The following is a 57,671-nucleotide window of genomic DNA, read 5'->3' on the forward strand; positions in this document are numbered from 1 at the left end:
TTACGCTTCGGAGGAAGCAGCCATTGAAGATGCGCTGCGCCTTGCCCGTGGTATGACATATAAGAATGCAGTATCCGGCCTGAATCTGGGCGGCGGCAAAACCGTTATTATCGGAGATCCAAGGCGTGACAAAAACGAAGCGATGTTTCGTGCGTTTGGACGATATATTCAAGGGTTGAACGGACGTTATATCACGGCCGAAGATGTGGGAACAACGGAAGAGGACATGAACCTGATCTATCAGGAAACCGATTATGTGACAGGCATCTCGGCAAGTTATGGTTCATCCGGTAATCCATCACCAGCAACCGCTTGGGGTGTATATCGGGGGATCAAGGCAGCAGCCAAAGAAGCATTTGGCACCGATCTGCTGGAGGGTAAGACGATAGCGGTTCAAGGTGTCGGCAATGTGGCGATGCATCTGTGCAAATATCTGTATGAGGAAGGTGCACATCTGATCGTTACGGATATCCATAAGGACGCGGTGAAACAGGCGGTGGATCGCTTCGGCGCAACAGCTGTTGATCCCGCGGATATCACGAGTGTGGATTGCGATATCTATGCACCATGTGCACTGGGCGGCACGATTAATGACGATACGCTTAAGACGCTCAAGGCGAAGGTTGTAGCGGGATGCGCCAACAATCAGCTTCTGGAGACCCGTCATGGGGATCAGTTGTATGACATGGGCATCGTATACGCGCCTGACTATGTTATCAATGCAGGTGGCGTAATTAACATTGCAGATGAGCTGAATGGTTATAATGCGGATCGGGCGTGGAGCAAGATCGGAGAGATCTATGCCACTCTGGAGAAAATATTCGAAAGCTCACGTACCGAGGGCATCGCTACCTATGTTGCTGCAGATCGTCTGGCTGAGCGACGGATCGAACAGATGAAGAATACACGCAGTACATTTTTGCAGAATGGCCACCACGCGCTGAGTTCCCGGAGATTGCGCAAGTAAACGGTATTGAATCTTTATTAAATCTGTAAACGGTCTGTTAGATAACGGCAACGTCCATTTCTAAGATGGATCGTGTCGTTCTAACAGGCCATTTTTTATGTTGTTATCAGATATAAAAAAATGAAAAACAGTGGCAATATCTCCCTAATAGATCAATTCCACTATGCATTTTTCCGATAATGTATATACATCGTTTAGATGCAGATGGTTCAGGGAAGTGGGGAGAAGTGAAAATGGGGAAAAGACAAGGGGTAGCGCACAGGCTTAAAAATGTGTCGCTTAAAATCAAGCTGCCGATCATGATCAGTGTATTGGTCGTTTTGGTACTGCTCGGTGCAACGACCACAAGTTATATGATTTCATCTGATGTTGTGGTCAGGAAGAGCAAGGATGAGATTAATGTAATGGCTGACCGCCTTGGGGAAGGGCTTTGGACAGCGATGCAGCTTCAGCAACAGATGAGTCATGCGATGTCCGTACATAGTACGTTTAAAGAACTCTTGAAGTTGCGTGATACAAACGAAATGACAGATGAGACTTTTTTCACAGATGAGAATCCATATTTCAACAGAGCGAATACAATTCTCACCGAGAGTATATCTGACACAATAGGCACCAAGCCGGATCTGTTCGTGTTTGACAAGGAAGGAACCATTGTGGCAGGAACCATGCCGGATGTCATTGGACAGCCACGAGGAGACCGTGAATATTTCAAGGAGTCCATACAGGGGAAATCCTTCATCAGTGATGCCATCGTGTCGAAGAATAGCAAGAAGCTGATAATTGCATTCTCGGAGCCTGTCATGGATGAAGAGGGTAATATTCTGGGTGTGTTCGCCATGTCGGTGGACAGCAACTTTTTCCTGGGGCAACTGGGGGACATCCAGATCAATGGTCAAGGCAGAGTTGAAGTATTGAGCCGAAGCGGCATCATTATGTATGATTCACTGGACCCTTCCATTGTGGGACAAACGTTGGAAGAGGACAAGGAAGCCACCGAACTTATGGAAGACAGAGCCACCGACAAAGTGAAAATCACTTCAATGGATCGAGATAATATCTATTATCGTATCAATCAGATCCCTGGTGCAGATCTCTCCGTAGTCATTATTGATGATTATGATGATATCAAACGCCCATTAGAGGATATGCAGCGCCAGATGATTATCGTGACATTGATCGGAGTTGCTCTGGCGATTGGCGTGGGATTGCTAATTTCTCGTAGTATTACGAGACCCATCATTCGTCTGATCGGGCTGTTCAAACAGCTTGCTCAAGGGAATCTCACCGTTAAGGCCAATGGCAGATATAACAGTGAATTCAAGGATCTGGCGGAGAGCTTTAATGGCATGGTCGAGCAGAACAGGAACCTGATTACCGATATGAATAATTCGATTCATGTGCTCCAGGCCAGCACTCAGGAATTGGAGGAGACATCCAAACAGACGGCAAGATCCATTGATGAGACATCGGCAACGTCCATGGGCATTGCCAAGGCGATGGAGGCCCAATCGGAAGATACCGAGCAGATTGCAGGCAAGTTCAACAGCTTTGGCGATAAAGTGGCTGCCATGAACAGCAGTGCGCAGGATGTGAAAGCAAGAGCGGATGAGATCGAATCGGTTTTCCACAACGGGAATGAAGTCGTCAATGAATTGATGCGTATTAATGAGGTCAACGAGCGGGAAGTGGAGAAAATCTCGGAGATTACGGTCAAACTTCAAACGAGTTCGGGCAGTATTAGTCAGATCACGGAAGCGATCAGCCAGATCGCGAAGCAGACCAATCTGCTTGCATTGAATGCTTCAATTGAAGCATCACGGGCTGGGGAGCATGGCAGAGGATTTGCGGTTGTGGCCGAGGAGATCCGCAATCTGGCAGAGCAGAGTTCCCGCCAGTCCAAGGAAATCTCCAGCATTATCGAGCAGAATCTGGCCGATGTCGCCGAGAACAACCATAGTGTTGCCGAAATTCACACCATCTCGTCCAGACAGGATGAGCTTGTTTTGCAGACTCGTCAGGCGTTTGATGTGATTCTGGAGAAAGTAATGGTCATTAATCAACAGATCGCCACGATGGCAGGACAGATGCAGGAGATGTTGCAGAATAAGGATGACGTACTGGAGTCAGCACATAGCTTGTCGGCTTCGGGAGAGCAAGTATCTGCTTCGGTTGAAGAGGTAACAGCAACCATGATGGAGCAGTCCGCGACAGTGCAGCAGTTGGCAAACATGGTCGATACAATCGATCAATTGACACAAAAGCTGGCCGAATCGGCTGCAAGATTCAAGGTGGAGTAAGCGTTAATTGTATGTGATCTAGAGGGGAAAAGTAACGACGAGGATGTCCCATAAGTCATGAATATGACGAGGGACATCCTCATTTAGTTTGATTTTGTTTTAATGAACCTGACACACGCTATTCGCTCCCATTTGCCCAGATCTGAGAACTAACGAATCACAGAGAAGCTATTTCGTCGATTCACTGTTTTTTTTAGGTTTGGAAGCCCTGTTATGACGAAATAGCGTTAGTGAGGTTCGTTAAATCTTGCAACCGTTGGTGATGCGCCTTTTAAGGTGTGGTAGGTTCGTTAGCACTTGGAGCGAGACGGTATTCCTTCTGGGACAGCCCCTTTTGCAACCAGTCCCCTGTCTCCTGTCCCCAGCTAAGTTATGCATGATAAGGGCATTTTTCCGTGTGAGGTGTTGGGGTATAGTCTGCATCTATCAAAACGTAATGCACTTCTGATTGAGCAGCTTCATGAATTGATCCAGCGCACTGCTGACATAACGATCCTCACCGCGGACAAAGGTTGTTGTGGTATGAGTATAACGATCTGCGAGATCAAATACGGAAAAATCATCCGGTTTCTTGTGAATAACGCTGCACGGCATAATGGTAAAAGCAATGCCAGATTCCACACAGCTGAGCAGGTTTTCCATCGTACTTACTTCAATGATATTACGTGCGGACAACCCTTCTTCCTGCAGGAATTCTTCGGTCATTTCACGATACGGACAGCCTTCGGGGAAAACGACCCACGATACCTGGCACAGGCTCTCAGGTGGTGCGTCTGTCTTTTTGGAGATGATATGAACCGTGTCCTGCATCTCGTATTCCACTTTCAGACCTTCCTTCACACAAGCCCCGCTGATAAAAGCACCATCAATCTCATAGTCCTGTATTTTCTTGCGCAGTACTTTGGGTGAAGTGGCGTTAACGAGTGAGATGGATACCTCCGGGTAGGTTACTTGATATTCATTCAGAATCTCCATAAAGCGGCTGGATGCCGCAGTTTCCACAATGCCGATTTTTAGCGTGCCAGAAGGTTCTCCGGGATCGGTCATATCCTGCTTCAGATCGTGCAAAAGGTTGCGAATCTGTGTGGCGTACTGGACGAACTGTTCTCCTTTGGAGGTCAGTACAACACCTTTGGGAAATCGGTTGAACAACTGGATTTGATATTCCTGCTCCAGTTTTTTGATGCGTGTCGTGACATTGGATTGCGCGTAATTCAGTTCTTTGGCGGCCTGTGAGATTTTGCCTGAACGTGCCACCGCGAGAACAATATCGATATCAGAAAGTTCCATGCTGTATCCTCCTGAGTGTGGATTAACTTACATTGCTTCCGCAGATATTCATGTTAGGTATCTCTCTGAGAGATACAACTATATATTACAATCATTTTACGATATATCAGAGCAGCCGTACAATATCCCTAATGACGAAGAGAGTAGGGATATAACATGGATAACATGCATACACGTTCAACACTATTGAGCCCGGTGACAATTCATCAATGGAAGTTAAGAAACCGAATTGTGATGGCTCCACTGACCCGGGGATTTGCTGATGACCATAAGGGGACCGTGACGGATGAGATGGTGGCATATTATGAGCAGCGTGCGCGGGATGGCGTGGGACTGATCATTACCGAGGGTATTAACCCGGATCTAGCAGGCAAAGGAACCTATGGCATCCCCGGCTTATATACAGATGAACAGACGACTTCTTGGAAAAGGGTAACAGATGCTGTTCACAGACATGGCGGCACCATTATTGCTCAGCTGTGGCATGTCGGCAGATTGTCCCATTCTGATCTGATCGGAACCGCTCCACTGGCACCTTCCAGCCTTGCGGCAGAGGGAAGAGTGCATAAGCTGCATAAGCCGTATCAGATTCCCCAAGCGATGAGCGCACAGGATATAGCGGATACGATTCAGCATTTTCAGACGGCAGCACGCCATGCGGTTCTTGCAGGGTTTGACGGAATCGAGCTGCATGCTGCGCATGGGTATCTGATCGACCAGTTTATCAATGAGAAGACCAACCACAGAACAGACGAATATGGAGGCGACACTGCGGGCAGATTACGGTTCCTTCGAGATATTATTTTGGCTGTAAAAAAAGAGATCAGTGTGGATCGCATATCGGTTCGATTCTCCGAGAAAAAGGATGATGATGCATCCTATGCATGGGCAGACAAAGCTGCAATGATCGATGCATATCTGAAGTTGTTCCGCGAGACGGGAATTTCGATATTGCATCCCTCGACAGATCATTATGCAAAAGCATGGGACGGTGGGAAATCCTTTCACGAGCGGATTCGAAGTCAGTGGGATGGAATTATTATTGGTGTGGGGAATCTGGATGTTCAGACCGCAGAGCACGCGATTGGTAAGGAAAGCATAGATCTGGCTGCGTTCGGCAGACCATTTATCTCCAACCCTGATCTGGTGCAGAAATTGAATGCTGGTAAGCCATTGGTGGAGTATGATGCAGCTAAGCATCTGCCCGTGTTGGTGTAAAAGGGAAAAACCGATTCAAAGAAAAATCAAAAAAAGACTGAACGCTACTGACATACTGTTGGCAAGAACGTCCTTGTATGATCAAGATATAAACAATCCCATATCTAAAGGAGAATAACATTATGTCAGTAATCGGACCCGATTTCATTTCACTTCAAGTGAGCAATCTTGAGAGCTCTGCCGAATTCTATCAAAACTATCTCGGACTGGTACGCTCACAGGCGGGACCACCTCATGCGGTGGTCTTTGATACCAAGCCTATTACATTTGCTCTTCGTGACCTATTGCCAGGAACCGAACTCCGTTCAGGTACTCAGCCAGGACTTGGTATCGCCCTGTGGCTTCATGCCCCGGATACGCAAGACATTCACGACAAGCTTGCTGCGGCAGGCGTTAAGATTACATCTGCACCAATAGATGGACCATTCGGGCGAACTTTTACATTTGCCGACCCAGACGGGTACCAAGTTACCCTTCACAGTAAAGCCTAATACGCAGATGTATCCATCTTAATCACAGTGATACCTTGCTCTGTCACAGAGAGCCAAGTGTTGATTACCAAATAAGGGCAGCACTGATCCTTAGGATCAGTCTGCCCTTATTTGGTCGTTCGGATTAAACGATATATTCATTTCTATTCGTTGCTGACGACTACAGCTTTCTTTTCCGTAAAGTAATACACCAAAGCGAGCAGCGGCATGATCAGGCCAATCAGCGTTGTGAGACTCCAGCCTCCGTTAGCATAAGACCAGCTTCCAAGAGATGAACCGATCGCACCGCCGACAAAAAAGATCGACATGAATATGCCATTCACACGTCCTCTCGCTTCACTTCCTAAGGAGTAAATGATGCGTTGGCCCAGCACCAGATTTCCCGAGACAGCCATATCCAATGTAATCGCCACGATTACAAGCAAAATCAGTGCAAACGTGGAGTGGCTCTGGAATACATAAGCCAGACCAAACGAAGCCGGAGCGATGATCATGGCAGCCCCCGTGAGAATACGCGTTAGTCCGCGATCTGCCAATCTCCCGGCAATGGGAGCGGCAATAGCACCTCCGACACCAGCCAGTGCGAACCAGGCAATGCCTTGCTGTGACATGCCGAAATCGTTCGCGAGCCTGAGAGGAACCGTCGTCCAGAATAAGCTGAAAGCACCAAACAGACTGGCTTGATAGAACGCCCGACGGCGTAACAGAGGCATCGTTCTGAACAGTGTGCCCAACGACACGATTAATTGACCGTATTTCAAGGTGGGTTCAGGTTGGCGAGCAGGAAGAGCACGGGATAGGAGCAACATGAGAAGTGTTATGACAATGGCGGAGAATACAAAGACCGTCTGCCATCCGAAGAGGCTGGTGATAAAGCTTGCGACAGGACGGGCCAGCATGATGCCCAGCAGCAGACCACTCATGACGTTGCCGACAACCCGTCCGCGTTGTTCCTCGGAAGTAAGATATGTCGCATAGGGTACCAGAATCTGAGCGACCACAGAACCTATGCCAATGAACAGAGAGGCAGTGAGAAATACAACAGCCGTGGGCGAGAAAGCCGCAGCAATCAGGGCAACAACCAGTACGATGAGGAAAAGAACGACCAGGCGTCGATTCTCGATAATGTCACTGAGCGGCACGATGAATAACAAACCAATAACATAACCAATCTGAGTCAACGTTACGATCAATCCGGCAGCGGCAGAAGAAAGGCCCGTGGTCATGCTAATCGGTCCGATAACGGTCTGAGCATAATACAGGTTTGCCACGATCAGTCCACAAGCGGATGCCAGCAAAAAAATAATCCAGGCAGGTACAGGTGCCTTCTTCACTTGTTGTCTCATATCCATCTTAATCATCCTCCACAGATTTCATATTCGTATTGAAAATTCGATATTCCAGATAGATCAACGGGTGCTGTTTAAAACGTTAATTACTAAACGTTGTGTTCACTAATTAAAACATATAATAAACTAAACGTTTAGTATTGTAAATAGACTAAACATATTTTAATGAAAATTTAAATGAGGATATAAAAATGAGCGGAGAGTGAATTGTGTGTACGCAATGCATTTTAGTATAATGAACGTATCGTTTTTATGAATATTACTGATGATAAAATATATTTTTTGCATCCAGGAGGGCTCAAGATGACTGCCAAAAGAGGACGTCCACGTAATATGGAAACCCAGAATGCCATTCTTAACGCATCCTATGAGTTGTTGTTGGAGCACGGATTCGGGGCTGTTACGATTGAGAAGATTGCTGAGCGCGCACAAGTGAGCAAAGCCACGATCTACAAATGGTGGCCGAGCAAAGGCGCTGTCATCATGGACGGATATATGTCTGCCGCAACGGCAAGATTACCCGTACCGGATACAGGTTCAGTATTGGAAGATATACGCATACATGCGAGTAATCTGGTTCGTTTTTTGACCAGTCGGGAAGGAAAAGTGATTACACAGATTATCGGAGAAGGGCAATCGGATGAAGGGCTTGCCGAAGAATACCGCACAAGATACATCCAGCCACGTCGGCGTGAAGCACGGGGAATTCTGGAGAAGGGTGTGGAGCGCGGCGAATTGATGAGTGGGACGGACATTGGACTGTACATTGATCTGATCTATGGACCGATGTTCTATCGCATGTTAGTTACGGGGGAAGCGATGGATGAAGCGTTTGTTGATGTGATGCTCCGTTCATTGTTTGAGGGCATTCAGTCCAATTAGATATAGGGATAGTCGCGATACAAGCGGGAGTAAGAGGGAAGAGGGCGATTCGTAGGAATCACCCTGGAAGGGCACGCGTGTATTGTTCGTGGGAGAATCTTATACCTGGAATATAGGTGAGATGGCTGTGGGCCATGAGTCTGTAGCATTAGAGGATAGGAAGGATGCGTGCTGGGTTAACACCGGGGGTTCATTCCATACTGAACTAGGCAGTTCACGGCGTAATACAGGGGCCACTTCCTTGGCAAAACGCTCCACTTGCTCCAACTGCTCGCTATGCGTCAATCCATCTACGCTGATACTCAGCACCTGATGTCCGTAAGCGGCATGATAGTCCAGAATTTTCTCAATAACCTGTTCCGGACTGCCGATTAACGCAGGGCCACGTGCAATGTTATCCTCCAGATCGGTGAAGGGCGACTGGTTATGCTGTGCGGCGGCGGTGGCATGGAACGCTTCATAGTACGGCTTATAGCGACGAATGGCTTCTTCACCTGTATCGGCAAGGTAGAGACTGCCGGCACCAGAGCCAATCACTGCCTGCTGCGGATCATGACCATAATAATCGAGGCGCTCTCGATAATGATCGATTAACGCTTTGTATTTGGCCTGAGGGTGAAAAGAATTTGACGTGAAGAGCGGCTCGCCATATTTGGCAGCGAGTTCGGTTGAGACTGTGCTCGACGCGCTACCATGCCAGATTGGGATGGACTGCTGAAGCGGCCTAGGCCACGTGGTCACGCCCTCAAGCGGAGGGCGATACGTTCCCTGCCAGGTGACATTCTCTTCAGACCACAGCCGTTTTAGCAAATGATACCGTTCATCGAGTGAGTCCCATTGTTCCTCTTCGCTTATGCCAAACAGCGGATAATGTCGAGGGTCATTGCCTTTCCCAATAATCATCTCCAGCCGTCCGCCTGATAATTGATCCAGTGTGGCATAATCCTCGGCAACCCGGACTGGATCAAGTATACTAAGAACAGTAACGGTGGTTAGTAACCGAATGCGTGTGGTTGCTGCGGCTATTGCGGTTAATACGACAGGTGGCGAGGAAGATAGAAAAGGTGCACCGTGTCGTTCACCAATTCCATAGGCATCGAATCCCAGTCGTTCAGCCAGCTTCGCTTGCTCCGATATATTATGGAATTTCTGCTGAGTCGTCAGAGCCTCCCCGGTTACGGCATTAGGCAGATTCATCATGAGACTAAACAAGGCAAATTTCATCTGACCTTCTCCTTGAACTGAATTAATCGTATCTGTGTCGTATAATCCTATTGAAATAGTAGGATATTTAAGTTGCATTAAATGTATCATGTTCTCACGGATTCTTCTAATGGATATTTTCTATAAGCAAAAATTCAGTTCAGGCCCCCTTGCACAGATGTGAAGGAAATTGCCACGATTTTTATTGACCGCTGTAAAATTTAGGATTAAAATTGTGCTTATCATATAAATTCAAAATTATGGATTTTCATTGTGGAGGTGGGATACATGGAACCTACAACTACGATACGCTCATATATTGAGGACTACATCAGGAAACAGGGGTACACCCTGCAGTATTTTGCCGATATATCAGGAGTTAACGCCGGAACGCTTAGTGCAATTATTAAGGGGACTCGGCCCATTGCTATGGCGCAACTGGATCTGATTACCCAAGGCATGAAGCTGGAAGAGGGGTACTTCTACGAGATCTATGGGGCTGAATGTTTCGTGGAATCGGCACCCCATTGGAGGAGACTGGAACCATTCCTGCAGCGCTGTGCCGAATTGGACAAGCTGGAATGTATTCAGAGGGTTATCCAGGAAGTGACCGATGATCGCTCGTATATCTCGGAGTTGTTCGAGATGGCGGAAGGCATGCTGGAGCGTGGACAGACGAAGGCTGCGCGAATGTTGTACGAATGTGTGGCGGAGTGTGAGAAATACCAGCATTCCGAGCGCCTGGCCCTCTGCCAGTATCGCATCTTCACGTTATCTCTCGGTCAGGACCAGCATGAGAATCTTCGTGCAGCCGTACATTTTGAACCGTATATTAATCGGCTGGATGAGGAGAGGCAGCTGGATGCGATTAAAGACCTGGCGAATACGTATGCTTCGCTTCGATATCGGGACAAGGTTTTTAATCTGGCTGAAGAATTAGATCAGAAAACAAAAATTTTACAATCGTATACAAAGAAGAAAATAGATAAAAGCGATAGACTCACTGCCTATCCTTTATTCGTATATAGAGCTTATTCCAATTTGCTTAAATCATCGGCATGTGAGAAGCAGGGACGTTATGAAGAAGCTTTGCTCTATACAGAAGTCTATGCCAAGCTTGCTAAAGTCTCTGAACCGGATGAAGAGGATCAAATTTTTATTGATAAATTCGCTGGTTGGGCAGAAGCCAATACTTATTTATATAAATTAATGATGGGTAATCGAAATGTTTTACCTGCATATGTGGAATTTATTGAAAAAAATGAAGAGGAAATTTTACCTGCGATAATTAATATTTTGGAGGCAGCTAATAAGTTTGATCAAAATATTGATGATATTTTGGATAGGTTCAGCGATCGAATTAACTCGGAAATTAACGGTTTAAAAGGGTACACTGAGCAGATGAAAAATGAAATTTATGCAGGATTCTTGTTGGAACGTTCTCTCTATCACTTAAATCGCCATGAATATCCAGAGGGTTTGAAGCAACTTATGCACTGTCTGAGAGAGTCTGTACGATTTAACAATCAAACAGATATCATTCACTGTATTTCCCTGTATGAGAAGTACAAAAACATGGGTACGGCTGAAATCGAGCATCAGTACAAACTTATCATGATGGAGGTTCAGAAATCTTATGAAAAAAAAGAAGATCTTCTATGTAATCTTGCTTAGCATAATGATTATTAATATAAATCAATTAGCTAATTTGGATAGTGATGTTATTACACAAATAATGTCTGTAACGCATGGCGAAGGAAGACTATAACAGCTAAGATTTATTAAATTCTTTCATTAACATGCGTCTTATTTCCGGGATATGGAGATGGGGCGCTTATTTGTTGTCTATTAGATCATTCATAACGAAAAGAGGATTTATCATTGCAGATTGATATTCAGAAGCTTTACGACAAATATATAACATTGGACATTCCTAATCCATTCAGTTTGGAGCAGATTCATGATCGACTAACTCAGAAATTTTACGCTGAGAAGGTAGATTTAGAGGAGTTTTCCGACTTGCGCAACGATCCTCATGCGGGATTTGATCAGGCGATTGCAGCTTATGTATTCAAGGATGAGAGGGGAACCAAGCAATTAATTAGCCTGAACAAGGATGAGGATATCCATGAGCCATTGGAGTTTGCATGGATCATTAACTCCACTGTAAGAGGGTTTTCTCTTCTACTAATTCTTGAAATCGAAGTATTTTATGGAATGCAAGAGAGTGAGATGACTCTTGGCAATCCACGTTTTGAGGAATATCTCATCCTACTTTATTTAACAGGTTACATTGAGTTCGAGAATGACTCTTTCATTCATCTGTTGCGTGCTCGTTATCGAGAGGGCTACAGACTTCGTTATTTTGGCATGCAGAATGGTGATGATAATTATCTATACGAATAAATTTGCTGTCGGATAAGGTTATTAACTTCTTTCTGGAGAAAGGTGCAAAAAGTACTTAGGGTAAAATGCATAATATGTCCATGAATCAGTTTAACGTTAAGGATTCGAAAATTCCCGAATACGATATGTAGACATGCTCTCCACATCTTTGCGCCACATCTTGTAGTGATGAGAGGGTTTCATATCTCTATGCAAAATGCTTGATGTTGAAAGTATCTCTATGGAAATAAGCATTTTACCTTGCAAAGGAATATAATGTTAATTTTTTGGCAATGTATCCTAAAATATTTAAAAAAGAGGGGGTGCATGCTGTGAGTGAACCGAAACAGATCAGAGACCAAATCGAACAGAACAGGCATGAATTGAGTCGTTTGGCGGAGAATCATGGCATGCAAGACAACAAAGTCCTCCGACAGTCCATGGTGCTGGACGAGCTTATTAATGAATATAATCGATTCAAATATAAAAGCCATCTCGGCAACAGACAACCGATTGCATAATGCAGTCGGTTTTTTGGTCTAATTCAACCGAATTGTTTTGCTAGATTAACGCAGCGGATGTGTTCTATAGAAATAGCGTAGTCGACTGTAGCGATACAGTCGGCTTTTTTGCGTTCACCCTGATACCAATGCGCATAACTTGAAATTCCGTACCAATTCCAGGGTTGGCAGGATAGCGAATGATCATTAAAACTGGATATGATGACCCCAGTTATATCCAGATTGATCTGTGAAGGGGGCTCATACAATGATCGGGAGAGGGAGGGATGAACGGAAATGATGGACAAGGTACGCACTTTTTTCGGAAAAAACGTAAACCTGCGCACCAAGTTGCTCCTGTTGTTCCTGGCGCTGACGTTGCTGCCGCTAAGCTTGCAGGGAGTGATGAACTACAAGCATTTCTCACAGACGATGGATCGCAAGACCGAGCAGTTCACCATTGAACTGGTTCGCCAGATTAACGCCAATCTGAATCGGCTGCTGAAAGACTTTGAGCGGTTGTCGCTCTTGCCGCTATACGATCAGATGGTGCTTGGCATTCTGGGCAAATACAACGGTTCAATGGGGTCTGGTACATGGGCGAGGTCTGAGGATTATCTGAAAATGAAGCTCTATACCTCTGGTCAAGCTTATGATCGACCCGAGATTCGGGGAATTCATCTGATCAGCAACAGCGGCATCTTGTTCTCCAATCTCGATTCACTGGCGGTCAAGCCGGTATGGGACAGCAGACAGGATGACTGGTTTGCAGAGCTTGAAGACTCGGAAGGGACGTGGCGCCTGATTCCTCCGCATGACCCCGGCTACTACACGGACGGACAGAAAGAGTCATATATATCGGTGGGCAGAGTGCTTCGAGATCCGGGTACGCTCCAGCGATTGGGGTACATTCTGATTGACATCCGTCTGGAAGCCTTCAGTCAACTGTTATCCAATTTGAATGTTGAGCAAGAGGCAAGCCTGATGATTGTCGACAGCAAACAGCGTCTGCTGTTCGAGCGGGCCTCAACAGGAGGAATGTCTGCGTACGACCAGCTGCTAACGAATGGACAGCTTCTAAGCTATGCAGGAAACCAAAAAGTTGTTCTGGATGGGCAGTCCTATCTCTATGTACAACACCATTCCAGCTATTCTGGGCTCTCGGTGATCAGTCTTACACCTATTGCCGTAATTCAAAAGGAGTCGGGTGAGATGCTCACCTTTACAATAGGGTTCGCTGTATTGTGTATGGCGGCTATATCGATTCTGGCGGTTCTGTTATCCTATCGTATCACCCGGCCACTGATTCGACTGAAGCACCACATGATTCGGGTGGAGCAGGGAGATTTTAGCCAGCGGGTAGCGCACTTTAGCAGTGATGAATTCGGACAGATGAGTCGGGGCTTTAACCGCATGATGGAAGAGATTCATCGACTGTTCAATGAGGTGTTCCTGCTTGGCATTCAAGAGCGGGAGGCAGAGTTGTCGGCGTTGCAGAGTCAGATGAATCCTCACTTTATATACAACACACTGGAGTCCATTAACATGATGGCCATTCGCCAGAAGCATGCTGAGGTGTCGGACATGGTGACGGCGCTTGGCAAGCTGCTGCGCTATACGATTGATAAGGTGGACCGGATGGTGCCGCTTGGGGAAGAACTGACTTTTGTACAGTCCTATGTACGCATTCAGCAGGTACGTTACAACGGTAAGCTGGAGGTTAACTATGACATCGAAGAACAGATAACGGAATGTGGGATTCCGAAGCTGATCCTGCAACCGTTGGTGGAAAATGCAGTCTACCATGGCATTGAAGGGCAGGAAAATGGAGGAGTAATCTGGATATCTGCCTTGAGGTTCGACCATGAGCTGCTGATTAGCGTACGAGACAACGGTAAGGGAATGACTCAGGCTAAGATTGACGAGTTAAACGAATCCATAACAAAACAGCCTTCCAGTCAGGCATTACGTTGCCATGCCGGGGACAGTCTGGGGCTTAACAATATCGCCCAGAGGCTTCGCCTCATCTATGGAGAAGGCGGCAGCCTAAGCATTGATGGAAGTCCCGGGCAGGGCCTGGTGGTCACCATATCCATTCAACTTCTACCGAAAGGGGATTGAAGCGCATGTATAAAGTATTGCTTGTAGAGGATGAGACGGTTATCCGTCAGGGACTGAGGGAGCTGGTCGTACAAGCGTCTTCTCAGTTTCAGGTAACGGGCGAAGCATCAAGCGGCACGGAGGCGCTGGATTTTCTGAGATGTGAAGTGCCGGATGTGTTAATCACGGATATCCGCATGCGTGAAATGGATGGATTAACTTTGGCAAGCAAAGCCAGAGACATGTACCCTGAATTGCTCATGCTCATCATTAGCGGCTATGGCGAGTTTGAGTATGCCCGCAGAGCGATGGAGTTCGGGGTGTTGAACTATCTGTTGAAGCCAATCGATCGCTATGAACTGGCATTATGCATACAGAAGATTCAAATGTTGCTGGACCGCAGATATGGTATTTCAACCCTTTCGATCCCGGAGCCATCTGGGAAAGCAGAACATGCTAGTGGAGATACACGGAAGATTATCCGAGATGTGAAGGAGCACATCAAGCAACATCCCGATGGAGATTTACGGCTTCAGACGATCGCAGATCTCGTTCACTTAAACCCCACTTATTTGAGCCAGTTATTCAAGAACGAAATAGGTATTAATTATTCCGAATACATCACGGAGGCACGTATGGAGCGGGCCAAGTGGTTGCTGATCAACACGGGTCTCAAAATCTATGATGTGGCACGGTTATCCGGGCATCAAAGTCCCAAACATTTCATGCTGGTGTTCAAGCAGCAGGTGGGATGGACTGCGGGAGAATACCGAGACCGATTCAGTATTTCTTGAAATACCATACCATTTCTGTAGTTGACGTGATTTATGAGGGAACGAAGCTTTCGTTATACTTTGGTTGCACCTGTATACCACAACGTCCATAAGGGGGATTTCCATGAAAAAAGCAGGACTGATACTGATGCTTGTACTCATGATGGTGGCTTCAATTGCGTGCACAAGCTCCAATTCTGGCAGTGAACCTGGCAGTGCAGGCGGGGAGAATGGAGAGGTGGAGCTGAAGTTCATGATGTGGGGCAATCAGGCACATATGGATGTATACAACAAGCTGATCGATGGCTTCACCCAGGAAAATCCAGGCATCAAAGTCACGATGGAATCCGTACCTTTCGCAGAATACCAGCAAAAAATCTCAGTGCTTGCCGCCGGAGGCTCACTTCCCGATCTCGCCTGGGTATCGGAGCGAATGGTACCACAATTCAAATCCAACCACATTCTGGCCGATGTATCGGAGTTCAAGGATGATGCACAGTTTAAGCTGGATGATTACATTCCAAGTACGCTTGATCTATTCCGTGACGGCGACCAGCTGCTGGGGCTACCTTTCTCAACACCTCCGGTGGTCATGTTTTATAATAAAACGTTGTTCGACAAGGCCGGTCTGACGGATCCAAACACACTTGCCACCCAAGGACAATGGACATGGGAACAGTTCGAAGAGTCAGCCAAGGCGATTACAAGCAAGGAGGCGACCAACCGAATCTATGGCGCCAACTTTTTTCGCGACTGGAAGACCTGGGCGGTTCTCTCCTCCTATTCCTGGTCCAATGGAAGCGGTCCATTCGACGAAGGCATGACAACGTTCACCTGGAACGATGCCTATGGCGTACAGACCTTTGAATTACTGGAGCGCATGATGTTCACCGATGAATCACATCCGAAGGCGGGGGAGCAAGTTAGCTTCGATGCGGGTAATGTGGGCATGTTCTTCGATAATTACAGCTATGTTTCCAAAGCAAGGGAGATTACGGATTTTGAATGGAGCATCGCGCCTATGCCTTCCGGTTCACAAGGCAGTGTACCGATGCTGGGGCAGGCAGGATATGCCATGTTCAACGACAGCAAACATCCCGAGGAAACGAAGAAGCTGTTGAAATATTTTTCCAGTGAGCAGGGGATTCAGGCGACAGCCACTTATTTTGTGCCTCCTCGTACTTCTGTTCTGAACTCGGACGCATTCATTCTTCAGCCGAATAACCCGAGCAAAGAGCATATTGTGCAGGCCGTCATTGATGAAATGCCAAAAGCACGCTTAATTCCCGGCCATATCCGATGGCAGGATATCGACAATGCGGTATTGCAGGGATTCGACCGGCTGTTTGCCAAGACAGCGACAGCTGAGGATAACCTGAAACAAATGCAGGAAGAGATCCAAAGTATGCTGCAACCCTAAGTAAGTCGATTGAAAATGGAGGTGAGAATAATGGGCAAATTCAAAGAATTACTTGAGCGGAAACCGCTGTCCTTGGTTGTCAGTCTGCCTGAAAATGAACTTGCTTTGGCTCGGGCAGCCATGGAAGAGGGGGCTGATGCACTCAAGGTGCATTATAATGTCGGTCATCGCGCCAGCGGGAATCATTTTGGCCCATTGGATAGGTATGCCGAGGTGTTTGGGGCGATCCGCAGTGAATTTGGTGGTCCGCTTGGGGTCGTACCTTCCGGCAGTATAGATGGAGCACGACGGGAGGATGTGGAGCGCCTTGCTGGACTGGGTTTTGACTTCTATTCCATCTATGCACATCACTTGCCCTCCTTCATGCTGAGTGACTTGGGGCTGGACCCAACGTTTGCGATCAATGAGGAATATGATGCTTCCCTCGTAACATCGGCAGCTCACTTCGGCTTCACTGCTCTGGAGGCATCCATTGTACCTGGAAAAGAATATGGTACACCGCTCAGCTTCGCGGATGTGCTCAAGTATCGCCGTCTGGTCTTGCAAGCCCAGGTTCCGGTATTGGTTCCTTCCCAGCGAAAGCTGGTACCGGAGGATGTTCGGGTGCTACGCGATACCGGGGTCAAAGCGATTATGCTTGGAGCGGTTGTGACAGGCAACACGGAGGAAGAGCTGCGAAGGGCTGTGAACGGGTTCCGCAATATGGTGGACAGCCTGAACCGTCCAGACTATATAAGTTGAACTAAAGGATATTTACACTTGTACTCCGATGCCAGAACAACCTTCCGATCGCTGTTATCCCCAGATTTTTTTGGAATCCCTTATATAGAGGGAGAAATCCGGGGATAAGCATATGCTTCCGATGCAGCTTTCTTCCAGAAAGCTTTTAGGCGACCACTTCGCTTCTTAAGGTTTTTTCTGTCCTCTACGTTCTTGTGTAAATATATAGTTCACCTTATATAGAATCGCCACAGAGTTCAGCTTCAGGGGATAAGTTTGATAACAAAAGGAGGGCCTGATTGTGACCCATCCACACAAGCGCAAAAGAAGAGGACCGCTCGCCAGAGAAGCGCAGATCGCGGGGTGGCTGTTTGTATCGCCGATGGTGCTTGGGTTTACGCTGCTGCTGTTGTTTCCCATGGGTCTCGCGTTATACATGAGCCTGACTGATTGGCCGCTGCTGGGGGATCATCATTTTGTTGGACTGGAGAATTACCGGAATATTATGACAGACACCATGTTCTGGAAAGTGCTCGCCAATACGGTTTATTTCACAGTCGGACTGGTACCGCTTAATATTGTGCTCGCCCTGCTGCTCGCGTTGCTGCTATCCAGGAATCTGCGGGGGATCGGAATTTTTCGAACAGCAATCTTTGTTCCAGTCATGACTTCGCTGATCGTATGGGCCATCGTATGGAAGCTGATGTATGCAACAGAATCAGGATTGATTAATCAGCTTCTATTGATGACGGGCATCAAGGGTCCGGCGTGGCTATACAATGAAGATTTGGCAATGCCGGCAGTGATTGTGACCAGTGTGCTGAAAAATGTAGGTCTGAATATGGTGCTGTTCATTGCAGCTATTCAGCAGGTACCGCGTTCACTGTACGAAGCAGCAACATTGGACGGTGCGGGCAGAAGGGGAACTTTCTTTCACGTTACACTGCCTATGATCACACCAACGGTGTTTCTGACTGTGGTCATGACCGTGATTGGTTCACTCAAAGTATTCGGACAGATCTATGTGATGACACAGGGCGGGCCGAGTAACAGCACAAAGGTATTGGTTTATTATATCTGGGAAAAAGCATTCAAACTATTTCAGTTCGGCTATGCTTCTGCTCTCGCATATGTACTGTTCTTCATCGTACTGATCCTGACACTGCTGCAATGGCAGCTCCGAAAGAGGTGGGTTTTCAATGAAGGCGATGCCTAATTCTTCGGGGAGGAAGATAGGAAGTACCCTTGGGACGTATTTGTTGCTGACACTGATTTCACTAATCATGATTGTGCCATTTATCTGGATGATATCGACATCAATCAAGGAGCCTCAGAGCATATTCACCTATCCGCCACAGTGGATACCGGAATCCTTCCGATTTCAGAACTACATCGATGTGTTCCGATTGATTCCGTTTCACCGTTTCTATTGGAACAGTATCTATATTTCTGCGTTGGTTGTGCTGGGAACCGTTTTTTTTGCTTCTCTCGCCGGTTATGCATTCGCCAAAATTCCGTTTAAAGGACGTAATGTGGTATTTCTCATCCTGCTGAGTGCCATGATGATTCCTCATGAGGTGACGGCGATTCCGATGTTCCTGTTCATGCGGCAGCTGGGGTGGATTGATACCCATCTTCCGCTGATACTACTGCCAATCTTTGGCGCGGGCGGTGTGTTTGGCATCTTTGTGATGAGGCAGTTCTTCATTACGGTGCCAACGGAACTGGAGGAAGCGGCGATGATCGACGGCTGCAACCGATTCCGAATATATGCGCGAATTATGCTGCCTATTGCCAAGCCAGGTATGGCTACGCTGACGATCTTCACGTTTGTGACGATCTGGAATGAGTTCTTCGATCCGTTGATTTTCATTAACTCGCGTGATCTAATGACGCTGCCGCTTGGATTATCTTTGTTTACAGATGAGGTCGGCACAGCCTGGCAATATCTGATGAGCGCCACAGTCATGGCGACCTTGCCACTTTTAATTGTTTTTTTCCTGGCACAACGGCGCTTCATTGAGGGGGTTGCCATGACGGGACTGAAAGAGTAAGTCATGAAATACGTGCAAAGGCGAGAAATACGTGCAATAGAACGGAAGGAGGGACAACATTTGAGTGAACGGATGAGCATGGAAAAGGAAGAAGCAGATGTCGTTATTGTGGGCGGAGGTCCAGCGGGTATAGCGGCAGCCATTGCGGCTGGAAGGCAGGGTGTCCGCACAGTGCTGGTGGAGCGATATGGATTCGTTGGTGGGATGTCCACTGCCGCTATGGTCTATCCCTGGATGACTTTCCATACGGAACGTGGGGAGCAGGTCATTCAAGGTATTGCGCAGGAGATTGTGGATCGTTTGCAGGCGTGTGGCGGCTCCCCCGGGCATTTGCGCGATACGGTTGGATTTGTGCATACCGTTACGCCGTACCATCCTGCGATCTTTCAGGTGGTTGCGGCAGAGATGTTGCAGGAGGCTAGTGTCCGGCTGTTATTGCACAGCTTCGTGGATGAAGTGGTTGTTGGGGATGATCGGGTGGAAGCGGTGCGAGTGACCAACAAGTCTGGACGAAAGGAGTTCCGAGCGAACGTATTCGTGGATGCAAGCGGTGATGCGGATCTGGCTTATCTTGCAGGGGCTTCGGTGGCGAAGGGGAGAGATGGCGATAACCAGTCTCAGCCGATGACCATGAAATTCCGCATGCGTGGTGTGGATCTTGGACGCGTGAAGCAATACATGCAGGAGCACCCGGAAGATTTCTATGCCAAGACCCCCTTCTCGGAGCTGGATAGCATTCCGTTAACCGGGGTGAGCGGCTTCTATTCCCAGTGGAAAAAAGCGGGGGTACCGATTAATCGCGATCAGGTGTTGTTTTTTACCGGACCGGCTGACGATGAAGTGCTGATAAATTGTACCCGGGTGCAGGGACTCGATGCGACGGATGCCGAGGATCTGACCTCTGCTGAACAGGAAGGGCGGAAGCAGGTGCTGATGATTGCTGAGTTTTTGCAGCGTGATGTGCCTGGATTCGAACGGGCTTCCATCTCAGCGGTAGCACCTCAGATTGGTATTCGTGAATCCAGACGGATTATCGGTCATTATGCGTTGACCCAAGCGGATGTGGTCGCAGGACGGAAGTTCGAGGATGTGATTGCCAGAAGCGGTTATCCTATCGATATTCATGACCCTTCGGGTCAAGGTGTTGTAGCTGCCTTTATCAAAGGGGACGGGGCGTACGATATTCCGTATCGTTGTCTGGTCTCTCGCAATATCCGCAATCTGCTGGCGGCAGGACGCTGCATCTCCACCACACATGAGGCGCATGCAACGACAAGGTTGACGCCAAGCTGTATGGCTACCGGGGAGGCCGCCGGGACAGCAGCTGCACTAACCGTGAAGATGAAGCTTGATCCGGTGGGACTGCCAATTGAGCTGCTACAGGCGGAATTACGTCACAACGGAGCGGCGATCTAGCGGATAAGCTGATTGTGGGCGGATTGGACGCAGTATTATTCTTGGGAGCGGCATGAATCATTAATAGTGGGCGTAACGTGGATGTTTATTTATTTAATTCACGGTGGTGTAAGTTTTAACGAACCTGAGACGTCTAATATGGGGCTATAAGCTGAGATGAAAAATGTAACGAATCTCAGTGAAGTTATTTTACTCAAAAACCTGAAATACGGCGTAAAGGCGGGGGAATCGGAAGAATAGAGCGTCTACGATTCGTTAGGTTAGAAACTGTCCCCAAAATGGCTAAATAAGCTTCCCCCGGTTCGTTAGAACATCGGTGGGAAGCTCATTTCATTTATTCAGTCATTTAATTCATGCGTGCCTCAAGTCGCCTTGCGACAATGGACAGCGTATAGTTGATGACAAAATACAATACCGCAGCGAGCAGGAGGGCGGGGATAATATAATCGAAACTTTGGCCGCCGAGGATCTGCACGTTGTGCATCAGTTCCGGCAAAGAGATGATGATTGCCAGTGAAGTATCCTTCAGGAGTGAGATGAACTGGCTGACCATCGGCGGAGACATGCGGCGTAGCGCCTGTGGCATGATGATGCCACCGAGGGTCTGCATGTAGCTCAGGCCGGAAGAACGGGCAGCTTCCACCTGACCGCGCTCAACAGACTTCAGACCGCTACGTACGATCTCGGCGATCATCGCGCCTTCAAATAGACTCAGTCCAACGACCGTGGACCAAAAGACGGACATTTTGATCCCGAGCTGCGGAAGTACGATGTGGATGAAGAAAATGATGAGCAGTAGTGGCAGATTCCGAATCGTATCCACGATGACCGCTACGATCTGTGACAGAATGGGGATGCGAGTAAACCGGACGGTACCCAGCACGGTGCCAAGTATGAAGCTGAATACAATGGATAGCCCTGCGACCTGTAGGGTAATCAAGAATCCTTGAAGCAGGAAACGAAGGTTGGGCCATGCATAGGCCCCGCTAAAGTCCATATTTTATTAGCCTCCTTCTGTATGCAGGAATAGAATATTGAAGATCAATAGATGGGGCATGGACTAGCCAAAATAACGGACCAAAATTATCGAAAGGTCTGAAATAGACAATATATCTCCCTAAAAATCTGCGCATGTATATGTCAATGTGTTACATGGTAACCTGACCGGCTGGTTTGTTCTTCTTCGGTTTGCCCTTGGTACTGCGCGCCTCTGCATCGCTCTGTCCGAACCTGCGCTCCATATAATGCACCAGAAAGCTGAGTGGTAGTGTCAGCACCAGATAGAACAGCGCAACAACGGTGTATACACTTAGCGGTTGGAACGTATCCGAGTTAACCAGGTCGGCAAAATACATGAGATCCATACCGGCGACGACGGCCAGAATGGATGAGTTCTTGACCAGATTAATAAATTGGTTGCCGATGGACGGCAAAACAATCTTGATCGCTTGAGGCAGAATGATCAGATTCATGGCCTGTACATAGGACAAGCCGGAGGATCTTGCGGCTTCCAGTTGTCCACGCGGCACCGTCTGAATGCCCGCTCGGATCGCTTCGGCAATGAAAGCGGCGGTATAGATGGTCAGACCCAGAGTACCAGAGACAAATCCGTCGAGCGAAATGCCTAGTGCCGGCAGTCCGAGATAGAAGAAGAACACAACCAACAGCAGGGGAATGTTTCGGATAAACTCCACAAAAGCCGTGCCAATCCAGTTCAGCGGTTTCACAGGGGATATCCGAAAGATCGCCAGAATCGCGCCCAGGATAAAGCTGCCAACGAGAGCTATAATACTCACTTGAATGGTATTCAGGAATCCTTCCAGAAAACGATCCGAGTGTCGCATCAGTACGCTGAAATCTAATGTGCCCATATAGGCAAAGCCTCCGTTCTCCAGATGTAGAAACGGCGATTACGTCTGCTTATGCATCGCATCCAGCAGACGAATTCGCCGCGTGCTCATCATTAATCGGGGTTACTCGGGCTTGGAGCCCAGCCATTTCTCATGTAATGTGTCATATTCCCCGCTGTCTTTCATGCTTTTGAGCAGCTTGTTGACTTCTTCCACGAAGGCGGTGTCGCCTTTGCGAATGGCCATACCATAAGGTTCACTTGTGAAATTGCCACCAACCAATTGGAAGCTGTTATCTGTCTGTTGCATGCCGATAAGGATGATATTATCTGTGGTCAGCGCTTCGCCTTTACCTGCTTTGAGAGCAGTGAATGCATCCTGATAGTTATCGAATTCGAGCACTTCAGCATCAGGGGCTTTCTCGCGAATATTCTGAGCCGATGTGGAGCCTTTCACGGCGAGTACTTTCACCCCGCTGAGGCTTTCCAAGCCAGTAATTGGACTATCATTTTTCACCAGCAGGGATTGGCCTGCCTCGAAATAAACATCACTGAAATCCACCTGTTCCTTACGCTCATCCGTAATCGTCATCGTGGCGATGATGATGTCAATGTCTCCATTCTGCAACATGGGAATACGTGTCTTGGAAGTGACCTCTTTCAGTTCGACCTTTGTCTCATCTCCAAGGATCTGTTTGGCGAGTGCCTTGGCGATATCAATATCGAATCCCTCAACGTTGCCGCTTGCGGGATCTTTCAGTCCGAATAGCTTCGTATCATATTTCACGCCGGCAATAAGTTTGCCGCGCTCTTTAATCTGCTCAATGGTTCCTTTAGCTACGGCATCTCCGCCAGAACCGCTACTACCGCCGCTACTGCTATTCTCCTCACCTGTACTACAACCGGACAATACCAGCGAGAGAATAAGGACAAGTATAAATGACGGCCACTTCAACAATTTTTTCATGAATAAGACCCCTCTCAAAATGGAATATTGGATTATTCTCAATGATGAATCAGACGGCTCAGGAATTGCTGTGCTCGTTCTTCTCTGGGGTTGTCAAAAAATTCAGCGGCGGTGGCCTCTTCTACAATTCGGCCTTCGTCCATGAAGATGACCCGGTCCGCAACTTCGCGGGCGAATCCCATCTCATGGGTAACAACGACCATGGTCATGCCATTATGGGCAAGGGAACGCATCACATCGAGGACTTCCCCGATCATTTCGGGATCGAGTGCAGAGGTCGGTTCGTCAAAAAGCATGATTTTGGGCTCCATGGCGAGTCCTCTGGCGATGGCTACCCGTTGTTGCTGTCCACCGGACAACTGGGAGGGATAACTGTCTGCTTTGTCGGCAATGCCCACCCGGGTAAGATACTTCATTGCCGTTGAGGCAGCTTGTTCTTTGGGTTGTTTGCGCACCTTCATGGGTGCAAGGGTAATGTTATCAATGACTTTTTTGTGAGGATAAAGATTGAAGTGTTGAAATACCATACCAATGTCACGGCGGAAGAGGTTAATATCCACCTTTTTCTGATGTAGAGGGACCCCACTGACAACAAGTTCGCCTTCGGTAATGGTCTCCAGGCGGTTAATACAGCGGAGTAACGTGCTTTTGCCGGAGCCGGAAGGTCCGATGATGACGACAACCTCTCCTTCTTCGATGTGAAGATGGATATCCTTGAGGACATGAAAATGACCGAAATGCTTTTGGACACCCCTAAATTCAATCAAGAGTAGACCCCATCCTTTCTGCAACGAATGTTTGTAAAAGGAATAATAAGGAATTAATTGAAACTAGTTATTTAATCATACATACTCATCCTGCTAATGGCAATTGGTTTGTGATAAAACATGACATAAGTAATAGACTTTCTAGGGCTATGGGCAGTAATTGTGTTATATACCTGTTATGTTATCAAATCTCTTGTGACGAATCCTGACAGAAAATTGAATCTATTCTCCTAGTTGTTTACCAACCATTGGAATAGATGTATAGAGTATACTAGAAATGATGTTTCATTTATGACTCTGATCATAAAAACAAATTCCATCAAGTTCTAACTGTACATGGCAAAAAAGCTCAACCTAGTGCATCAGGCCATTGATATGATGGAGCGAGAAAGTATCTGTCTGAAAGTAAACTAAAGAAAGTAGAAACGAAAAGTTGATCTCATAACGCTTCCATTTCCATTACAGGTAGAGAGGATGATTCTGCATAATGAATACATATCACTCCCCAATGTCGACGGGTACAGGTGCCCAGTCTGATGTCCAAGCTTATGAAGCCAATTTGCCTGTCATTCCGGCTCAGGATTTTCGAATTACAGACTATGGAGCTGTTGGAGATGGGGTAACAGATAATACGGAGATGTTCCGCCTTGCAATCGCGTCATGTGCTGAAGCGGGAGGAGGCAGAATCATTATCCCTGCCGGGGTATGGCTCACAGGTCCGATTGTAATGCGCAGCCGGATCGAACTACATGTGGAAGCAGGGGCGCTGGTTACGTTTAGCCGAGATTTCGATCAATATCCATTGATCGCATCAAGCTTCGAAGGCTGGCAGGTGGTACGCTGTCAATCCCCGATCGATGGTGATCAACTGGAGGATATTGCGATTACCGGTGAGGGGATATGGGATGGTGGCGGTGAAGCGTGGCGTCCGGTAAAACGCTCCAAAATGACGACTTCACAATGGAACCAATTGGTCGCTTCGGGTGGTGTTGTAGAGCAATCGGGTGGGGAGGAAGAAATCTGGTGGCCTTCCGCATCTGCACTTGAAGGTGGTATCATTGCAAATCGTTTGCATAAGGAGCAGGTACGTGATGTTGCGGCCTATGAACAAGCCAGAGACTTTTTGCGTCCTAATATGGTCAGCTTGCGCAGATGTACAAGGGTACTGCTGGACGGTCCAACGTTCCAGAACTCGCCTGCATGGAATCTGCACCCCTGGGCATCTGAGCATGTCACCATTCGTAACGTGAGTGTGCGTAATCCGTGGTTTTCACAGAATGGGGATGGGCTGGACATTGAATCCTGCCGTCATGTGGTGGTGGAGAAGAGTGTATTCGATGTGGGTGATGATGCGATCTGTCTGAAATCAGGCAAGGATGCCGAAGGCCGTGAACTGGGTCTTCCATCGGAGTACATCACCATTCGGGATTGTACGGTGTATCATGGTCATGGCGGTTTCGTCATTGGTAGTGAAATGTCTGGTGGTGTGCGGCATGTGAGAGTGTCGGATTGTACGTTTATCGGCACGGATATTGGACTTCGCTTCAAAAGCGCACGGGGACGCGGTGGGGTAGTTGAGGATATTCAGATCGAGCGTATATATATGAAAGATATTATTATGGAAGCCATCTCGTTTTCCTTTTTCTATGCGAATCAGGAAGGGTCTGCCCGGGGCAGTGACTTGTCTCAGGAGATTAGCGAGGAGACGCCGGTGTTCCGGGATATTCGAATATCGGATGTGGTCTGTGCCGGTGCGGACACTGCGTTGCTCATAAGTGGGTTGCCGGAATTGCCTTTGGATGGCGTAGTCATTGAACGATACCATGTAGAAGCCCGGACAGGTATTCAATGTGCCCAAGCGAAGCATCTGCGGATTACAGAACTGAACGCCCGGATTACCGAAGGTCCGTTAATTCATTTGCACCAGTGCAAAGGGGCGGAGTTAGAGCGCATTCAGGGCAAGGGGGCGGATGGCCGACTTCTGATGGTGACAGGACATGAATCCGCAGGCATTGTGTGCCGAGAAAGTGATGCGGACACAGACGGTCGCCAGATCTCTGTGGGTCCTGAAGTACGAAGTGGTGTGATCATCCGCAGGTAAAAAATGTATGTAAAAGGGTCTATACAAGTGGCTCCAATTCAGCCGCAGTGGCGTAGCCATGGGTCCAATGATCGTGATGCCTTTCGGGTATAAGTATTACGTGATCTCTGGAGCAAGGCTACCCACTCGGTTTTATATGATGTGATCTGAAGATCTACCGGTGTTCCTTGCGATAGCGTAGCGGTGTTGTACCGGTGACTTGTTTGAATGTTTTGTTAAAATGAGCCGTATGCTCAAACCCTACCTTCTCTGCAATCATCTGGACACGCTCTTGTGTCGACAGCAATCTTCGTTGTGCCTCTCGGACACGAACAACACGCAGATATTCGCTAAACCGAAACCCGGTAAAACGGCTGAACATTCGGCTCAGATAGGATGGACTGATATAAAAACGATTGGCTGCACCCTCCAGCGTAAGTGGTTGGGTGTAGTTGCTGTTCACATATGTAACGATTTCACTGATTTTGTCCTGCATCGGATGCAAAGGACCGGGGCATGACTGCCGAATATCCTCCTCCACCCGATGAATACGGATCAAAAGTTGGGCAAGCAGACTTCTGACCGCAATCTCATAGTGAGGGCGTCGCTCTTTGCATTCTTGCAGCATCTGCCACAATATACGCTCCATCTCGGGCTGTTCCGCTTCAGGCAGGCGAAGAAGTCTTGAACAATTAAAAGGCAGCAGACCACATATGCCAAGCTCCATCCCCGTTGCAAAAGCAGGCGAAAAACCGATTAAAATCCGTTCGAAGCCAGGAATACTTCCTTTGGAGGTGCTATGTACATCGTTTGGGTTAATCAGAATAAAATCACCCTTGCGGGCAGACAGAATCTGACCATTCATGGAATAAACGCGTTCACCTTCAAGCAGGTAATACAGTTCGTAGAATGGATGAGCGTGAGGCTGAGGCATACCGTTCCCATCATGTCTGCGCATATGTTCAATGGTAAATGAATGTTCACCGATTCGATATTTGGGTCCAATCCGATCTTCTATGAGACTCATGGTACAGCTCCCCTCTGCTTCACGGATTAACAACGATATCCATATCATAACGGAAAATCCATCTTTTTGTAAACGCTATCATTGGAAATGAAACATTTCTTTAATCATATGTAAAATACCGCGAGAACGAATCTGGCATGGCCCATATGAGCTGTCAAGGTGACAAAACTTGAATGATGTTTTAGAGTAGGGGGAGAGAGGCGAAACTCTGGTTAAGGAGTGTCTCCAATATGATGTAGAAGGAAGGAAACAGGTTATGACGACACATGAATTATCGCCATTGGTTGCTGCGCTCAATATGCAGCCTCACGTTGAAGGCGGTTGGTATAAGGAAGAATGGAAGGCTTCTTATCAGATTCCACAGTCGGTTCTGCCGGATACTTATTCCGGCCCAAGATTCTCGGCAAGTTCCACGTATTTCCTGCTGCACGCACATGAAATCTCCGAGTGGCATACCGTTCTGTCCGATGAACTTTGGCTGTGGCATAGTGGCAGTCCGGTTGAACTGAAGCTGGGCGGCAACGGAGAGAACCCGGAGAACGAGGAAGTTCTTGTTCTGGGTATGGATATTGCTGCAGGTCAATCACCACAGGTGCTTGTTCCAGCGGGCGTATGGCAGACAGCACGCCCGTTGGGTGATGAGCCTGTACTGGTCACTTGCGTAGTCGCGCCAGGTTTCCACTTTGATGATTTCAAGCTGGTATCCAAAAGCGAATAGGGTTGCCTATGACCGATAAAATCCCGATTCGAGATGCTCAGCGCATCCGAATCGGGATTTTTTGGGGAAATGACTAATCCATTGGATTTTCGTTACTCATCCAGCTGTCCACATAAAACTCCTCATGATAATCTGGTTGTCCGGCGAGTTCTTTGAGCTTCTGTTCAGCTTCTTCAGCGGTAGAATATTCTCCAATAACTGCTGTAAACTGCCCAGTGGACGTTTTGAGGAAAGAGATGTCCTCACCCGGATAGGATTCTTTAATTATTCCCATCGATTCTCCAAAAGGCATTGATTCTGTGCGAAGCGAGTATACCTTCCGAGGGGTGACTGGATTGCCGTCGGAAGTCAATTTCACTTCCAGGTAGCCGGGGTTCTTGAATTCCGTGACGGCGTACTGTACCCCTTCTTTTAAAACAACGACGAATCCGACGGAGGAGTCGTCTAAAATCATGGAGCCATATACATCTTTCACCAAAGGTTGGGTCATAAAGTCGGCTTTGACTTTCTCTACATCCATGTAACGTGCACCGCTAAATGTGAAGAGGACACGATTCGGTGCTTCTTTGTGTTCGACATTATAAGAAGGCGCATCATTGGCCTGATCCTGTTCGTCGGTGCTGAAATTAATTTTAAGGGTATTTTCAGTTGCTTCTGAACCCACGGTTATCCCATCCGTAATCTTGCCGCCATCGCCGAATTGAAGCACCTGAACAATCGTTCCGACCACAGGTATTTTGACCATGGCGTTGGCGACAGTAGGAATGTTGATAATGAGCAGTAAAGCGGCACATGCTGCTAGACTTGAAGCGTAGCGAATGATACGGGATGAGCTTTTGCGAGCGGCGGCCTTTTGCTGGGCACGACGAATAACATCTGAAAGTTGAGCTGGAATTTCAATGTTTTCATAACGTTCTTTGCTAGTCATAGATCTCCAACCTCTCCTTCGATTAAATCCATTTTTAATTTGTTGATAATCCGATAGAATTTTGACTTCACGGTATTCTCCGACAGGGAGAGCACTTCTGCGATTTCTCGAAAACGCATATTACCAAAAAATTTTAATATAATATAGGCCCTATCTTCAGGCACGAGTCGATCCAGTGCATCGTACAGATCCATTTTCTCTTCCACGGATGCCCCTCGTTCTGGAGCCACAAATTCCTGTACATGATCCTCCATATAGGTCACTCGTTGATTCCGTCGAATATGATCTATCGCTGTGTTAATCACGATTCGTGACATCCAGGAATCGAAATAAGTCATGGTTTCCATTTTTCCATAAGCGATGAACCCTTTATAGACCGCTTCGGATACGATATCCAGCGCTTCTTGTTCATTTTTAACATAGCAGTACGCCAATCGATATAATTTATTCTGAATTGCTGTTATTTTTTCGCTGAACTGTTCTTCCTTTGTCTTTCTATGGTTCAGTCTAATCACTCCTGATCCCCCCATGATAAACCTAAATATTCAAGTCACTGCTCGTTCCAGGCCTGGATTCCATATAAGTGCTTGAGTTCGCTTGACACTCGTTAGACTGATGAGGAGATCAAATAGTTTTAAATGGTCAGAAAACTTTTTTTGGGGCAGAAAAACGGCACTGAGTAGGATAGCGGGCCTCGCCTCTATTCTTAACTACGAATAGATTGTCTATAACATCACATGACAAAACACCCGCTCCTCTAAGGTCGAGGGCGGGTGTTATCGAATTAAGATGTTTATATTAAAAATTAAAGTTGTCGGGATCAGAACCAAAGCGTTTGTTCTCGTTCAGTCCGTTAATCTGCTCTACTTCTTCTGAAGTTAACTCAAAATCGTAGAGATCGGCGTTCGCGCGAATACGCTCAGGCGTGACGGATTTGGGTATGGTCACGATGCCGTTCTGCAGATCCCAGCGCAGAATGACTTGTGCAGGGGATTTGCTGTATTTGGCAGCGATGTCCTGAAGCAACGGATGATCCATCAGATGACCTTGTCCGAGCGGAGACCAGGCTTCGATCTGAATCTGATGTTTGTTGCAATACTCCCGAAGCTCCGTTTGAATCAGTAGTGGATGAAGCTCGACCTGATTAACCGCTGGTTTGACCGTGGCATCAATCATGAGGTCTTCCAGATGATGAATCTGGAAATTGCTCACACCGATTGCGCGGATGCGTCCTTCCTTGTGGAGTTTCTCCAGCGCTCGCCATGTATCTTTGTACTTGCCTTTGACCGGCCAGTGGATGAGATAGAGATCCAGGTACTCCAGTTCGAGTCGTTCCATACTTGATTCGAAGGCGGCCAGTGTGGATTCATATCCCTGATCGCTATTCCACACTTTCGTAGTAATGAACAGATCTTCACGGGCTACTCCAGATTCACGAATACCCTGAGCGACACCTGTTTCGTTGTTATACGCTTTGGCTGTATCGATGCTGCGATACCCGGCTTGAATGGCCGTTTTGACAGCATGAACGACTTCGTCCCCGTCTTTAACTTTGAATACTCCAAAACCCAGCCATGGCATTTTGACTCCGTTATAGAGCGTGGTTGTGTCCTGCACATGTTTCATGGTCCGAAATTCCTCCTCTGATTGATTCATTGTTCCACTATGTAATTACCCTGCTGTTCAGCAGCCAATCCATATAGGAGGGCCGTTATGATGAATTATACTAAATTATTCCTGGTATAGGAAAAGGGAGCGAACCGTTTTACGAGGTAAACACCATAAATGTCCTTTTTTGGCCAAGCACAGGTTTGGTTTTGACGCTTGTGGGTGATAAGATGAAGTATACGATATATGGAAGTCAAGACTTTTGCTATTGGAGAGTTTACATAAGAACAGACGAAGTGCGGAATCGGGTACAGGCCGGGCCGTGCGATTTAATGATAAAGGAGCAAGAATACAATGGCTAAACCTAAACAAACCAAAAAAGCAGCAGCCTGGTCTCTCGTGGTGATGGGAGCGGGATTTGCAGCATCCTTGCCGTTCCAGGGCGTTCCCGTGGGCAAGTTGCTGGTAGGATCATTTGAAGCGGGACTTGTAGGGGGACTTGCGGACTGGTTCGCAGTGACCGCCCTATTCCGTCACCCGCTCGGCATTCCCATTCCGCATACGGCTTTGCTGCCAAAAAATCGGGATAAAATGACCGAAGGTCTGGTCTCCGCAGTAGAGAATAACTTACTTAACAAAGACAGCATTACCGAGAAAATTGCAGATTTCAAAGCAGCAGAGACGGTGCTCGATACGTTGACACGTGAGCTTCACAATGACGGGATCAAGACCATGATTGATACACTCTGCAAACGAATTCTGGCGGGTCTGCCGTTAGAGCAGATTGCTCCACTCGTAGCGTCTGAGATCAAGTCACAGGCGGGCGCTTTTGATCTGGGTCCGATTCTGGAACGGGCTGCTCATCAGATGACAGAGCGGGGTTACGATGCCAAAGCACTGGACTATGGACTGAAGCAAGCCGAAGAGTGGCTGGTTAAACCTGAGAATGTGATGTTTTTGGGTGAAAGCGGGATGAAAGCGATCAGCGGCATTCAAATGAACGGATTGATGCAGTTTGCGATGAATGCGTTCCTTGGTTATATGAACGAGGAGCGTTTGGGTGGCATTTTGCAAGGATATCTCTTCGATCGGGTAGAGGATATGAAACGTGAAGGCAGCGCTCTAAGGTACAAAGTGCTTGATATGGTACGTACCCAGGCGGTGCGATTGGCCATGAGCGAGGCTATGCAAGATGGAATCAACGGCTGGAAGAACAATATGCTTGAGGGCTGGAACGCAGAGGAAACGGTGCTGAACAAACTCATTGAATTGAGAGACAAGGCACTCGCCGCGATGGAAGATGGACAGTATGTAGATACATATGCTCTGCCTGCCATTGAACGGGTATTGGTTGATCTGCGGTCAGATCACGAGTTGATGACAAGCATGAATGCCAAGATCGTAGATGGCGTCACAACACTGCTGGAGAAAAATCATTCCAAAATCGGTAACCTCGTGCGTGAAAATGTAGACAAAATGGATAACGCCTCCTTGATCTCAATGATTGAAGATAAGGTGGGGCAGGATCTGCAGTGGATTCGGATCAACGGAGCCGTTACCGGATTTATTATCGGGATTGCGCTGACCGCTCTGCGGATGGTGCTTGAGTAGGAACGTTAAGTACGGCAAAAAGGAGGGCCGCTCTTACAAAGAGCAGGCTCTTTTTGTCGTGCGTGGGAAAAATCTCATGTATCTGTTGCAAGAATTAGGAAACGGGGTAATGTACACCAAAGTACCCTGAATGAATCATATAGGAAGAAAGTTACATGAAAACGATTCTGTTAGCCGATATGGCTCATGTTGATTTTGTACTATGATGCAGGTAACAGATGAATAGGGTGTGCTTCACATATGGTGAACACCCTGATTCTACCCAGAGGAGGAATCCGTATTAAACGTGCAGGATGGTTGAAGGGTTTATTCACACTAATGATGGTGTTGACTATATTTCTGGGAGGTTGTCAGAACATGAATGCAAGTGAGAAGGAAGCGTTATACAAGGAAGCTGAAGCAACCGTAATTCAGCACTTCAAGCAGAAGTTCGAGCTGGATGTTGTGATTACAAGCAAAGAGTTGTTGCCGGAGATGGCAGTGTCCCAGATTGGGCTGAAAGGCCATGTGAAAGATCACGAAGATCAGAGTTTTGGCATTTCGTATGACTACAAAAAGAAGGTAACCAAGAACCTGGTCATTAGCCCTGAGATTGAAGAAGTGATGATGGCCAAGGGACATGATCCATACGCTAAATAAAGGGAGGTGTAGTTATTGAGTAACGGGTCCAACATTGATGATGAAACGTATAAAACGATGTCTGATCTGGCCTATCAGGATCAAAAGGCTGGAGACAAATTAACGGAACTTCCCGGATGGGAGGTCCTTGAAGGGACGGAAAGTAACAAACTTTCCGGTTTTGATGCCGTAACATTTTATAATCCCGAGACCAAGGAAGCCGTCATTGCTTATCGTGGTACAGAAGGAAGTGCGTCTCTGGATCGTTCGGTACCAGACTTCGTCATGGATGGTCGTATTGGGGGCGGAGAGTTGATTCGCAAGGGTCAGCAGGAGGCCGGGAATTTTGTTGATAATCTTACACCGGATTGGCTCGACAAAGGGGTCCAAGGCGTCAAGGATTTTACGGGCATATCCAAAGTGGAGAATTGGGCTGGTGACAGGGTAAGAGACGTGGAGAACTGGACCGGTGATCGCGTAAAAGATATTGAAAAAACCGTTTCCCCGACAGGCTGGGCCAATCAGATGTATCAATCAGAAGACTACGCAAGTCACATGCAGAACAAGCATAAGGATCTGAATTTCTCGATGACCGGACATTCCTTGGGTGGGGGAAATGCACAATATGCTTCTGCTTATACCGGAATTCCAGCCGTAACGTTTAGTGCACCATCGGTAATGGGCAATTTGACGCCAGAAATGCGTCGCCGGGCTGAAGCGGGTGAGTTCGACGGGCAGGTTGTGAACTATGCCAATCCCAGTGATCTGGTAGCCAGCGGAACGCTGGGCGGATATGACCGACATGTGGGATCGACGTACTACATTAATTCCAATTATGAGGATGCAAACGATGGAGTGGGCATTATTGATAAAGCCAAGAACTCATTTGGCGGAGAGAACTATCACAGTCTGGATCAATATAATTTCAAAAATGGATACATATCCAATGATCTGTATGATCCGATTACTGGAGAGAGAGTCCGCTATTCACCACGCCTTATGGATCACATGGGGCCGTTCAGCAAGAACCTCGGTCCGTTAGGTTTCAGGTCTGGCGGCGGTATGGCTCTTGGGGCAGGTGCATCCGGCTTGATTCAGGTAACGCCAGAAGAACTGAAAAGTGTCGCCTCCCGGTGGAAGCAAAATGCACAGCAATGCAATGCTGAGCTGAATCAGGTACGAAGCCGCATGGCTCAATACCTGCATACAAGCCGAAGTCGCAGGCTGGAGCCCATTGTTACCCAACTGGACGCGTCGATTCAAGAACTTAGCACATGGCATATGAAACATACCAGCCAGTTCCTGAACTTTATTGATGAGAAAGCAGATGCCTTCCGGCAGGCGGACGAGAGTCCGGTTCATTTTAATTAGGAACCAGGTTGGTTAATGTCGCTATCACGTACATGGGGGAGGGGAACGCAAGTGGGTGGACAATTGCTGGTGGAATTGAATGATCTTCGAATTGCGGAAAAAGAACTGACACAGCTGCTTGCCCGTCTGCAAGCCGATGAACAGGAAGCGAGGGCGCTATACAGTCGCCTGAACGATTGGAAAGGGCAGTCTGCTGATTATACAAGGCAGCAGATTGAAGAGTTTTTTGCGGGCCTGTCCAAACGTATTCAATCCATCGAAATGCAGAAGAAAAGCTTGCTGCAATATATTGAAATTATGATCCAGACGGATCAGGAACGCTAAAAGAGTGGTTGGCTGATGCCATATTGCGGATGGCACTCAGCATGGATAGACAAAAAGAAGCCTATGGTACATCGGGGTTGATCCCGTATGCCATAGGCTTCTTAGTTATCTCAAGTTATCGCGTGCTGCATATCGTTCTTAACGTTTTTTGCGACGTGTCGCCAATGCAATTCCCAGGAAGGAGAGGATCAGGGCCAGAATGGATACAATCAATGTGGCCTGTTGAAGCTTCAATGTACCCGGGTCTGTATCCGTGTTATTCGGCTCACCTGTAACGGTGTCGTTAAGTGCATCGCCCAGCGTAGTGTCATCGTTTGCTTTGCTATCATCGGTAGCTGCATTATCACCAGTGCCTGTTTCTGTACCTGCACTATCATGTCCTTCATTGGTAGTACCGGCGCTATGATGATCTCCACCTGCCGCAGCATTACCAGCAGCAGCCGGATCTTCACTAATCGTTGTGATACTGTGCGGGTTGTTGTCACTTGGTTGGCCTGTCCATTCTACGATGCTGCCATCGCTGTAGTATTGGAAGGCATCCCAAGCAACTTCAGCTTCGGTCTTCGGGTTCTGTGCAACAAAGTTGAATTGTTGGAATTGTCCTGCGATGATGCCCTCGTTATCGCCATCAACTTCCCATGTGATCGATGTGACTTCATTGGAGTCGTTCTTCTCGGTGGTGATTTTCCAGCCTGCCAGTGGCTGATATTGCTTGAATGCCACACCTTCGGGTACTTTCATGGTGATTTTGGTTGTAGGCAGATCTTTCTCGGATGGAATCTTAATCGTGTATGTCTGCCATGCGCTTGTCTGTGCAACGGATGGGCTAACAGTAACGTGAGCGCTAGCGAATCCGGCGAATAGCATAAATGCTGCGGTACCTGTTGCGATAGTGGATGTTAGTTTGGAAATCCATGATGTTTTCTTCAAAATAAATAACCCCTCTCAGTTCTTATCATATATGATGCGGCCCATTTTCTTAAATGAGTGTCTACGTTCTGCAAAGGCCGTTTCGGTTACGAATGGTTCTTTCGATCACCGTTATTCCCGGAATTTATTGATTCCACTATATAAATCAAAATAAAGATGGTTTACACATGCACTTCGATGACAGAATAACCCTCCAATCGCTGTTATCCCCAGATTTTTTGATTCCCTTTTCTCATAGGGGAAAATCTGGTGATAAAGGCGAACGCTTCGCTTTTTCAGGTTTTTTCTGTCCTCTACGTTTCAGTGTAAATAATAGTTTAATTTATATAGTAATAAGTTGAGATCCAGGAGTAAAGGCGAGTGCTCCGCTTCTCCAGAATCAATTTCGTTCCCTTCACTACATTTGCAGTTCGTAGAAACACTAATTTTAGATTGGGTCACTTTTCAATATCAACGTTGTGTAACTATGGTTTGGCAGTGTCGATCTCGAATTCGGCATCCAGTGCATCCAGCGTTTTGGTCAGCAGATGTACCTTGATATTCCAACGTCCAGGCATGGAGATGTAATCTTCAGCCTTGTATACACCGGTGTCGTTTTTCGGAATGGTGATCTCATAGATCCCCATATCCATGTCCAGATGTGTAAGTGACAGTGTGATCTGTTCCAGATCATTAACGATACTGCCATCTGCACGTTTCACATCAACTTCGAATTGGTTCTCTCCCGTCACATTGGGACTCACCTGAAGTGTGATCGCCGAGCCATCATCTGTAGTCTTTGTCTCCTGATACGGTCCAACTGCTGCTGGTTGCCCCGGTGACAGATGTGTCAATACGGCGGCTAGAGCGAGAATTACAGCACCAGTAACAAGCTCGGCTTTCAGGCTGCCGGATAATCTGCTCCCTGTTGCTGCTCTAGCGAGTCGCGCATGACGCCATGCCAAGATAACCATCACAATCAACAGGACGATCTTGCCGATCAGCACAAGACCATAGGCTGTAGTGAACAAGGAGGTCAGTACCGGCGCTGGTAGAATAATCAGACTGCTATATATTCCTGTAGCCACCAGAGCGGCTACGGCGCCGATCCCCCAAGCGGTGAATCTACGTATGGCAGTCCAGTAGACTTCTCCTCGCACCTTCGAAGGCAGCTTGTCGGCGAGTGGAGGCAGACATATCGCCATGGCAGTCAATGCACCAATCCAGAAAGCGGCACCGATCAGGTGCACGAAGTCCATGGCAATGGCGAGAGCGCGTTGATCCGCCGCAGCCGGATGTCCCGTCATGGCATGAGTGAACAGCCATCCAAGCACGAGCACGAGTGAGCCGTAAGAAGACCAGATGCGAGCACGGATGGATCGATCGCGATCATATCCGGAGAGAATCGTGACGGCCAATAGCATGACAATGAGCATCTGTAACATCCAGATCTGACCAAAAGATGTCAGTTTGAGCGCACTCCCGATCAGTGCCCAGCTTAGTTCGCTCAGAGCCACACCAGATTCATATAACGTATTCAGTGGCAAGCTGACCAGAGCGGCAAAGGAAGCGGCAGCATAGCTGATCCATAACAATCTGTAGCTACCCGGAACGTCCATAGGTTCTCTTGTCATGGATGTTGGTGCGATTCGCAGTAGCAAGAATGCAAGTGTCCCCAGGATGACAGACAATCCGAGATACTGAATCCAGTCTGTCAGGGATACGATCCATTTCAGCGGTCCACCTGTTGAACCAGAACCAGATGTAAGATCACTGAGTCCAGCAGGAGAACCAGAAGGTTCTCCGATATGGAAAACATAGGCGCCTTGAATCGGGTGCCCATCGGCAGATACCGCTTTCCAGTTGACGGCATAAGTCCCGTTCTCGAGTCCGGCCTGCAGGCCAGTCTCAAGAATATGAGGGCGGTCCGCATCGATCTGTACATTTCCATCGCCTGCCTGAGTACCGTCAGGCCCGGTAATTTTGATATCATAAAAAGCCGTCTGCAAGGATTCGTTGAACTCCAGCGTCAGCCGCTCCGGAGCCGTTACGAGTATCTCGTTCTCTCCTGGCGAAGCCTTAACAATATAAGCATGGGCAGATGCCCACTGTGGCATAACAAGGCAGCACACAAGCAACAGGCTGGTGATCAATGCCCAGTGCCGTTTGCCCCATTTCAGGGTAAAGCTTGTCAAAATCAAAAAATCATCACCCTCAGGTTATAGATTTGTAGTCATTCCTGGCCCTTTATACACAATCTATCCCATTATAACTTTGTCCAAAATGACTGCGTATGACTACATTGGGCTATAAAAAAACGATTTGGTCTTCATAATTGTGACAAAAGCATGAATGTGTATGGTGCAGAGCGCCATCTCGTCTCCTGTTACAAATCTCATATGGGTATGCGATACGTTCGTGCTACCATTCACATATCACCACGAAGCTGCGCTATTTGCGAAGCTTACGTCCCGCAAGCCCACTCTCTAGCGCATAGCGGGTGAGTTGTACCCGGTTTTCCAGCTGGAGCTTCTGCAAAATGTTTTTTAGGTGATTCTTCACCGTCTGGTCTGAAATACCGAGCTGATCAGCGATCTCCCGATTGGTGTATCCCGCGGATACCCATTGCAGAATCTCAAGTTCCCGCGCCGTAAGTGGATTATCTTGCACATCTTCACTGCGTGGTGCGGGAAACTCCTGCAAAATCCGGTAGGCCAGTTCCTTACTGAGCGGTGCATCGTCGCTGACGATGGCGCGCAGGTATTCAAGCCAGGTAGAAGGCGTCAGATTTTTGAGCAAATAACCTTGAGCACCTTGCTTCAGTGCTTCGAACAGGAAAGTCACATCATCCGATACCGTGACCATAACAACAATAACATAAGGGAATCGCAGCTTGATCTGACGGGTGGCTTCCAGCCCATCCATCTCCGGCATCTGCACGTCCATCAGGATCAGGTCAGGCATCCATTGTCCGGTAAGCTCCAACGCTTCCTGTCCATTCGAAGCTGTACCAATCACTTCAAACAGGCTGTCCTCGGATAAAATGCTACAGATCGCTTCACGCGCATGCGCATGATCGTCAACAACCAATACACGTACATGTTCCATACTAAGCATGCTCCTTTCCTATCGTCATTCGTGTATGCCCCGGTCTTGAATCGAGGGTAAAAGACCAACCCATCTCGGCAGCACGTTCCTTCGTAATTCGTAGTCCGTACCGATCCTTCAGATGAAGAGGATCTCCGCTTAGTCCATTCCCATTATCCTGAATATAAATGAACCAGGCAATTGGGTTACCCTCCGCATGAACCTGAACGCGGGTAGCCTGTGCATGTTTGCGTACATTCAGTAAACCCTCCCGGATACAGGCGAGCAGTTCCACTTGTTCCTTGGCAGAGAAGGTTATACCGTTCAGATCCCAGTGAATCTGTGCGCCGGGTACGGTTTCCATCACGAGCACTTCGACCTGTGCATGCAGTGAAATAATCTCGGGTGCCGCGGTAGAGGAGGGAACATAGCGCAACTGAGCAATCGCTTGCCTTACATATGTATTGACTTCATGCACGGTTTTTTGAATCTCCTGGATCTCATGCTCATGTCCGCTCCCTGCCAGACTACGGCCCGCTTTATCGGTCTTCACGGACAGCAGGAAAAGAGACTGAGATATGCCATCATGAAGTTCTCGGGCCAATTGGTCACGAGCTTCCAGAGCTGCTTTCGCTGCGCGTTCCTGCTCCAGAGCAGCCCTAGCACCTTCGAGCATGTGGAACAATCGGCTGAGCAGTGTCACGCTGACGAGATAAACAATGACGGGGGTTAACCAGTTCCCGGCGTCCATCGAAAGGTACGGCATCAGAAACTGATGGCGAATATATTCCCAGATGCCAACCGTGAATGTGGGGATCAGCAGAATCATCCATTTGATTTGTTTATAGGACATGAATGCAGAACTCCTTTGACCTAGGATTAGCTTAATAAGGTAATTTATTTATACAGGGATGGGATCATTATAACGCAAGCTTGTCCAAGACCCTAGTCTGTGTCTTTGGAGAAAGCTGGGGAGGATCAGGGAGTATTTAGAAGGATATCTAAGAATGACAAGGGGTGAAATGTTGTCACGCTAGTTGAGGGTTGGTGTGAACAGCTGAGGAAGGCTGAGTCCGTTTTCCCTATCGGAGAAGGTCCTCTATACTTATATAGAACGTGAATTCATTACAAAACATGTTAAGGAGTGAAGCAACAACATGAGTCAAGAAGTATTGGAACGTCGCAGTGAATTGCTCAAAAAGAACATTCACCAGATGCTTGTTCAAGACAATCAGCACGGTATCAGTCGCCAAGACAACATGTTTTTGCAGCAGATGATCAAAGAGCTGCATCAGACCTCACATGAACTGAATACCAAATCTTAATGTAGAATCTGCACGAGAATGAAGCTGTCTGGTGTACGATTCATTCCATGAAAATGAAAATGGCGCTATCTCCGATCAGACCGGGGATAGCGCTTTGACTTTTTAAGAGCATACATAGAAAGCTTCATTATCTTAAAGTAACTGTTGTTGAGCGGTTCTTTTCTCAATATATCGAATGAATAACTCGGCAAGCTCCGGATCAAACTGCGAACCCGAACATGCGCGCAGCTCCCGAATGGCTTCCTCCACGTTCTTGGTCTCCTGATACGGTCGCTCTGTCGTCATGGCATCAAAGGAGTCAATGACGGTCAACATCCGGCACAGCCGGGGAATCTCGTTACCCTTCAGGCCGTAAGGATAGCCCTTGCCATCATAGCGCTCGTGGTGAAGTTCAATATACGGAATCAGATCGGCGAAGCGATCGTTCGTGATCACCATTTTTTTACCCCAGGTGACATGTCCCTTGATCGTTTCCCATTCTTCTGCGGTGAGCTTGTCTTTCTTGTTCAGAATAGACCAGGGAATCTCCAGTTTGCCGATGTCATGAATCAGTGCTCCCAGCACGAAACGGCGTTTCTCCGCATTGTCCAGTGCAAGCAGTTCACTGATATCCAGTGCATATTTGTAGACCCGTTTGGAATGTTTAAACGTATCCATGTCCTTGTATCTGAACAGATTGAGCTGTTGCTCGATGTCACGAACGTCCTGTACCAGATCAATCTCGTGTTCCATGCCATCATTGCTTCCGTGGCGGTGCACGTTGTTTTTGCCCTGTTTCTTCGCGTAATACAGTGCTTTATCCGCCTGATCCACGAGTTGGGATTTATTATACATATCCACCTGATAGGGTGCGACGCCACCCGAGAAGGAGAGACAACCGTGCGGAAACACTTCAACGCCTTCAAACGGCGTGTCATTTAGTTGTTTGCGCAGCTTATTCATAAACTTGTAGGATTCGTCCAATTCCATTCCTGGCATGAGAAGTGTGAACTCTTCCCCTCCATAACGAAAGGCGGTAACAGGTGTACCTTCGGTCTTTCGCATTAGAAAATCCCCCAGCAGGGCCAGCAGACTGTCGCCTTGGAGGTGGCCAAACCGATCGTTATACTTTTTGAAATCATCGATATCAATCAGTCCCAGACAGAGCGGTGTTCCCTGCATACGAGCGGCGGTCAGTTCATTTTCCAACATACTTTCAAAATAACTATGGTTGAAAAGACCTGTGCGTTGATCCGTGTTAGCTTTCTCCTCAATGGTCTGATACATGACAAACAATTGCTTGAATGCATGGGAGAGCAGAATACTGAGACTTAAGTACAACAACAGACCGAGCACGCCATTGTGTACAACCAGAATCGTCAGGACAAGCGCCAGAATCAGCGTACATAAATAAACCAGCAAGGATTCGGTAACAAATGCCCGCTTCATCTGCTGTAATGCATCTTTCGTTGAGAAATGAAAGAATAAGCCAAGTGTAATCGTGTTGATGATGAAATAGGCCGCAAGCGCTGCAAAATAAGGAAGCAGATTATAGCCGTCCAGCGTTCCCGATTGCCCGCCAGTCCACTCAAACACGGCAGCTGCTCCCGTAATCATGAGACTGTAGATGCTGAAATTGACAATGTGTTTCCACCAGGTGAGCTTGCGCTCTTTGATTAACAGAATGATGGAGACAGGAAGCAGTACAGATAAACTGAAAGCTCCTCCAAACATGAATATACAGGCAAGGTATACCGATGAATCCATGGATTGCTGATTGCCTTTGGGTGGAATCTGAAACGTGAAATAATCCAGAATTAGCGCCGCACCCAGCATGGTATAGACCATGACCCAATCCGCCGTGGTTAGATGAAGGTAAGACCACTTGTTCATGTACAGAAAAACACCGATCCCGGTACAACTAAGCAAAATAACATACAGACTGCTTCGATCTGCCTTATGGATAAGGTTACGAATAAAGTTCATAAAAAATCTCCTGCTTGGGTTTAGTCTACTCTTGATGTGTATATAATGGGTGTTCTTGTATAGGGATATACTATATAGACGTATAACATACCAATTTGCCTGGCAAAAATCCAGAAAGAAAAAACAGGCCGCTGGCAGCCTGTTTGTCTTGTTTGGCGGTATGGATACTAGCCGCCCAGCTTGTATCCCGAAGTTAGTGCTACAACGACAGAAGCCACGATGATTGCGTTGATGACAATGCGGGAATATTTCACACCTTCAAATTTTTTCATGGAGAAGACCTCCCTTCCTTGGAGTCTACCTGGTTCTCGTCAAGCCTGATGAGTTTTAGCAGGTTGCACAGCCTTTTTGTCCCGATTCACCATCATGTACTGGATAAAAAGGAATATGCCAACGTTCATGACTACATCACCGATGCTGATAACTTGAGTTCGTGGATAAGGGCTGGAGAGTGGGATGATATCACCGAGAAAAGGCAAACGTGTAGACGCATCCATCATAAAATGCTTCGATACGGCTCCGCCTTCCCGGAGCATATCTACATAGTAGGGTCCCAATACAGCGGAGGCTTCCACAGAAACCGGCATACGTCCACCGTTGACAGCCATCACGGCAAAATTGAGAAACACACCAATCCAGATGAGCATAAAACCGGTATGGTGCCTATTGAGCCACAAAAATGCGAGCCCTGTAATGTAGACGGCAGCAAAGAGATAACCATTAATAGATGCCACCCATTCGAATCGTTCCTGCAGATAGAAAATAAAGAACTGGATTAGAAGCAATACAGGGAAAATCCAGCCACTTCGCAACTTGAGTGATGCAAACTGATGGAGCCCATGCCGCAGCCCGCCTCGAAAAAATCCAACGATCAAGCCGAGTAAAATACCGTCATATACCATAAGTAACTCCTGTTCATGCGGAGATGTGCAATAGGATTGCGTGTTTGTGTACATAAAGGATTCGACCTGATATTGGTAATTCCTGCATGAGAAAAATGATTTTTTAGAAGAAATTTGCAAAATGCTGAACAAAAAACCGTCTTTACGAACCAAAGGGTCGAAAACCCTGATGAATTCAGTAAAGACGGTTACTTATAATGGCAAAATACGAGCTTTAATTCGGTTGGAAATGGAATTTATTTTATTCGGAACCACCGTTCAGATAGTTGAAGAAAGGCTGATCCACCCAGAAGTCATATGTTGTAATGTCTGCATCAGGAGCGAGTTTCAGGAAACCTTCCCGAATGGATTTGGCATTTTCCTTCAGAGAGAAGGACTGAGCATAGTAATTGCCAAGCGCGATCTTATTATTGGAAATGACCGGATAGTTGGCCAATGCCGTTGGTGAGTAATACAGTGGTTGCCACCAGGAACTGAGAATCAATGGTGATGTAGTGTCACTGTTCTTCTTGGCATATTTCAGAACAATATCATTGAAGCGGACTTTGTCTGCCACATTGTTGAACTCGAACTGAATATCATACTCCTTCGCAGAGGCAATATAGTTACCGTTCTCGATCTGTGTCACTTTATAGTCTGGTGTTTCCTTCGGCTCGCCCCATTCCTTCAAATAAATGAAGGCAGATGTCTTCGGCTGGAATTGTACATCGGCGTCAATGCCTTCGCTACGTAGCAAACCAACCAACTGTACAGCATGTTGAATGTTATCGTGGCCGTAGGTAAGTGTCAGTTCATCGATAAAGTTGGAATCAAAACGGCTATCCTTCAGATTATAACCTGTGACGAGATCGTCTCGCAGGGCCTGATCCACAATCTTTCTCAGCTCAGGTGATTCGATCAGATCCGCTGTGCGATATGCAGCATACAGTTTGGAATAGATGTCCGCATCGCCGGAACGTCCAATCTCATGTTTGTATTTCCCTTGACTGACCAGAACACGTCCAAGCAAAGTATTAGCGAAATCTTTACTTGCTACGCCACCCTTTAGGAGAGCGGGGTACAGATTTTCGGGAATCAGGCCTGTATCGATCGCTGCAGCCAGTTCCTGTGCGGCTTGTCCCTGAACACGGTTCGGGCTAATGCCAACTTTGGCAAGTGCTTTGGCCGTTTTCTCGGCAGGATATGTATAAGCGAGTTCCTTGAATCCGGCTGCTTTCACCGCGATGAAGACGGCGGCATAAGTGCTCAGTTGATCCTTGGCACGTACTTCTGTACCTGTAATAACCCCACTATTGAATAAGGAAACGGCAGCATCATAAGAAGAATCACCAGAGGCCAGATCGGTAAAGATAGGAGCTTTGGCTTCACTGTCACTTGCTTGAGTGGCTTCCGTAACGGCTGCAATGGCTTGAATGAAATCACCTTTGGTTATCTGTTGCGGCAATTGAATATTGTATTTTGCTTGCAAGAATTGAGCAAAATCCGCTGCGCTTTCCGTATAAGCGACTGGAGCCTGAGCTAACGGTCCTTTGACACTTTGTGAAGTGGTTGGTTTAGCCGGAGTTGCAGATGCTGCAGAAGCAGAAGCGGGCAAGCTTAGACTGCCGAGTGTTACCGGAGCGGCGAGCAGGGCCGCTAACGTGATCTGGGTGATTTTTTTCAAATGAATAGCCTCCTTAAAATGGGTTGGAAAATAAGTAGCTTTCGGTTATAATTCTGACAAATCCTATCAGAATAGAATAATTGGATTGACTTTAGCACGGAGACGCGCTGGATGTCAACGGAAAAAAAGCTTGCTATAAAGCGGTTTCCAAAGCTTGGTAGAAAGCAAATCATCAAATATATTCTAATTGAGTGTATACGCTCAAAGATTTATTGACAAGGATCGACAGTATCCGCTAGGATAAGAAAAAAGAATATTGAAAAGGGGTATTTTCAAAATGAAAAGAGGTTTATCGTTCGTCTTATCGATCATCATGTTGGCTATTTTGTTGGCAGCTTGTGGGAATTCGGCTTCCAAAGACGAACAATCCGCCCAAGGCAGTGATTCGGAGAAATCTCTTCGGATGGCCCTCGTACTTCCCGAAAAAATAGGGGTTAACCCTTTCTTTGTACAGATGGATGAAGGCTTCAAAAAAGCAGGCGAAGAATTCAAAGTAGACACCAAGACAATTGAATCGACAGACCCGGCAGCATTTGAACAAAATCTGCGTGCTGCGGTTGCCGAGAATTATGATCTGATTATTACAGCCACTTTCCAGGCAGAAGATGCATTGAAGAAAGTCGCTGCAGAAAATCCGGACAAGTCCTTTGCAATTGTAGATACAACCGTGGATCTGCCTAACGTACGTAGCGTTGGTTTCCGTGAATATGAAGGGGCGTACCTGCTCGGTGCAGCCGCTGGATTGTCCACCAAAACAGACAAAGTCGGCATGATCGCAGCAATGGACGTACCATTGATTAAGAAATATACAGAAGGTTTCAAAGCGGGATTGGAATCCGTAAATCCTGATGCAGAATTCCTCGTGAACTATGTAGGTGGATTTAATGACCCGGCCAAAGCAAAAGAATTGGCATTGGTGCAATTCGGCAAAGGCGCTGATTTTATCGCTGGCGCATCCGCTGTAGGTGATCTGGGTGTGTTCGAAGCAGCGAAAGAAAAAGGCTTCTATACTTCAGGTCAGGATACGGACCGTACGGTTGAAGACCCCGAACATATCGTATTGTCTCAATTGAAATCAACCGATACCGTTGCTTATGAGACTGTGAAAGATTTTGTAGAAGGCAACTTCAAAGCAGGTGCAGTGAACTATGGCTTGAAAGAAGACGGTGTGGGCCTGACTTATGTTACACGTGATAGCGAATCCCCGCTGAATGCTTTTGTTGGACAAGAAGTAATCGACAAAGTGAAAGCAATCAAGGATGATATCGTATCCGGTAAAATCGTAGTCAAAGATCCATTGCAACAATAGTTTTGAATTGTTCTTTTCAATGAATGAGTGATGGAATGGATCAGCCGGCTGCCCGATCAGGCAGCCGGTTTTGCTGCTATTAAATGACCAGTATATGTTCAACTTATCGTTTACACGATAACGAAGAGGACAGAAATAACCTGAAGAAGCTAAGCTAAAAGCTTTCTGAAAGAAAGCTACTTCGGAAGCATACACCTCGCCTTTATCTCCGGATTTTCCCCTTTATATAAAGGGAATCGAAAAATCTGGGGATAACAGCGATCAGAAGGTTGTTCTGTCATCGTAGTGGCGAGTGTAACCTTTTAAGTTGAACTGAGAGGAGCGACGCGAGATATGCTGTTGGAGATGGAGCACATTACGAAGAAATACGGCGGCTTCACCGCGAACCGTGACATCCGTTTTAATTTGCGTGAGGGAGAGATTCATGCCCTTGTAGGTGAGAACGGGGCCGGTAAAACAACCTTGATGCGTATGCTGTATGGTATGGAACAGCCTACGTCAGGAACAATCAAAGTCCGTGGACGCGAAGTGAGCTTCGCTACGCCGTCCCAGGCGATGGCAAGTGGCATCGGCATGGTGCACCAGCATTTCATGCTGTTCCCTTCCTTTACGGTGGCGGAGAACATCGTGATTGGACGCGAACCGGCAGCGGCAGGTGTATTTGACCGTAAAAAAGCAGCAGCCCAGGTGAATGAGCTTGGTAAACAATATGGCATGCCGGTTGACCCGTGGAAAAAAGTGTCCGAGTGCCCGCTTGGCATGCAGCAGCGTGTTGAAATTCTCAAGGTGCTGCATCAGGGCGCAGACATCATTATATTGGATGAACCTTCGGCAGTACTGACGCCTCTGGAAGTAAAGGAACTGCTCGCGAACATGAAATCACTCGCTAAGCTGGGCAAAACCTTTGTACTAATCACGCACAAGCTGCAAGAAGTCATGGATGTAGCCGACCGGATTACGGTACTTCGGGATGGTCAGGTAACGGGTACGCTCGAAGCCAAGGATACACATGTGGAGGAATTATCCCGTCTGATGGTTGGTCGTGAACTTGTGCGTATGGACAAGCAGCCATCGGTTCCTGCCGAAGCGGTGCTTCAGGTGGAAGGGGTCAATCTGTCTGGCGCCAAGGATCGTTCGGCGCTCAAGGAGATCCATATGGAGGTTCGTAAAGGCGAAGTCGTTGGCATAGCCGGTATCTCGGGTAACGGCCAGTCGGAATTAATTCAGGTGATTGCGGGACTGCGTAAGGCGGACAGTGGTCGCGTTGTGCTCTCCGGGCAGGATACAACCAATTGGCCTGTACGGCGCATTCGGGAGCATGGACTTGCTCATATCCCGGAAGATCGTTATATGTGGGGAGCGGCCAAAGATGCGAGTGTTCGCGAGAACGGGCTGATGGGACATCATCATCGCTTGCAGTCGCGCGGTATCATCAAAGCGAAAGCAGCAAAAACAATGGTAGAAAGCTGGATCAAACAGTTCAGCATCAAGACGGGTTCTGCAGAGACCAAGGCACAGTTTCTGTCTGGAGGTAATTTGCAGAAGCTGATTGCCGCTCGTGAATTCGCACAGGATACACCGTTTCTAATTGCAGCCGAACCGACTCGTGGTGTGGATATCGGAGCGATGGAGACGATTCATGCCGAATTGCTACGTAAACGCAGTGAGGGTGCAGGTATTCTGCTCATTTCATCGGAGTTGTCTGAGATTTTGCAATTATCGGATCGCATTATAGTGATGTATGAAGGCGAAATTGCCGGAGAACTGAGAGCAGAGGAAGCGACGGAGGAACAGATCAGTTTGTTAATGGCAGGAGGGAAAGAGCGGATATGAATCGGGTAAAAGAAACACTTCGCGGACTCGTACAGCCGCTGCTTGCCGTATTCATCGGTCTGATTGCAGGGGCTGTGGCGATTCTGATTGTTGGCGGTAATGTGGTGGATACGTATGCGGAGATGTGGAAAGGGGCCTTCGGCAACTTCTACTTCTTCACCAATACACTGGCTCGTTCCACACCGATCATCCTGGCGGGACTTGGCGTAGCCTTGGCATTCCGTGCCGGATTTTTCAATATGGGAGCCGAAGGCCAGATGATTCTTGGCGGGCTCAGTGCCGCGCTCACGGCGCTCTACCTGCCAGGCCCGGGCTGGTTCGTGTGTATTGCTGCGATTGTCGCAGGTATTGTTGCCGGGGGAATCTGGTCTCTGTTTGCAGGTTGGCTGGATGCTCGTTTCGGCATGAATCTATTGATTACAACCTTACTACTTAACTATATCGCTATTTATTTTGGCGGATACATGGTCTCCTATCCATTCAAGGATCGGACTGGATCTGCAGCGATGGCTCAGACACCTATGATTGATCAGAGTATCTGGTTGCCGAAGTTGTTCCAGGGTATGGGACTGCATGCCGGCTTCATCATTGCCATTGTCGCGGCTATTCTGATCTACTGGTTCACTCACAAAACGGTGACGGGTTACGAGATCCGCATGCTCGGCAGCAACCCGTCCTTTGCAACCTACGGCGGTGTTCGCCGCATTCGCATGATGATGCTGTCCATGGTCATCAGTGGTGGACTTGCTGGACTGGCAGGTGCGGGGGAAGTGCTCGGTACACAGTACCGTTTCCTTGATGGATCGCTATCTTCTGCAAGTTACGCCTGGAGCGGCATTATGGCCACGCTGCTTGCCCGCTCGCATCCACTCGGTACAGCTGTAGCAGCTATTTTGCTGGCTGCGTTACAGACAGGTGCCATGGGGATGGAACGGAATACGGATGTGCCGCTTGAAGTCGGCAGTGTCATCCAGGCCGTATTGACGTTATTTGTATCAGCTCAGATCGGTTATTCATTCCTGAAGCGGAGAAAGGAGAAAAAGTCCAATGCAACAACTGTTTGATGCAGCCATGTTTGGCTCAACCTTGCGGATTATGACTCCAATCCTGCTTGCAGCGCTCGGTGGGGCTTTATGTTCCCGTGTCGGTCTGTTCAACGTGGGTCTCGAAGGACTGGTTTTGATCGGTGCATTCTCCGCCATTGTCGGTAATTATCTGTTTGGCAATGTGCTGCTGGCTGTACTCTTTTCCATTATTATTGTGATGTTATTCTCGGCGCTCTTTGCTTTTATAAGTATTAATCTCAAGGCCAACGCCATCGTGGTCGGGATCTCGCTCAACTTCCTGGCTGCGGGGGTGACGACCTTTGCACTGCGTGCGATTTTTGATGTAAAAGGTGCATACTACGACAAAGACATGGTGGGACTTCCCAAGTGGGATATTCCGCTGATTAAGGACATTCCGTGGTTGGGCGATGTATTATCGGGACATAGTCCCTTGGTTTACCTCGGTATTGTGCTCGTGATTGGACTGCAATTCTATCTGTTCAAAAGTGTATCCGGCTTCCGCCTGCGCTCTGTCGGTGAGAATCCGATTGCAGCACAGAGCATCGGGATCAAGGTACGCGGCATCCAGTATGGTGCGGTTCTAATGTGCGGTGTGTTGTGTGCTCTGGCTGGCGCGCAGTTGTCGCTCGGTCAGGTGACGATGTTCACCGAAGGCATGACCGCGGGTCGTGGCTTCATCGCGCTGGTGGCAACGATGCTGGGGCAAGCGAATCCGCTTGGCGTGATGGGCTCCAGTGTACTGTTTGGCTTCATGGAAGCATTGAGTATTCGTTTGCAAGGCTTCTCCTTGCCAACCCATTTCACATTGATGTTGCCGTATATTGTGACGCTGGTCGCGATGTTCTTTTTCAAAGACCGTACTTATGCACAAGATGCATTGAAAGCGGGCGGAAGCTCGCGTTAATTCCTGAATGCCGATGTAGAGGCAGCAAAAGAAGGAGGAATTCCACTTGCATAACAAGGCTGAACGTTTGAAAAAAGGAAAAGCCCCGGCACCCAAAGCGGGCAATGATTATGGAGATCGCTTGCCGCCGGGACAGATGTTGACGGAGAAATTCCCGATTCTGCATGAAGGGGAAGTGCCGGAATATGACCTGTCCACCTGGGACTTGAAGGTATTCGGCGAAGTGGAAGAGGAGAAGGTGTTCTCCCTGGCCGAATTGCAGGCGATGCCACAGGTGAAGACGGTAAGTGATATTCACTGTGTCACACGCTGGTCGAAATTCGATACGCCATGGGAAGGCATTCGCTTCTCTGATTTTGTGAAACTTCTTGGCGTTAAACCGGAAGCGAAATACGTCATGATCCATGCGGATCATGATTATGAGACAAATGTACCGCTCGAAGAATTGATGCATGATGATGTGCTGCTTGCATTCAAATATAACGGCGAGCCACTGACGCCCAAGCATGGTTTTCCGTTGCGCATGGTCGTGCCACAACTTTACTTCTGGAAGAGTGCGAAGTGGATACGTGGTTTGGAGTTTATGACCGAAGACCGTAACGGCTTCTGGGAAGTGAATGGTTTCCACCATTTTGCCGATCCGTTCAAGGAGCAGCGCTTCTCGGGTGAAGATCTGCCGATTCCGGAAGATGAGTGGACGAAGAAGGAGTTTGATTGATATGTTGATGCCTATTTTGCAGATTCATTCGGAAGACATGCCGGCATATGCCATTGTCTGTGGTGATCCGGCACGTGCGGAGAAGATTTCCCGCAAGCTGGAGCAGGCGAGAGAACTGGCGTTCAGTCGGGAGTATCGCACGTTTGTTGGTTTGTATGAAGGGGTACAGATCGCCGTGGTCAGTCATGGTGTAGGTTCACCTGGAGCAGCAGTGTGCTTCGAGGAATTGATTCGCGCGGGTGTAACAACTCTGATTCGTGTAGGTACAGCGGGATCGTATACAGCTGATTATCCGGCAGGCAGTGTAATTGTGAGTACAGCAGCCGTTCGTACAGATGGGTTGACTCGCCAACTGGTGCCGGATGGTTTCCCAGCGGTAGCAGACATTGGGGTGACGCAAGCGTTGATTGAAGCTGCTCGTGAGCAGGGGAACGCAGCACATGCCGAATCTGCGACTGCAGCGGGTAAAGTTGGTGTGGGTATCACCGTAACGCTGGATGCATTCTTTGCAGGCGTGGAAGAGATTCCACATCGCAAGTACAAGCAGGCTGGAGCACTTGCGGCCGAGATGGAAATTGCGGCACTCTACATCGTCAGCACCTTGCGTGGCGCTCGTGCCGGAGCCATTGTTGCGATTGACGGATTCGCGGACAGCGATCTGGCTGCTGAGTATGATCCGCATACAGATGCGGTTGGACAAGCGGTCGAGCGCGAGATTAATGCAGCGCTACGTGCGCTAGCGGCAATTGCTCGTCAGGATCAGGCGTAATACAAAGCTAGTAATTTAATCGGTTAAACGTCCACCTGAGGTGGACATAAGGAAAGAGGGCATTCCGTAGGGTCATGAAAATGGTCTGGGGGAATGCCCTTTTTTTGCGCCCAAAAAAGTTGGGGAATTGTATCGACGATAATTGTTTTAGGGATTTGTGAGTATAAGCTGATGTGAGAAGTGGAGGTTATGAATGGTGTACTGTTTCACCTAACGAACCCAGCACGTCTTATTCGAGGGGATATCGCAAGTATGAAAATCTAACGAATCGTTGGCACGCTAATGCCGGAATTAATGCCTGTTTTCAATCCAATATAATGAATTACCGTTAAATAACGTGTCTGAGATTCGCTACATTTTCACTCCGTCGATATTTGCCCATATAAGGTGTGTAGGATTCGTTAGCTTCTGACGTCTATCCCTCGCTGAGAATGATAATGCAGAAAATGGGCACGTTATATAAAGGAACATCAACATGAACATGAATACGAAAAAGGGAGGACTCTACGATGACACAGAACAATCAACCTCAGGATGAGGCGGAAATTCGCAACAAGTTGGATGAAGACGGGGATTCCTTGATGGAGAAAAAGAAAATCTTGAGCGGAGTGGACATTGAGCCGCAGGCGGATGAATGGGCAGCGAAGCCATCACCTGTTGCTTTTAATGAAGGAAATACATCTTCGAAAAAATAATCATCATGAACATCCTATGGGCTTGATGGAATGAAGATAAATTTAGCGAAGCAGGTACCCTTATGGTATCTGCTTTTTGGTTGTATAATAATGTAAAATTCAATAGACGAAAGAGTGATGGGGATGAGCACGAAGGGGAATGTTAACATTCGAAAGGCAGAACTCAGGGACTACTCTGGCGTGTCATTGTTGATGGATGAACTGCACCAGATGCATGTTGAGGCGCGGCCGGATCTATACAGAGTGTTAGAGACCAGAATGGAGGAAATGGAGTTCACCGAACTACTGGAAACGGACAAGCGATACCTGTATGTTGCCGAGTCTTTAGAAACAGGCTTGATTCTGGGTTACGGGAGTGCGCAGTTGAGTGTAATTCAGGATAACCCATTGATGGTGGATCGCAAGATGCTGTACATCCATGAACTTGTAGTGGATACCAAGCATCGGGGCCAAGGAACGGGCAAACAGTTGATCCAGGCATTCATCGAGCTAGGAAGAGAGCTTCAGGCAGACAGCGTGGAATTATCCGTGTCGACGTTTAACTCGGACGCACAGGCTTTCTATGAACAGATGGGTCTGGTCGTTCGCAGCAGCAGGATGGAATATACCTTGTAAGATGCACTGCTCTTTATCATTCGAACAAGCAATCATCTATTTTTAACAAAATATCAAAATGAACTTGAATACCCCCATGGGGTATGTTACTCTTAGAAAAGAACGAAAGAAAAGGGGTGTTCATGATGGATCATCAGAGCCATCCCGAGGAACCTTTGCAATCCTCCATGTCCGATTCAATGGAAGCTTCGGCTACAGTTCAAGAAGCAGTATCCTGTCATACCGAAGGCAGTGATGGGAAGCATGTGCGCAAGAGTCACCATTCGCAGGAGATGAAGAGTAACCTGGTTTCTCGTTTGAACCGTGTGGAAGGTCAGATTCGCGGGATCAAGGGATTGATCGAGAAGGATACGTACTGTGATGATGTGCTGACGCAGATTGCGGCGGCTCAGTCTGCTCTTAATTCAGTAGGCAAACTTCTGCTTGAAGGCCATATGAAGAGCTGTATTGTTGAGCGTATTCAAGCTGGTGAACATGAGGTTGTGGATGAACTGCTGGTTACGATGCGGAAGTTAATGAAGTAAGCTGAATCAATTCACCTAATTAATTTTATCATTTTAATATATCCCAAGGAGGAATTTACAATGTCTAATGTTACGTTGAACGTTACGGGAATGTCTTGCAATCACTGTGTGAAGTCGGTTGAAGAGGCTGTGAAGAATGCTGGGGCGAGTGGTCACGTGGATCTGGCAGCGGGAACGGTAGCTGTGGAATATGATGAGCAGAAAGTGAACGTGGATCAGATCAAAGCTGCGATTGAAGATCAGGGATACGATGTAGTCTAACGGCATTACAGGCTTAAACCGAACATGCTCTTGGGTAAAAAGAGGTCAGAGGTCTTTTTTCCTACGAGTCAGGTTTAAGCCTAATTTTCTGTCTGATACATACCCCTTGGGGGTATAATCGATTGCAACATATAATAATATGAATCGACATGAAAGGAGCTGACATGATGGATAACTCAACGAATAAAGCAATGGATGCATCATCAGAACCTACAACATTGCCCCCTATGGCAGACGCGCCTGGACTGAAGACAACACTTCACATCACGGGCATGACCTGTGCCGCATGTTCGACACGAGTGGAGAAAGGCTTGTCCCGCATGGAGGGTGTGCATCAGGCCAATGTGAACCTTGCGATTGAACAGGCAACCGTTTCATATGATCCGAAGACAACCAACGTGAATGCATTGCGGGATAAAGTAGAAGCACTTGGCTACGGTACGGTGTCTGAATCAGTAGATCTGAACATCACCGGTATGACGTGTGCTGCCTGTTCTGCGCGGATTGAAAAAGGTCTTTCCCGACTACCCGGGGTATCTCAGGCGAATGTGAATCTGGCGCTGGAGACCGGGCATATTGAATATGCCGCGGGCTCATTGAAACCTTCGGATATTACCGCCAAGATTAAGCAAATGGGCTACGGTGCTGAACTGCAATTGACGCAAGAAGAGACTACATCGGTTCGTGAACGTGAGCTGCAACGCAAAAAGTGGAAATGGATGATATCGGCTTTGTTATCGATTCCGTTGCTGTGGGCCATGGTGGGGCATTTCTCGTTCACATCGGGAATCTATGTACCTGAGCTGTTCATGAACCCGTGGTTCCAACTGCTGCTGGCAACACCGGTACAGTTCGTGATTGGGTGGCAGTTCTATGTAGGAGCGTACAAAGCACTACGCAACCGCAGCGCGAATATGGATGTTCTTGTCGCACTGGGTACCAGCGCAGCGTTTTTCTACAGTCTGTATCTGACGTTATCCAGTGGGTACTTGCCTTTTGCGTCGGTGGATCATGGGGCAATGGGAACGGGTACAGCCGCCATGCCTTCGGTAGAACTCTATTATGAGACAAGTGCGATTCTAATTACGTTAATTTTACTGGGAAAATGGTTCGAAGCTGTGGCGAAAGGCCGATCTTCACAGGCGATTAAAAGCTTGATTGAACTGGCTCCACGTGAAGCCCGTGTCATCCGGGATGGACAGGAAGTTATGGTTCCTGCTGCATATGTTGCGGTAGGGGAGCTCGTTCTGGTGAAGCCGGGTGACAGCATACCTGTAGATGGTATCGTTGAGGAGGGGCAATCCTCTGTGGATGAATCCATGCTAAGCGGAGAGAGCCTTCCCGTGGATAAAAAACCGGGAGATGCCGTTACAGGTGCTACGTTGAACAAAAATGGCGTATTACGACTGCGTGCGACACGAGTGGGATCGGACACGGCGTTGTCCCAGATCATCAAAGTGGTAGAGCAGGCGCAGGGTTCCAAAGCACCGATTCAACGAATCGCAGATGTTATATCAGGCATATTTGTTCCGATCGTCGTTGGCATAGCCGCGCTGACATTCCTGATCTGGTATCTGTTTGCAAGTCCGGGTGACTTTGCGGGTTCCCTTGAAAAAGCGATTGCTGTGCTCGTTATTGCCTGTCCATGTGCACTTGGGCTGGCCACGCCGACCTCAGTCATGGCTGGATCAGGCCGTGCCGCTGAGTACGGCATTCTGTTCAAAGGCGGCGAACATCTGGAGTCCGCACAACAGATTCAGACCGTGGTGCTCGACAAAACAGGTACAGTGACTCAAGGTAAACCCGTGCTTACCGACGTTATCACGGCTCCGAATTGGACGGAATCTGATCTGCTTGAGCATGTGGGAGCGGCTGAACAGAGTTCGGAGCATCCGCTGGCAGAGGCGATTGTTGCAGGTATCCGTGCCAAGGGCCTGGAGCTGACCTCAACAGAGAAGTTCGAGAACATACCGGGATATGGTGTGCGAGCTTCAGTACAAGGGCAGGAGATTCTGGTTGGTACACGGCGATTGCTTGCGGATGCACAGGTGAATGTCTCTGAGGAAACCGTTCAGCAGATGAACCGACTGGAAGAGCAGGGGCGTACAGCGATGCTAGTAGCGGTAGATGGTCAGTGGGCAGGGATTGTGGCAGTGGCTGACACCATCAAGGATACCTCTCGTGAAGCGATCGGTCGTCTTCAGGCGATGGGGATTGATGTGATCATGATCACGGGAGACAATGAGCGGACTGCTCGCGCTGTAGCGGAACAGGCAGGGATCGGTAAAGTGCTGGCTGAGGTTCTGCCCGAAGGTAAAGCTGCGGAAGTGAAGAAACTTCAGGAGAGTGGCCTGAAAGTTGCGATGGTAGGTGACGGCATTAATGATGCTCCGGCACTCGCTACTGCTGACATTGGGATGGCCATTGGAACAGGAACGGATGTAGCGATGGAAGCGGCGGATATTACCTTGATGCGTGGTGATCTGAACAGCATTGCAGATGCGATTGAGATGAGCCGGCGCACGATGGGGAATATCAAACAAAACTTATTCTGGGCACTCGGATACAACGTTATTGGTATTCCCATTGCGGCAGTTGGCTTCTTGGCCCCCTGGCTGGCAGGGGCGGCGATGGCGTTCAGTTCCGTGTCGGTTGTCCTGAATGCGCTGCGACTGCAACGCATGAAGCTGAATAGAAATGGCTGACCGGCCCATGTTTACAGAGATATTCAATGCCTCATTGTAACAAAGTGAGGATATTACATGCGCGGTTCGCTGCAGGCGGGCCGCGCTTTTTGTTGAGAAGAGACAATTTGAATCGCCAGAGAAGTACGGCCTGAATCGTTGGTCTAGATGTCCTTTTCTATGGAGAAAAGTTGGTATTATGCTATTTTGTGAAAATGAATTAATTACATTCATGAATAAATCTTATATTTTCTGAATATTTCAAAAATGAGTTGACAATATGGTCATATACACATAAAATTTAAACGATCGTTTGATTCAAACAACTGTTTAAATCAAATTAGAACTATTTTGAGTAATGGAGGACACCTTTTATGTTACAGGCTTTACGTACATTGTTTAAAAAACCGCCAGTGATTGTAGGGATCGTAACAGCACTTATGTTCCAAGTGATCTTTAGCGTGATCTGGATGACCGCATATTCTGGAGTAAATGACCGTACGAAAGAATTAACGGTTGCAATTGTGAACGAGGATGGTGAAATGTCCAAAGGAATTGCGGATTCGCTCGCAGGAACACTTCCTTTCCATACCGTATCCAATCTGAGTGCAGCTGAAGCGTTGGCTCAGTTGAATCATCACAAAGTACACATGGTGCTGGATATTCCGGCTGGGTTCAACGAACTGCTTCAGACGGCTGGCTCAACCGCCGAGATTAAATACACCATTAATGAAGCGAACCCGGTTACGATTAAAAGCATGATGCAAGGTGTATCACAAAGTGTGACAAACACGATTAACAAACAAGCTACAGCACAAGGCGTTCAGACGGTGTTAACTGCTTCAGGTGCGCCTGCCGATCAGGCTGCTGAAGCTGCTGCGAACCTGGCTACCCGAGTGGAAGGAACAACAACGTCCATCAACCCAGTTAACGGGATGAATAATCAGATGGTGCCGATGATGATGGTACTGGCTTCCTATGTAGGTGCCATGATTATGGGGATGAACCTGCAGACAGCCATGGGTATGCTGTCATCTACCTATTCCCGCTTGACTTTGTTTGGCGCGAGAGTTGTCATTAACGTGGGTTCTGCATTGGTCGTTTCCTTGTTGGGATCATCGCTGATCGTTGCATTGGGCGGACAGATTGCACAAGGATTCGTTGCGTTCTGGTTGTTCCAGGCACTCTTCCTGTGTACGTTCATGTTCTTCTCCCAGTTCTTCCTGATCTGTTTCGGACCGGCAGGAAGTCTGTTCAACATCATCTCACTGTCCTTGCAACTGGTATCTTCCGGTGCTATGGTACCGCGTGAATTGCTGAACAGCTTCTATAGCGGCATTGGGCAGTACCTGCCTGCAACATACGCCGTTCAGGGTATTCTGAGCGTGCAATTGGGAGGCCCAGGAGTTCAGTCTGCTGCAGGATCTATCGTCATTGTACTGTTGGTTGCTGTTGCTCTGTCACTGGTTGTGACGTTGTTGAAAAAACAACGCATGCCAGCTGGT

Annotated in this window: 52 protein-coding genes (2 of these 52 cut by a window edge); 34 read left to right on the forward strand and 18 right to left on the reverse strand. The window is 47.7% G+C overall.

The features are described from left to right. Both NLBNIHML_RS19420 and NLBNIHML_RS19425 read left to right on the forward strand, forming a co-directional pair. A protein-coding gene (locus tag NLBNIHML_RS19420) for a Glu/Leu/Phe/Val family dehydrogenase (RefSeq protein ID WP_339258462.1) crosses the window boundary here: on the forward strand, positions 1–967 show its 3' portion. It extends 140 nt beyond the left edge of the window; the window shows 967 of its 1,107 coding nt (coding positions 141–1,107); its start codon lies beyond the left edge, outside the window; its stop codon occupies positions 965–967. A 233-nt stretch (positions 968–1,200) separates the two neighbouring features. After that, on the forward strand, positions 1,201–3,267 hold the full coding sequence (locus NLBNIHML_RS19425) for a methyl-accepting chemotaxis protein (protein WP_472475002.1): 2,067 nt from the start codon (positions 1,201–1,203) through the stop codon (positions 3,265–3,267). A 426-nt stretch (positions 3,268–3,693) separates the two neighbouring features. Here NLBNIHML_RS19425 and NLBNIHML_RS19430 read toward each other — a convergent pair whose 3' ends face one another. After that, positions 3,694–4,557 (reverse strand): LysR family transcriptional regulator, encoded by an 864-nt coding sequence (locus NLBNIHML_RS19430; protein WP_494352545.1) that lies wholly within the window; start codon positions 4,555–4,557, stop codon positions 3,694–3,696. A gap of 156 nt (positions 4,558–4,713) precedes the next feature. On the opposite strand from NLBNIHML_RS19430, the gene NLBNIHML_RS19435 reads away from it, so the two are divergent. Next, the gene (locus NLBNIHML_RS19435; protein ID WP_494352546.1) at positions 4,714–5,775 is read left to right on the forward strand and encodes an oxidoreductase; all 1,062 of its coding nucleotides are present in this window, start codon (positions 4,714–4,716) and stop codon (positions 5,773–5,775) included. A gap of 122 nt (positions 5,776–5,897) precedes the next feature. Next, entirely contained in the window at positions 5,898–6,266 is a 369-nt protein-coding gene (locus NLBNIHML_RS19440) for a VOC family protein (RefSeq protein WP_339239197.1), read from the forward strand. Positions 6,267–6,409: 143 nt separating this feature from the next. Here the strand turns inward: NLBNIHML_RS19440 and NLBNIHML_RS19445 are convergent, their stop codons facing one another. Beyond that, on the reverse strand, positions 6,410–7,618 hold the full coding sequence (locus NLBNIHML_RS19445; protein WP_494352547.1) for an MFS transporter: 1,209 nt from the start codon (positions 7,616–7,618) through the stop codon (positions 6,410–6,412). 300 nt (positions 7,619–7,918) lie between these two features. Between NLBNIHML_RS19445 and NLBNIHML_RS19450 the strand changes: the two genes are divergently transcribed. After that, complete coding sequence (locus NLBNIHML_RS19450) at positions 7,919–8,497, forward strand: TetR/AcrR family transcriptional regulator (protein ID WP_494352548.1); 579 nt, start codon at positions 7,919–7,921, stop codon at positions 8,495–8,497. Between the two features lie 99 nt (positions 8,498–8,596). Here the strand turns inward: NLBNIHML_RS19450 and NLBNIHML_RS19455 are convergent, their stop codons facing one another. Continuing rightward, positions 8,597–9,721 (reverse strand): LLM class flavin-dependent oxidoreductase, encoded by a 1,125-nt coding sequence (locus NLBNIHML_RS19455; RefSeq protein ID WP_494352549.1) that lies wholly within the window; start codon positions 9,719–9,721, stop codon positions 8,597–8,599. Between the two features lie 267 nt (positions 9,722–9,988). Between NLBNIHML_RS19455 and NLBNIHML_RS19460 the strand changes: the two genes are divergently transcribed. The 10 genes from NLBNIHML_RS19460 (at position 9,989) to NLBNIHML_RS19505 (ending at position 21,068) form a co-directional block, all read left to right on the forward strand. Beyond that, the gene (locus NLBNIHML_RS19460; protein ID WP_494352550.1) at positions 9,989–11,374 is read left to right on the forward strand and encodes a transcriptional regulator; all 1,386 of its coding nucleotides are present in this window, start codon (positions 9,989–9,991) and stop codon (positions 11,372–11,374) included. Positions 11,375–11,581: 207 nt separating this feature from the next. Then, the gene (locus NLBNIHML_RS19465) at positions 11,582–12,106 is read left to right on the forward strand and encodes a pyruvate kinase (protein WP_494352551.1); all 525 of its coding nucleotides are present in this window, start codon (positions 11,582–11,584) and stop codon (positions 12,104–12,106) included. A gap of 311 nt (positions 12,107–12,417) precedes the next feature. Further along, positions 12,418–12,606, forward strand: a complete 189-nt coding sequence (locus tag NLBNIHML_RS19470; RefSeq protein ID WP_339239207.1) for a Spo0E family sporulation regulatory protein-aspartic acid phosphatase — start codon at positions 12,418–12,420, stop codon at positions 12,604–12,606. 276 nt (positions 12,607–12,882) lie between these two features. After that, positions 12,883–14,706, forward strand: a complete 1,824-nt coding sequence (locus NLBNIHML_RS19475) for a sensor histidine kinase (RefSeq protein WP_494352552.1) — start codon at positions 12,883–12,885, stop codon at positions 14,704–14,706. Positions 14,707–14,711: 5 nt separating this feature from the next. Further along, entirely contained in the window at positions 14,712–15,479 is a 768-nt protein-coding gene (locus NLBNIHML_RS19480; protein ID WP_494352553.1) for a response regulator transcription factor, read from the forward strand. Positions 15,480–15,582: 103 nt separating this feature from the next. Beyond that, complete coding sequence (locus NLBNIHML_RS19485) at positions 15,583–16,878, forward strand: ABC transporter substrate-binding protein (protein WP_494352554.1); 1,296 nt, start codon at positions 15,583–15,585, stop codon at positions 16,876–16,878. A 30-nt stretch (positions 16,879–16,908) separates the two neighbouring features. Continuing rightward, entirely contained in the window at positions 16,909–17,619 is a 711-nt protein-coding gene (locus tag NLBNIHML_RS19490; protein WP_494352555.1) for a hypothetical protein, read from the forward strand. Positions 17,620–17,899: 280 nt separating this feature from the next. After that, the gene (locus NLBNIHML_RS19495; protein WP_253429358.1) at positions 17,900–18,814 is read left to right on the forward strand and encodes a carbohydrate ABC transporter permease; all 915 of its coding nucleotides are present in this window, start codon (positions 17,900–17,902) and stop codon (positions 18,812–18,814) included. Beyond that, entirely contained in the window at positions 18,798–19,652 is an 855-nt protein-coding gene (locus tag NLBNIHML_RS19500) for a carbohydrate ABC transporter permease (protein WP_494352556.1), read from the forward strand. The genes NLBNIHML_RS19495 and NLBNIHML_RS19500 overlap by 17 nt, the downstream gene beginning before the upstream one ends. A 78-nt stretch (positions 19,653–19,730) precedes the next feature. Further along, positions 19,731–21,068 carry an FAD-dependent oxidoreductase gene (locus NLBNIHML_RS19505; RefSeq protein WP_494354728.1) on the forward strand — a complete coding sequence of 446 codons (1,338 nt, stop codon included), beginning with the start codon at positions 19,731–19,733 and terminating at the stop codon, positions 21,066–21,068. A gap of 346 nt (positions 21,069–21,414) precedes the next feature. On the opposite strand, the gene NLBNIHML_RS19510 is transcribed toward NLBNIHML_RS19505, so the two are convergent. The 4 genes from NLBNIHML_RS19510 to NLBNIHML_RS19525 all read right to left on the reverse strand — a co-directional run bounded on the left by NLBNIHML_RS19510 (position 21,415) and on the right by NLBNIHML_RS19525 (position 24,675). Next, complete coding sequence (locus tag NLBNIHML_RS19510; protein ID WP_339239216.1) at positions 21,415–22,065, reverse strand: amino acid ABC transporter permease; 651 nt, start codon at positions 22,063–22,065, stop codon at positions 21,415–21,417. A 151-nt stretch (positions 22,066–22,216) separates the two neighbouring features. Beyond that, positions 22,217–22,939 (reverse strand): amino acid ABC transporter permease, encoded by a 723-nt coding sequence (locus NLBNIHML_RS19515; protein WP_339239217.1) that lies wholly within the window; start codon positions 22,937–22,939, stop codon positions 22,217–22,219. Between the two features lie 102 nt (positions 22,940–23,041). Next, positions 23,042–23,884 carry a transporter substrate-binding domain-containing protein gene (locus NLBNIHML_RS19520; RefSeq protein WP_494352557.1) on the reverse strand — a complete coding sequence of 281 codons (843 nt, stop codon included), beginning with the start codon at positions 23,882–23,884 and terminating at the stop codon, positions 23,042–23,044. A 38-nt stretch (positions 23,885–23,922) separates the two neighbouring features. Continuing rightward, entirely contained in the window at positions 23,923–24,675 is a 753-nt protein-coding gene (locus NLBNIHML_RS19525) for an amino acid ABC transporter ATP-binding protein (RefSeq protein WP_301289677.1), read from the reverse strand. Between the two features lie 463 nt (positions 24,676–25,138). On the opposite strand from NLBNIHML_RS19525, the gene NLBNIHML_RS19530 reads away from it, so the two are divergent. Beyond that, a complete protein-coding gene (locus NLBNIHML_RS19530; protein ID WP_494352558.1) occupies positions 25,139–26,752 on the forward strand; it encodes a glycoside hydrolase family 28 protein in 1,614 nt (537 codons plus the stop codon). A 154-nt stretch (positions 26,753–26,906) separates the two neighbouring features. Here NLBNIHML_RS19530 and NLBNIHML_RS19535 read toward each other — a convergent pair whose 3' ends face one another. Next, complete coding sequence (locus NLBNIHML_RS19535) at positions 26,907–27,758, reverse strand: AraC family transcriptional regulator (RefSeq protein ID WP_105601564.1); 852 nt, start codon at positions 27,756–27,758, stop codon at positions 26,907–26,909. Between the two features lie 256 nt (positions 27,759–28,014). Here NLBNIHML_RS19535 and NLBNIHML_RS19540 point away from each other — a divergent pair, with 256 nt between their 5' ends. After that, on the forward strand, positions 28,015–28,476 hold the full coding sequence (locus NLBNIHML_RS19540) for a cupin domain-containing protein (protein ID WP_017691032.1): 462 nt from the start codon (positions 28,015–28,017) through the stop codon (positions 28,474–28,476). 73 nt (positions 28,477–28,549) lie between these two features. On the opposite strand, the gene NLBNIHML_RS19545 is transcribed toward NLBNIHML_RS19540, so the two are convergent. The 3 genes from NLBNIHML_RS19545 to NLBNIHML_RS19555 form a co-directional block, all read right to left on the reverse strand. Then, positions 28,550–29,404, reverse strand: coding sequence for a hypothetical protein (locus NLBNIHML_RS19545; RefSeq protein WP_494352559.1), 855 nt, complete (start codon positions 29,402–29,404; stop codon positions 28,550–28,552). Further along, positions 29,401–29,919: a sigma-70 family RNA polymerase sigma factor gene (locus NLBNIHML_RS19550; RefSeq protein WP_494352560.1), complete on the reverse strand. Its 519-nt coding sequence runs from the start codon at positions 29,917–29,919 to the stop codon at positions 29,401–29,403. The genes NLBNIHML_RS19545 and NLBNIHML_RS19550 overlap by 4 nt, the downstream gene beginning before the upstream one ends. Positions 29,920–30,202: 283 nt before the next feature. Continuing rightward, positions 30,203–31,030, reverse strand: coding sequence for an aldo/keto reductase (locus tag NLBNIHML_RS19555; protein ID WP_494352561.1), 828 nt, complete (start codon positions 31,028–31,030; stop codon positions 30,203–30,205). A 336-nt stretch (positions 31,031–31,366) separates the two neighbouring features. On the opposite strand from NLBNIHML_RS19555, the gene NLBNIHML_RS19560 reads away from it, so the two are divergent. From NLBNIHML_RS19560 to NLBNIHML_RS19575, 4 genes are all read left to right on the forward strand, one after another. Next, positions 31,367–32,623: a DUF445 domain-containing protein gene (locus NLBNIHML_RS19560; RefSeq protein WP_339258491.1), complete on the forward strand. Its 1,257-nt coding sequence runs from the start codon at positions 31,367–31,369 to the stop codon at positions 32,621–32,623. A gap of 357 nt (positions 32,624–32,980) precedes the next feature. After that, entirely contained in the window at positions 32,981–33,262 is a 282-nt protein-coding gene (locus tag NLBNIHML_RS19565; RefSeq protein WP_143786547.1) for a hypothetical protein, read from the forward strand. Positions 33,263–33,319: 57 nt separating this feature from the next. Beyond that, positions 33,320–34,612, forward strand: coding sequence for a Tle-like phospholipase domain-containing protein (locus NLBNIHML_RS19570; protein WP_445252956.1), 1,293 nt, complete (start codon positions 33,320–33,322; stop codon positions 34,610–34,612). A 51-nt stretch (positions 34,613–34,663) separates the two neighbouring features. Next, complete coding sequence (locus NLBNIHML_RS19575) at positions 34,664–34,936, forward strand: hypothetical protein (RefSeq protein ID WP_091018402.1); 273 nt, start codon at positions 34,664–34,666, stop codon at positions 34,934–34,936. A 138-nt stretch (positions 34,937–35,074) separates the two neighbouring features. Here the strand turns inward: NLBNIHML_RS19575 and NLBNIHML_RS19580 are convergent, their stop codons facing one another. From NLBNIHML_RS19580 to NLBNIHML_RS19595, 4 genes are all read right to left on the reverse strand, one after another. Next, the gene (locus NLBNIHML_RS19580; protein ID WP_494352562.1) at positions 35,075–35,866 is read right to left on the reverse strand and encodes a YcnI family copper-binding membrane protein; all 792 of its coding nucleotides are present in this window, start codon (positions 35,864–35,866) and stop codon (positions 35,075–35,077) included. Between the two features lie 464 nt (positions 35,867–36,330). Further along, a complete protein-coding gene (locus NLBNIHML_RS19585) occupies positions 36,331–38,046 on the reverse strand; it encodes a copper resistance CopC/CopD family protein (protein WP_494352563.1) in 1,716 nt (571 codons plus the stop codon). Positions 38,047–38,296: 250 nt separating this feature from the next. Continuing rightward, positions 38,297–38,953 carry a response regulator gene (locus NLBNIHML_RS19590; RefSeq protein ID WP_150365287.1) on the reverse strand — a complete coding sequence of 219 codons (657 nt, stop codon included), beginning with the start codon at positions 38,951–38,953 and terminating at the stop codon, positions 38,297–38,299. A gap of 1 nt (position 38,954) precedes the next feature. Further along, positions 38,955–39,785 (reverse strand): sensor histidine kinase, encoded by an 831-nt coding sequence (locus NLBNIHML_RS19595; RefSeq protein WP_339239228.1) that lies wholly within the window; start codon positions 39,783–39,785, stop codon positions 38,955–38,957. 304 nt (positions 39,786–40,089) lie between these two features. On the opposite strand from NLBNIHML_RS19595, the gene NLBNIHML_RS19600 reads away from it, so the two are divergent. Further along, complete coding sequence (locus tag NLBNIHML_RS19600; protein WP_017691019.1) at positions 40,090–40,257, forward strand: hypothetical protein; 168 nt, start codon at positions 40,090–40,092, stop codon at positions 40,255–40,257. Between the two features lie 132 nt (positions 40,258–40,389). On the opposite strand, the gene NLBNIHML_RS19605 is transcribed toward NLBNIHML_RS19600, so the two are convergent. The 3 genes from NLBNIHML_RS19605 to NLBNIHML_RS19615 form a co-directional block, all read right to left on the reverse strand. Then, positions 40,390–42,222 carry a bifunctional diguanylate cyclase/phosphohydrolase gene (locus NLBNIHML_RS19605; RefSeq protein WP_494352564.1) on the reverse strand — a complete coding sequence of 611 codons (1,833 nt, stop codon included), beginning with the start codon at positions 42,220–42,222 and terminating at the stop codon, positions 40,390–40,392. 311 nt (positions 42,223–42,533) lie between these two features. Then, entirely contained in the window at positions 42,534–43,124 is a 591-nt protein-coding gene (locus NLBNIHML_RS19610) for a DUF5317 domain-containing protein (protein WP_339261285.1), read from the reverse strand. 241 nt (positions 43,125–43,365) lie between these two features. After that, on the reverse strand, positions 43,366–44,787 hold the full coding sequence (locus tag NLBNIHML_RS19615) for a hypothetical protein (protein ID WP_494352565.1): 1,422 nt from the start codon (positions 44,785–44,787) through the stop codon (positions 43,366–43,368). A 277-nt stretch (positions 44,788–45,064) separates the two neighbouring features. Here NLBNIHML_RS19615 and NLBNIHML_RS19620 point away from each other — a divergent pair, with 277 nt between their 5' ends. From NLBNIHML_RS19620 to NLBNIHML_RS19675, 12 genes are all read left to right on the forward strand, one after another. After that, on the forward strand, positions 45,065–46,096 hold the full coding sequence (locus tag NLBNIHML_RS19620) for a BMP family lipoprotein (protein ID WP_017691014.1): 1,032 nt from the start codon (positions 45,065–45,067) through the stop codon (positions 46,094–46,096). Positions 46,097–46,429: 333 nt separating this feature from the next. Beyond that, entirely contained in the window at positions 46,430–47,929 is a 1,500-nt protein-coding gene (locus NLBNIHML_RS19625; RefSeq protein WP_494352566.1) for an ABC transporter ATP-binding protein, read from the forward strand. Then, positions 47,926–48,993, forward strand: coding sequence for an ABC transporter permease (locus NLBNIHML_RS19630; RefSeq protein ID WP_017691012.1), 1,068 nt, complete (start codon positions 47,926–47,928; stop codon positions 48,991–48,993). Before NLBNIHML_RS19625 ends, NLBNIHML_RS19630 begins: the two co-directional genes overlap by 4 nt. Then, positions 48,977–49,900, forward strand: a complete 924-nt coding sequence (locus tag NLBNIHML_RS19635) for an ABC transporter permease (RefSeq protein WP_074093220.1) — start codon at positions 48,977–48,979, stop codon at positions 49,898–49,900. Before NLBNIHML_RS19630 ends, NLBNIHML_RS19635 begins: the two co-directional genes overlap by 17 nt. 46 nt (positions 49,901–49,946) lie before the next feature. Continuing rightward, complete coding sequence (locus NLBNIHML_RS19640) at positions 49,947–50,618, forward strand: sulfite oxidase-like oxidoreductase (protein WP_494352567.1); 672 nt, start codon at positions 49,947–49,949, stop codon at positions 50,616–50,618. A 1-nt stretch (position 50,619) separates the two neighbouring features. Beyond that, positions 50,620–51,387: a nucleoside phosphorylase gene (locus NLBNIHML_RS19645; protein ID WP_494352568.1), complete on the forward strand. Its 768-nt coding sequence runs from the start codon at positions 50,620–50,622 to the stop codon at positions 51,385–51,387. A 509-nt stretch (positions 51,388–51,896) separates the two neighbouring features. Further along, positions 51,897–52,082: a hypothetical protein gene (locus NLBNIHML_RS19650; protein ID WP_036616704.1), complete on the forward strand. Its 186-nt coding sequence runs from the start codon at positions 51,897–51,899 to the stop codon at positions 52,080–52,082. A gap of 123 nt (positions 52,083–52,205) precedes the next feature. After that, positions 52,206–52,697 carry a GNAT family N-acetyltransferase gene (locus tag NLBNIHML_RS19655; protein WP_494352569.1) on the forward strand — a complete coding sequence of 164 codons (492 nt, stop codon included), beginning with the start codon at positions 52,206–52,208 and terminating at the stop codon, positions 52,695–52,697. A 179-nt stretch (positions 52,698–52,876) separates the two neighbouring features. Further along, positions 52,877–53,221 carry a metal-sensitive transcriptional regulator gene (locus NLBNIHML_RS19660; RefSeq protein ID WP_494354729.1) on the forward strand — a complete coding sequence of 115 codons (345 nt, stop codon included), beginning with the start codon at positions 52,877–52,879 and terminating at the stop codon, positions 53,219–53,221. A 60-nt stretch (positions 53,222–53,281) separates the two neighbouring features. After that, complete coding sequence (locus tag NLBNIHML_RS19665) at positions 53,282–53,482, forward strand: copper ion binding protein (protein WP_339258509.1); 201 nt, start codon at positions 53,282–53,284, stop codon at positions 53,480–53,482. Positions 53,483–53,709: 227 nt separating this feature from the next. After that, on the forward strand, positions 53,710–56,187 hold the full coding sequence (locus tag NLBNIHML_RS19670) for a heavy metal translocating P-type ATPase (protein WP_494354730.1): 2,478 nt from the start codon (positions 53,710–53,712) through the stop codon (positions 56,185–56,187). A 353-nt stretch (positions 56,188–56,540) separates the two neighbouring features. Further along, a protein-coding gene (locus tag NLBNIHML_RS19675; RefSeq protein ID WP_494352570.1) for a YhgE/Pip domain-containing protein crosses the window boundary here: on the forward strand, positions 56,541–57,671 show its 5' portion. The gene runs 30 nt beyond the window's last position; only the first 1,131 of its 1,161 coding nucleotides appear in the window; the start codon lies at positions 56,541–56,543; its stop codon lies off the right edge, out of view.

It is taken from the genome of Paenibacillus sp. JNU01, from assembly GCF_059130585.1.

Coding starts and splice junctions, on each gene's coding strand:
- NLBNIHML_RS19425 (WP_472475002.1), top strand. CDS start 1,201: ATGGGGAAAAGACAAGGGGTAGCGCACAGGCTTAAAAATGTGTCGCTT.
- NLBNIHML_RS19430 (WP_494352545.1), bottom strand. CDS start 4,557: ATGGAACTTTCTGATATCGATATTGTTCTCGCGGTGGCACGTTCAGGC.
- NLBNIHML_RS19435 (WP_494352546.1), top strand. CDS start 4,714: ATGGATAACATGCATACACGTTCAACACTATTGAGCCCGGTGACAATT.
- NLBNIHML_RS19440 (WP_339239197.1), top strand. CDS start 5,898: ATGTCAGTAATCGGACCCGATTTCATTTCACTTCAAGTGAGCAATCTT.
- NLBNIHML_RS19445 (WP_494352547.1), bottom strand. CDS start 7,618: ATGGATATGAGACAACAAGTGAAGAAGGCACCTGTACCTGCCTGGATT.
- NLBNIHML_RS19450 (WP_494352548.1), top strand. CDS start 7,919: ATGACTGCCAAAAGAGGACGTCCACGTAATATGGAAACCCAGAATGCC.
- NLBNIHML_RS19455 (WP_494352549.1), bottom strand. CDS start 9,721: ATGAAATTTGCCTTGTTTAGTCTCATGATGAATCTGCCTAATGCCGTA.
- NLBNIHML_RS19460 (WP_494352550.1), top strand. CDS start 9,989: ATGGAACCTACAACTACGATACGCTCATATATTGAGGACTACATCAGG.
- NLBNIHML_RS19475 (WP_494352552.1), top strand. CDS start 12,883: ATGATGGACAAGGTACGCACTTTTTTCGGAAAAAACGTAAACCTGCGC.
- NLBNIHML_RS19480 (WP_494352553.1), top strand. CDS start 14,712: ATGTATAAAGTATTGCTTGTAGAGGATGAGACGGTTATCCGTCAGGGA.
- NLBNIHML_RS19485 (WP_494352554.1), top strand. CDS start 15,583: ATGAAAAAAGCAGGACTGATACTGATGCTTGTACTCATGATGGTGGCT.
- NLBNIHML_RS19490 (WP_494352555.1), top strand. CDS start 16,909: ATGGGCAAATTCAAAGAATTACTTGAGCGGAAACCGCTGTCCTTGGTT.
- NLBNIHML_RS19500 (WP_494352556.1), top strand. CDS start 18,798: ATGAAGGCGATGCCTAATTCTTCGGGGAGGAAGATAGGAAGTACCCTT.
- NLBNIHML_RS19505 (WP_494354728.1), top strand. CDS start 19,731: ATGGAAAAGGAAGAAGCAGATGTCGTTATTGTGGGCGGAGGTCCAGCG.
- NLBNIHML_RS19510 (WP_339239216.1), bottom strand. CDS start 22,065: ATGGACTTTAGCGGGGCCTATGCATGGCCCAACCTTCGTTTCCTGCTT.
- NLBNIHML_RS19515 (WP_339239217.1), bottom strand. CDS start 22,939: ATGGGCACATTAGATTTCAGCGTACTGATGCGACACTCGGATCGTTTT.
- NLBNIHML_RS19520 (WP_494352557.1), bottom strand. CDS start 23,884: ATGAAAAAATTGTTGAAGTGGCCGTCATTTATACTTGTCCTTATTCTC.
- NLBNIHML_RS19530 (WP_494352558.1), top strand. CDS start 25,139: ATGAATACATATCACTCCCCAATGTCGACGGGTACAGGTGCCCAGTCT.
- NLBNIHML_RS19535 (WP_105601564.1), bottom strand. CDS start 27,758: ATGAGTCTCATAGAAGATCGGATTGGACCCAAATATCGAATCGGTGAA.
- NLBNIHML_RS19540 (WP_017691032.1), top strand. CDS start 28,015: ATGACGACACATGAATTATCGCCATTGGTTGCTGCGCTCAATATGCAG.
- NLBNIHML_RS19545 (WP_494352559.1), bottom strand. CDS start 29,404: ATGACTAGCAAAGAACGTTATGAAAACATTGAAATTCCAGCTCAACTT.
- NLBNIHML_RS19555 (WP_494352561.1), bottom strand. CDS start 31,030: ATGAAACATGTGCAGGACACAACCACGCTCTATAACGGAGTCAAAATG.
- NLBNIHML_RS19560 (WP_339258491.1), top strand. CDS start 31,367: ATGGCTAAACCTAAACAAACCAAAAAAGCAGCAGCCTGGTCTCTCGTG.
- NLBNIHML_RS19565 (WP_143786547.1), top strand. CDS start 32,981: ATGAATGCAAGTGAGAAGGAAGCGTTATACAAGGAAGCTGAAGCAACC.
- NLBNIHML_RS19570 (WP_445252956.1), top strand. CDS start 33,320: ATGTCTGATCTGGCCTATCAGGATCAAAAGGCTGGAGACAAATTAACG.
- NLBNIHML_RS19590 (WP_150365287.1), bottom strand. CDS start 38,953: ATGGAACATGTACGTGTATTGGTTGTTGACGATCATGCGCATGCGCGT.
- NLBNIHML_RS19595 (WP_339239228.1), bottom strand. CDS start 39,785: ATGTCCTATAAACAAATCAAATGGATGATTCTGCTGATCCCCACATTC.
- NLBNIHML_RS19600 (WP_017691019.1), top strand. CDS start 40,090: ATGAGTCAAGAAGTATTGGAACGTCGCAGTGAATTGCTCAAAAAGAAC.
- NLBNIHML_RS19605 (WP_494352564.1), bottom strand. CDS start 42,222: ATGAACTTTATTCGTAACCTTATCCATAAGGCAGATCGAAGCAGTCTG.
- NLBNIHML_RS19610 (WP_339261285.1), bottom strand. CDS start 43,124: ATGGTATATGACGGTATTTTACTCGGCTTGATCGTTGGATTTTTTCGA.
- NLBNIHML_RS19620 (WP_017691014.1), top strand. CDS start 45,065: ATGAAAAGAGGTTTATCGTTCGTCTTATCGATCATCATGTTGGCTATT.
- NLBNIHML_RS19625 (WP_494352566.1), top strand. CDS start 46,430: ATGCTGTTGGAGATGGAGCACATTACGAAGAAATACGGCGGCTTCACC.
- NLBNIHML_RS19630 (WP_017691012.1), top strand. CDS start 47,926: ATGAATCGGGTAAAAGAAACACTTCGCGGACTCGTACAGCCGCTGCTT.
- NLBNIHML_RS19635 (WP_074093220.1), top strand. CDS start 48,977: ATGCAACAACTGTTTGATGCAGCCATGTTTGGCTCAACCTTGCGGATT.
- NLBNIHML_RS19645 (WP_494352568.1), top strand. CDS start 50,620: ATGTTGATGCCTATTTTGCAGATTCATTCGGAAGACATGCCGGCATAT.
- NLBNIHML_RS19650 (WP_036616704.1), top strand. CDS start 51,897: ATGACACAGAACAATCAACCTCAGGATGAGGCGGAAATTCGCAACAAG.
- NLBNIHML_RS19655 (WP_494352569.1), top strand. CDS start 52,206: ATGAGCACGAAGGGGAATGTTAACATTCGAAAGGCAGAACTCAGGGAC.
- NLBNIHML_RS19660 (WP_494354729.1), top strand. CDS start 52,877: ATGGAAGCTTCGGCTACAGTTCAAGAAGCAGTATCCTGTCATACCGAA.
- NLBNIHML_RS19665 (WP_339258509.1), top strand. CDS start 53,282: ATGTCTAATGTTACGTTGAACGTTACGGGAATGTCTTGCAATCACTGT.
- NLBNIHML_RS19670 (WP_494354730.1), top strand. CDS start 53,710: ATGGCAGACGCGCCTGGACTGAAGACAACACTTCACATCACGGGCATG.